This window comes from Segatella cerevisiae (assembly GCF_024054555.1).
Classification (GTDB): domain Bacteria; phylum Bacteroidota; class Bacteroidia; order Bacteroidales; family Bacteroidaceae; genus Prevotella; species Prevotella cerevisiae.
The window spans coordinates 1-57,671 of the sequence record NZ_JAMXLY010000011.1 but is presented as its reverse complement, the minus strand read 5'-3'; the positions used below and the strand labels follow the sequence as shown (position 1 = coordinate 57,671).

Genomic DNA, 57,671 nt, shown 5'->3' with positions numbered 1-57,671 from the left:
TTTCGACAACCGTCAGACGGTAGATACCTATGGCAAGAAGCACAAGGCATTGGAGATCTTTGATACCCAGTTTTATCCCACTGACACTCAATTGGCATCCGGATATGGGGACGACGATCTGTGGGTAGGCGATGCTTATGGCCTTGGCGCCCTGCGTGGTTGGGACGGCACTCATGAAGTGTTGCTCGATCATGTGGGATACCAGGAGCAGAGAGTTATCTCTGAAGGTCCCCTCAGGGCCATCGTGGAAGTGGTAGACAATGGATGGATTCCCGCACCGGGGCAGAAGAAGGTGAATGCGACGATCCGCTATACGATTTATGCCGGACACCGTGATGTCGATGTCAACGTGCTTTTCAATAGGAACGCTGAGGATGAGTGTTTTGCCACAGGTCTGATCAATGTGAAGAATTCTTCAGACTGGGGGGATCATAAAGGTCTCCGCGGCTGCTATGGCACAGATTGGCCTACGGGGAAAGACGACGGCGTTCATCAACTTGAGACAGTCGGCCTAGGCATCTGTATTCCTGAAAAATATGTCCAGGAAGAACGCCCTGCTGATGAGAAGGAATATACGACTGTCGTACGGCCTGTAGGCAACCGACTGGATTATAAGATCGCTTGTACCAGCAAGAAGGAAGATTTTGGATTCAAGGATGGCAAGGACTGGTTCAAATGGCTCACAAACTGGAAAAGACAAATCCAGACACCTGTCAAGGTGACGATAGAGTAACGAGTGTTTGAAGCGTTCCCTCCTGAATATGCCAAATGCCTGTAAAAACTGATGTCCTCAGTTTTTACAGGCATTTGGCGTCAAACGGATAGTCGTCCTATCGGATAGGGCAATATGATAGTTCTTGTATTTTCAGGTCGTTTTCGTTATTCGGGGATTACCGGTTATTAATAGTTCCCGCTATCGTCGTCGTCAGCGATATCTTCGGCCTCGATATTCAAATCCTCAGGATTGGTATCATAGGTCGTCCGATAGCTTTCCTCAGTCAGTTTGTCATCATCAAACTCGTCATCGTCATCGGGATCGTCGTACTGGTCTGCATTTCCGGGTGCCTCCTCAGTATCCTCCTCCTTCTTTTCTTCCACATCCTCTTTCTTGTCCGATTCTTCAGGAGATTCGAATTTCATGTGGATCTTCTCAGGTTCTGGTTTCTCCTTGGCGAAGATGGCTTCTACCCATGTACCCTTGGGGATTTCCAGCACTTCATACCCATCTTCCACTTTCTTCTCATACAGCCCTCCGGGTTTGTGAAGGCGGTCTTTCGGAAGAGTCGTCGTACTGATGTCAAATCCGCTCTCTATAATGTCTTGGATGCTTTGAGGCAAACTTTCCCAGCCTCCACCGAAATTGCGGTTGAGCACCTCCGTCAGTTTCAAGGCAGAAATATGATGAATGTTTTCATAAGTCAGATCCGTAACTCTCAAGATAGGACGCTTCTTGATGGCCCATTTGGCTTTTTTCCCTTCGCCGAGACGTACGGTACCTACACGATAGCCGTTTTGCTCGTATTTCTTTGTGATTTCAGGTTTATCGATCTTGATATCCTCTACATAGAAAGCAGTCCTGATAATGTCCAGATAGCGATGGATATTATCTTTTAAATCAGCATCTTTCCCTGCGGATTCCCACATACGGAAGATGTCATTTTCTTGTATGTCCCAAATATTGCTTTTGTTTAGTGTCTTTAAAGTTAAAGCTTTCTCTTTCTTCATAACTTTATATTTTGGGTGCAAAAGTAGTCACTTCACATTAAAATCCCAAATTTTTCCTATAAATTTTTTTGCATATCCGCGATATATTTTCTATTTTTGTCAATCGAATGGCAGAACCTTTAGCTGAAAGAATGAGACCGCGCTCGCTTGACGACTTCGTCGGGCAGCAACATTTGGTAGGAGAGGGAGGTGTGCTCCGTAAGATGATTGATTCGGGGCGTATCTCCTCCATGATTTTATGGGGACCTCCGGGAGTGGGTAAAACGACACTTGCCCGGATCATCGCTCATCATATGAAAGTCCCTTTTTATACACTGAGTGCAGTCACTAGTGGGGTAAAAGAGGTGCGGGCCGTCATTGACAAAGCTAAAGACAAAACCTTGTTCAATACGGCTTCCCCTATCTTGTTCATTGATGAAATCCATCGGTTTTCCAAAAGTCAGCAGGACTCTTTGCTGGGGGCTGTGGAAGATGGAACGGTGACTTTGATCGGTGCAACTACGGAGAATCCGTCTTTCGAGGTTATCCGGCCGCTGTTGTCGAGATGCCAACTTTATGTCCTGCATTCTCTGGAAAAGGAAGATCTGGAAAAACTCCTCCACAGGGCGATCACGACAGACGTCGTGCTTAAGAAAAAGAAGATTACGCTTCAGGAGAGCAGCGCGCTGCTCAGATATAGTGGCGGGGATGCGAGAAAACTCCTCAACATTCTGGCACTGGTCGTGGATGTGGCCGAGAATGACCGGATTGTCATTACTGACAAACTCGTGGAAGAGCGGTTGCAGGATAACCCGTTGGCTTATGATAAGCAGGGGGATATGCATTATGACATTATCTCCGCATTCATCAAAAGTATCAGGGGCAGTGATCCTGATGCTGCCTTATATTGGTTGGCCCGGATGATTGAGGGTGGCGAACAACCGGAGTTTATTGCCCGTAGACTGGTGATCAGCGCTGCCGAAGACATCGGTTTGGCTAACCCCAACGCGCTTCTCCTGGCTAATGCGGCATTCGATGCCGTGATGAAAGTGGGATGGCCTGAAGGCCGAATCCCGTTGGCTGAGGCGACAGTGTATCTGGCGACAAGCCAAAAGAGCAATTCGGCTTATCTGGGTGTTGACGATGCCCTGCAACTGGTGAAGCAAACGGGTAATCTTCCAGTTCCTTTGCCTATTCGCAATGCGCCGACTAAGTTGATGGCTGATCTGGGATACCATGATGGCTACAAGTATCCTCATGATTTTCCGGGGCATTTCACGGAACAGCAGTATTTGCCGGATGAGATTAAGAATACAAGGATCTGGCATGCTCAGCACAGCCCTTCCGAAGACCACCTCTATCAGTGGATGAAAGCTTGCTGGGGCAAGCGCTTTGAAGATGAATAAATAGAAATGTGCATGGTCGTTGATAGAAGACATGCAAAGATTGAGGGATAAAACAAAAAACATGAAAATAGTAGATTTGGATGGTTACGCAGTCAATCCGGGAGATCTTTCCTGGGATGGACTGAATGAGTTTGGTGATGTAGTGGTTTATGACCGTTCAAAACCTGAAGAAGTGGTGGAACGGGCTGAGGATGCTGAAGTGATTTTAACGAATAAGGTTCAGATCACTGACCAGGTCATGGCACAGTTGCCCAAACTTAAATATATAGGTGTGTTGGCAACTGGTTTTAATGTGGTCGATACGGCTGCTGCCAAGAGACGGGGGATCATTGTGACCAATATCCCTGCTTACAGTACGGACAGTGTGGCACAGATGGCTTTTGCCCATATACTGAACATCACGAATCAGGTGGATCATTATGCTCACCTGAACCGCCATGGGCGCTGGAGCAGGAACCCTGATTTCTGTTACTGGGATAGCCCGATTACCGAACTGGCAAATAAGACGATAGGTATTGTCGGTTTCGGACATATCGGGACGAAGGTGGCGATCATCGCCCGCGACTTCGGCATGGACGTCTTTGTGTGCACCAGTAAGAATTCTTCTGACCTGCCTGCAGGAATCCAGAAAACTTCCCTGGATGGTCTGTTTGGCGTGAGTGATATCCTTTCCCTGCATTGCCCGTTGACAGACGGCACGAGGGAGATGATCAACAAAGAGAGTCTGAAGAAGATGAAAAAGGGCGCGATCCTGATCAATACGAGTCGTGGTCCTTTGGTCAACGAAAAGGATGTTGCTGATGCCCTGAAGTCCGGTCAGTTGGGAGCTTATGGTGCTGACGTCATGGTCTCCGAACCCCCTGCTGCTGATAATCCCCTTTTCAAGCAACCGCATGCCTATCTGACACCTCATATAGCCTGGGCCTCTAAAGAAGCCCGTGAACGTCTGGTCGATAGCTGCCTTGGGAATGTCAAGGCTTTTGTAGAAGGACATCCTATTAACGTGGTCAATCCGTAGAGTTTAAATCTTTCCCGTTTCGTGAATACCGGCATGACGAATGAGACCTACTCGTCCGCAACCTGGTAGGATGAGAGGGGATGACGCCCGTATATTAAAAAATGCTTTATCCTGATCCTCACTTTGTCTTGACCCTTCAAAAGGTGATTGAGTTTATCGGAACTTTTGCTTTTGCAATTTCCGGAATACGACTGGCAGCCACCAAACATTTTGACTGGTTTGGGGGCTTTGTGTGTGGATTTGCTGTCGCTATCGGCGGCGGTACGATCCGCGACGTCATGCTGGGCGTCACTCCATTCTGGATGACTTCCTCCATTTATATCCTCTGTACTTTTTTAGCTCAGGCAATCGTCATCATCTTTCATAGGTATGTCAAGAAACTGGATAATACCTGGTTGATTTTCGATACTTTAGGACTGGCATTGTTCAATATTGCCGGAATACAGAAATCGCTTTCCATGGGATTTCCTTTTTGGGTGGCGATCGTCATGGGGTGTATCACCGGAGCTGCCGGAGGTATCATCAGGGATGTATTGCTGAATATCGAACCTGTCATCTTCCGCAAGGAGATCTATGCGTCTGCCTGTATCGCAGGTGGTTTCGCTTATTGGATTCTGTATCTCCTTAAAGTCAATATTGCAGTCACTGCAGTCACGAGTTTTCTGGTTGTCTGCATCATCCGTTTTCTGGCCGTGAGGTATCACATCTCTTTGCCGATACTGCACGATGATGAAGACCATTGATCTGTCTTGTCGAAACTGCTTTGCTTCGCGTGGTCGACAACTGAGCCGGTGTAAAGCGGTTTCGTGGTATAAAGGGATAATGCCAAATCAAACTAACATTTTTGTTTCTGCCTTTTTCTAGCTTTAATTGAAGGCCATTTGAAAAAGTGTTAGATATATCGGTAAAAAAATATTGTAGGAATAAAGAAAAAGTAGCTTCCGTAGTTTCGAGAAAGGCGACGTCTTGTTTCGAGAAAGTCAGGCCGCTCTTTCGAGAAACTATCAACCTATCTTTCTCGAGACAGCCAGGCGCCTGTCAACTTCCTTTGATTGGCTACCTTACTTTCACTAAGTCTTGGGGATATCCGCTCAATTTCTCCTCTTTTTTGTAGAAGTAGTTTTCTATTTTTCAAGAAACTGTTCCTAATAGGGCAGGAGACTGCTTGTCCCGGTTGACGTCAAGAAAAAATACATCGAACTTATGCTCATGGGTGTCAGATTCACTCTTGCCTGCCTCTGAAATCAAAAACGGTCGGAATGAACATTCCGACCGTTTCCGATTAACCGAATTTGATTTTGAAGAGCGGGGTACGGGAATCGGACCCGCCTCCCAGGCTTGGGAAGCCCGTACACTACCGATGTGCTAACCCCGCATGAAAGCTTAAAAGGTTCAATGCCTTTTGAGCCGATACCCGGACTCGAACCGGGGACCTACGCATTACGAATGCGTTGCTCTACCAACTGAGCCATATCGGCGATTTGCGACTGCAAAGGTAATCAAATTTATTTGAAAATAAAAAAGGAGGACATAGAAATTCCGACTTTAACGTCTGTTAAGAATTCCTTGTCCTCCTTCTAGAATATGTGATTCAGGCTCTTCCTTTTATTTAGCCTGTTGTGCGTCTTGTACCTGTTTCTCGGCCTTTGCCGGTGGAACATTCCTGAACGTCAGTTCGTCCTTGTTAGGGTTCTTGCCAATGATGATCTGAGCATTCTGCTCAATATTCCCATTCAGGATCTTCTCGCAGAGACCATCTTCAATGTACTGTTGGATAGCGCGTTTCAAAGGACGTGCACCATACTGTACATCATAGCCTTTCTTGGCGACCATTTCCTTGGCCTTGTCCGAAATCTGGATGTGATAGCCCAGGTCACTGATACGCTTTGTCAGTCCGATGAGTTCGATGTCGATGATCTTCTTGATGGAAGCCATATCCAACTGATCGAAGGTGATGATCTCATCGAGTCGGTTGAGGAACTCAGGCGAGAACTGTCTGCTCAGACTCTTCTGGATGATCGAACGTGCATATTGCTTGTCGGATTCACTCTTGGCAATGCCTTGGGCATCTCCTGCATTGAAACCTATGCCATGTCCGAATTCCTTCAACTGTTTTGTACCGGCATTGGAGGTCATGATGATCACCGTATTGCGGAAATCTACCAGTCTGCCGTTTCCGTCAGTGAGGCGGCCTTCATCCAATACCTGAAGCAGAAGATTGAAGATGTTGCCGTGAGCCTTTTCGATCTCGTCGAGCAGGACGATGGAATAGGGGTGACGGCGAACCTGTTCGGTCAGTTGTCCGCCTTCCTCGTAGCCGACGTACCCCGGAGGGGCGCCGATCAGACGGGAGACGTTGAAGCTTTCCGTATACTCACTCATATCGATACGTATCAGCGCTTCGGAAGAGCCGAACATCTGTTCTGCAAGTTTCTTGGCCGTATAGGTCTTGCCGACTCCGGTAGGACCCAGGAACATGAAAGCACCGATTGGGTGATTGGGATCTTTCAGTCCGACACGGTTTCTCTGGATAGCTCTTACGAGCGTATCGATGGCCGCGTCTTGTCCGATCACCTGTTTCTTGAGTTCTGAAGCCATATTTCTCAGGCGGATGCCCTCAGCTTCCTCCATTCTCTGAACGGGGACGCCTGTCATCATAGAGACGACATCTGCGACCTGAGACTCATCGACAACGACCTTCTCACCGGTTTCGCCTTTGGACCACTTGTCCTGGAAATCCTGTAACTGTTGCTCCAGTTCAGTTTGGCGATCCCTATAACTGGCTGCAAGTTCGAAGTTCTGACTTTGTACGGCGTTCTGCTTCTTCAGTTTGACACTTTCTATTTCCTTCTCTTTCTCAGTGATCTCTGGTGGAATCTTCGCATGTTTGAGATGGACTCTTGAGCCGACCTCATCGAGTACGTCGATAGCCTTGTCAGGGAAGAAGCGGTCAGTGACATAGCGGTCTGTCAGTTTGACACTCGCCTTGAGCGCATCCTCTGTATAAGTGACATGGTGATGCTGCTCATATCTGTCCTTGATGTTATCCAGAATCTGCAAAGTCTCCTCAGCAGTCGTCGGTTCTACGAGCACTTTCTGGAAACGGCGTGCCAAAGCCCCGTCTTTCTCGATCGTGTTCCGGTATTCATCGAGGGTCGTTGCACCGATGCACTGTATCGTGCCTCTTGCCAATGCCGGTTTGAGGATGTTCGCCGCATCCATACTTCCCGGAGTCGCTCCTGCACCGATAATCGTGTGGATCTCATCAATGAAGATGATGATATCCGGATTCTGCTCCAGTTCTTGGATCAGGGCGCGGATCCGCTCTTCGAATTGTCCACGGTATTTTGTACCGGCGACGATTCCTGTGAGATCGAGACTCACCAGTCGCTTGTTGAACAGGATAGGTGAAGTGTGATGCTTGACGATCAACTGAGCCAATCCTTCTACGATCGCACTCTTGCCTACTCCCGGCTCACCTATTAGAATAGGGTTGTTCTTCTTGCGTCTGCCGAGGATCTCGATGACGCGTTCTATTTCCCTTTTCCGCCCGACGACAGGGTCGAGTTTGCCGTCAATGGCAGCCTGTGTCAAGTCCACGGAAAACTTGTCGATGACAGGTGTCTTTCCGTTTCCCCGACGCGTTGTCACTGTCGGATTGACGTGGGGTTCATTACTGCCTGCATTATCCTGGAAGTTATAGGAAGACGAGTCATCGTCGTCCTCTTCGTTCTCGTCTTCGTCAGGCAATTGCAGTCCGTCCTGTGCAGGTTTGGCCATCTGCCGGACATAGGTCAGCGTATCCTGATAGTTCATGTGGTTGTATTCCAGTACCTGTTTGGCACCGTTGTCCACCTGATCATGCAGGATAGCCAGAAGCACGTGCTGTACATCTACCAGATTGGTATGCTGTACACGAGCCTCCAATACAGCGAGTTTCAGAATATTACTGGCTTGCTCGTTCAATATTAATTCCGAGGTGACCAGCAGTTCCGACAATTCTTCTTCTTTAACTTTATTTTCGAGTTCCGTCTTAACGGCTTTCAAATTCAAATGGAAGCGGGCAAAAAGAGCAGGCACCAATCCTTTCTTCTCACGCAACATGGCGAGAAGAATATGTTCAGGCCCGACCGTTCTACTTTCTAGACGGCTAGCCTCTTCGCGGGAAAAGGCAAGTATTTCTGATACCTTTGGTGAAAATTGACTAGTCATATATCTTTTCCTTTCTTTTGATTAAATCTCCTAAATAACAATACAAATATAAAACTATTTTCTTAAAATGCAAACACTGTGCCAAGATTATTTTCAAATTGCAGTTAAGAAATTAGAATAAGGCTTATTTTTATTCCGATCTCTTGAAGTTTTCGTTAGAACGTTTTTCCATTCAGAATATTTTTCGTAATTTTGTCTCGCTTAATAAGTATCTGAAACGGCTAAAACGAATTAAAATGCCCTTTACAGGGATTTTTGCTGGAAAACGGCAGGCTCAAATTCAGGTATAAGTTTTGTATAACAATTAAATATAATAAATGGACGACAATCAAACAATCGATCAAGACCGCATTCTGAAGATCAACATCGAGGAGGAAATGAAGAGTTCCTATATCGACTATTCCATGTCGGTGATAGTGGCCCGTGCTTTACCGGATGTACGAGACGGTTTCAAACCTGTACATCGCCGCATCCTTTTTGGGATGCTCGGTATAGGAAATACCAGTGATAAACCCTATAAGAAATGTGCACGTGTAGTAGGTGAGGTCTTAGGTAAATACCACCCTCACGGAGATTCTTCTGTCTATGGCGCTCTTGTCAGAATGGGGCAGGACTGGAATATGCGCTATACTCTCGTTGACGGCCAAGGTAATTTCGGCTCTGTTGACGGTGATTCCCCTGCAGCTATGCGTTATACCGAATGCCGGCTCTCCAAGATAGGCGAGCATGTCATGGATGATCTGGAGAAGGATACTGTCAATATGACCAACAACTTTGACGATACCTTGAAGGAACCTTCTGTGATGCCGACGAAGATCCCTAACCTTCTGGTCAATGGTGCCAATGGTATAGCTGTAGGTATGGCAACCAATGTGCCAACGCACAATCTCAATGAGGTCATCGATGGCTGCTGTGCTTATATCGATAATCCGGATATTGATCTGGACGGTTTGATGCAGTACATCAAAGCTCCGGATTTCCCTACTGGGGCATATATATATGGTATACAAGGTGTGCGTCAGGCCTACGAGACAGGCCGTGGCAGGATCATCATGCGTGCCAAGGCAAATATCGAAAGTAATGAGAGTCATGACAAAATTGTCATTACTGAGATCCCTTACGGTGTCAATAAGGCAGAACTTATTGAATATATTGCGGAATTGGTCAAGGAAGGGAAGATCCAAGGCATCGCCAATGCCAATGATGAGTCCGGCCGCCAGGGAATGCGTATCGTCATAGATGTCAAGAAGGACGCCAATGCCAATGTTATCCTGAACAAACTCTTCAAGATGACGGCATTGCAGAGTTCTTTCTCCGTGAATTGCATCGCTTTGGTCAATGGCCGTCCGCGCCTGCTCAGTTTGAGAGACTGCGTGAAATACTTTGTTGAGCACCGGCATGACGTGACCATCCGCAGGACCCAGTATGATCTGAGGAAGGCACAGGAGCGTGCGCATATCCTCGAAGGATTGATCATCGCTTGCGACAATATCGACGAGGTGGTGCACATCATCAGAGGCAGCAAGACGCCTGTTGACGCCCAACACAACTTGGAACAGCGCTTCAAACTGGATGAACTCCAGAGCAAGGCCATCGTCGACATGAGACTTTCGCAACTCACTGGTTTGAGGATGGATCAACTGCATGCTGAATATGACGATCTGGAAAAGAAAATAGCTTACTATCAGCAGATCTTGAATGACCCTGAACTTTGCAAGAAGGTGATGAAAGATGATCTTCTGGAAGTGAAGGAGAAGTTCGGGGATGCCCGTAGGACGGAGATCAAATATTCTTCTGAGGAATTCAACCCTGAAGACTTCTATCCTAATGATCCCGTCGTGATAACAGTCAGTCATCTGGGATATATCAAGCGTACTCCATTGAACCAGTTCCGTGAACAGGCCCGTGGCGGTGTAGGGGCTAAAGGAGCCCGCACGCGTGATAATGATTTCACGGAATTCATCTATCCGGCTACAATGCATCAGACGATGCTGCTCTTCACAAGAAAGGGCCGTGTATACTGGTTGAAGTGCTATGAAATACCTGAAGGAGACAAGAATTCCAAGGGCCGTGCTATCCAGAATCTTCTGAACATTGACAAGGATGATCAGGTAAATGCATTCCTGCGTTTGAAAGGACTTCAGGAAGAGGAATTCATCAAATCCCATTATGTCGTCTTCTCTACTAAAAACGGTACGGTCAAAAAGACCTGCCTCGATCAGTATGCTCACCCGCGTGCAAATGGCGTGATCGCTATCAATATTGTGGAAGGGGATGAAGTCGTGGATGTCCGTCTGACCAATGGTCACAATGAATTGATCATGGCTAACCGCAATGGCCGTGCTGTCCGCTTCAATGAGAACGCAATCCGTCCTATGGGCCGTACTGCTACTGGTGTGCGTGGTATCCGACTGGATTCCGGAAATGACGCTTGCATCGGCATGATTGTCATCAATGATCCGGAGAACGAGACAGTAATGGTCGTAAGTGAAAAGGGCTACGGCAAGCGTTCCTCTGTGAGCGACTACCGGATCACGAACCGTGGCGGTAAAGGTGTGAAGACCCTGACTATTACGGAGAAGACCGGTAAACTCGTTGCCATTAAGAACGTGACGGATAAGAATGATCTGATGATCATCAACAAGAGTGGAATCGTCATCCGTCTGGCCGTTGCCAATGTCCGCATCATGGGTAGGGTTACTCAAGGCGTACGCCTGATTAATCTGACCAAGAAGAATGATGCCATAGCCAGTGTCTGCAAGGTGATGAGTAGTGACCTCGAGGCTACCGTGGAAGAGGAAAGCCGTGCTATGTGGGCAAAGAAGAGTGAGGAGATCAAGCAGGATGGTACGACCGGTGCTTCTGATGAAGGACACGCTGAACCTGAAGCTGCCCCTGAGACTTCTGGGGATGAATCTACACCTTCTGACGAGGATGGAACTGACGCAGTAAAGGGTGAAGATGGTGATGACTCCTCTGATCCTGTAACGCCTAACACGGATTTTGAATAAACAACCTTTAAAGTAAATAGATATGAAAAAAATGTTAATGATTTCGGCAATGATGCTTCTTTTCGCATCTGCCGTATTTGCAGGGGACAGTGATGGCCTTAAGGCTATCATGAAAGCCGGCACTTATGATGAGTGTAAACAACTCATCGATCAGAACTTGAATTCTTTGGCCAACAACGAAGAAAAAGCACAAGCTTATAATAAGCTTTGTGACCTTGCTTTCGCTGCTTACCAGAAAGAATCTTCTGCGATGGCTACCAACCAGGCTATGAAGGCTATGGGCAAGACTGGTAGTCCGGTGGATTCCTTGAGTATGGCTGAGGCTGCTTACAATGCAGTGCAGGCTGGTCTGGAATGTGACAAGTACGACGAACTGCCTAATGCGAAGGGTAAGGTGAAACCTAAATTCAAGGAAGCCAATTCTTCTCGTCTGGGAGGCGCTCGCCTTAACTTGATCAACTATGGTGGTTTCTATATGCAGAAAGACCAACCGAGGGCTTTGAAGTATTGGTCTCTGTATTTTGATACCCACGACAATCCTTTCTTCAAGGCTATTCCGGCTGCAACAGAAAAGCCTTATCTCGGCCAGGTCGCTTACTTCTCTTCCGTATTCGCTTTGAATGCAAAGGATTATGCCAAGGTCGAAAAGTATACGGATTATGCCAAGGGTGATTCTACTTATGGCAAACCTGCATTTGATTTGAAACTCCGTGCAATGAGCGCTACCCTGCACAATAAGGCTGACTCTGTGGCTTTCGCACAGCAACTTCAGACGCTTTACACTCAGGACCCGACGAACAGTACTGTTCTGGAGAACCTGATTCAGGTACAAACCAAACTGAACGGTAGAGCTGCCGGAGAAAAGATCATCGATGATGTGCTTGCTAAAGATCCTAAGAATTTCGTAGCTCTCTTCTACAAAGCCAACAACTTGATGATTGCACAGAACTACAATGATGCTATTCCAATCCTGAAGAACATTCTGGATGCTAATCCAAAGACTACTCTTGCTTGGTATTCATTGGCTATCTGCTATTACAATAGAGCTGTCACCTCTAAGGCTACTGCCAGTTCCAATATCCTCCTCGATGAGGCTATTAAGGACTATGACAAATGTAAGGAACTGGATCCTCAACAGCAGCAGGTTAACTGGGGTTATAACCGTTATTCTGCTTACTATGCACGCTATGGTGCTGCCGATCCTAAGACTAAAGATGCAGAAAAGGATAAGTAATTTCTTTGCTGTCTGATTCGATTACGGCGGAGTGATATTTCTTGAAATGAAATGTCGCTCCGCTTTTTTGTGTCTTCTACCTGATGGGGGATGACTAAATCATTAGGCAAGATGTCTCCTACGGAACAAGAGTAGAACTGTGATACAGTTAAAAGGTTCGTCGTCCGTCTATGGGAACGCCATAAAATCCTGTTTGTGACAGAAAAAGATAGAAATGCAATTGTTTTGCAGTTTCAATAACCAAATAACTAACAAAATGGAAAAAATTTGGGGATTCCATGTTTTTTTATTAACTTTGTCGTCTAATTAGTAATAAACATGAAGAAGGCATTAGTTCCTTTTTTCTTGATCTTCTGTATCTTGTCTCTAGGTGCTCAGGAGAAATTTTCTGTTCCAAAAACGGCACAAGAGGCATTGGAAGGATCTCGTCGAGCTTATAAAAAAGGTTTTTATAACTTGGCCGAGTATTATGCTGATTATGCCATTAAAGACAGTTCGATAGCTGAACAGGCTGCTAAACTGAAAATTGGATGTATGGAGCATCTGATGAAAAATAGTGCTGATTCTGCAAAGTTTATTACGGCAGCGCTCGAACTGCATAAGATGGATCCTAAAGATCCGGCTTTCCTGAAGCCTATAGTGGACTATTATTCTTTTCCGGGTCGTTCGGAAAAGTTGGAAAGTTTTATCAATGGAGAGATTCATGACAATCCGACTGATAAGGATATCTGGGCGCTGAAAGGCGAAATACAGATGCAGAAGCATCAGTGGGATGAGGCAATCAGCACTTATCAACAGACGATAAAATTGGATAGCTCTTTCGTAGAGGCTATCTATAATCTTGGTATCTGCTATTCTTCCAAGGCTCTTGATTTGAAGGATTCTCTGCAGAATGACCGGGGCAAATTGAATAAAGACAACATGAAGAGAGTACTGGCTGAGTTTGAGAACAGCAAAGTGTATCTGGAAAAGGCCAGTATGATGGATCCGAAGTGTGAGACGGTAGACTGGAGAAGGGCCCTTTATCAGGCTTATTATGTTTTGGGCGAGAAAAAGAAAGCCCGAAGAGTGAAATCCTTATTATAAAGGATTATAGAATAGCTTTTAGTAGGAGGTTGTAGATGAGGATACGTCTAAAATATTTTTTCCTTTGCTTGACATGTATCTTGTACATGGGGAATGTGTACGGCCAGAAGAAAGATATTTCCGCTGCCAAGGATATTCTGAAGTCTGGAAAGAATCTTGATGCGGCCCAACAGTCCATGGAGAAACTCTTGGCAGATTCTGCCAACAGACAGAACAAGAAAATATGGGTGGTGCTTTATGACGTCTTGCGTAAAGAATATGAAGACGGAAATGAAAAACTCTATCTGAAGGAGCAGTTTGATACCACGGATCTCTTTATGAAAACAAAGCGGTTGTTTGAGGTTGCCAATAGTCTGGATTCCCTCGAAATGCTCTCGAATAAGGACGACAACGGTAAGGCGAAGTTCAAATTCCGTGATGACCATGCAGCTTATCTCAATATGATCCGGCCGAATCTCTACAATGGCGGTCTTTTCTTTATCAATAAGCAGAACTATAAGGATGCTTATAATTTCCTGACTGATTATATCAATACGGCACGGCAGCCTTTGTTCGAGAAATACAAGTATTCCGATAAAGACCGTCGATTGCCTATAGCAGCTTATTGGGCCGTCTATTGCGGTTACAAGATGAAGGACCCGATGGCAACGCTGCACCATTCTTATCTGGCCCTGAAAGATACGGCTCATTATGTGTATATGCTCCAGTATCTGGCAGAGACGTATCGGCTGGAGGGCGATACGACCCGATATTTCAGTACCTTGAAAGAAGGCTTTTCCAAATACCCTTCATTTCCTTATTTCTTCCCTCGTCTGGTGGACTATGATGTCAAGCGGGGTGACTATAAGACGGCATTGGCTACAACTAATGAGGCACTGAGCAAGAACCCGAAATCATTGATATACCGCTTCACCAAGAGCACTCTGCTCCTGAATACTCAGCAATATAAGGCTTGTATTTTAATATGTGATTCGATCCTCGAAGAAACCAAGGCTGTCCCCAGGGATAGTCTGAGGCCTCGTCGTGCTGTCACGGGGTCCTATCTGAATGCCGGTCTGGCTTATTTCAATCAGGCTGTAGAACTGGACAAGAAGGTGTCTCCGACCAGACAGGACCGCCAACGCATGCTGGAGTGTTACCGTAAAGCATTGCCATATCTGGTGCACTATAGGGAACTGGTACCTGATGATAAATCCAAATGGGGCTTCCCGTTGTATACGATTTATCTTAACCTGAATATGGGAAAAGAGTTTGATGAAATAGATCAATTATTGGAAAAATAAACACATGCAAGATATAGAATTGATGATACAGAAGTTGGGCATTACCCTGAATGCCATGCAGAAAGAGGCCGAACAGGCCATTCTTCATTCTGAAAGTGACGTCATTGTCCTTTCACCTACCGGTTCAGGGAAAACGTTGGCCTATCTACTGCCATTAGTCCAACTCCTTGACAGTTCGAGTGATGACCTTCAGGCGATTGTCGTGGTACCGGGAAGAGAGTTGGCTCTGCAGTCGGACGCTGTATTGAAGAGTTTGGCTTCCGGCATCAGGAGCATGGCTTGCTATGGGGGCCGTACAGCCATGGAGGAACATCGGAAAATGAAAGAGATAAAACCTCAGATCATCTTTGGTACTCCGGGAAGGTTGAATGACCATCTGAGCAAAGGGAATGTCCTGCCCTCGAAGGTGCATTGCCTGGTGATTGACGAATTCGACAAGTGTCTGGATATGGGGTTCGAGGATGAGATGAGGACACTGAGTGACCAACTTCCGGTTACACGGCGGCAGATCTTCCTTTCTGCTACAGATGCGGAACAGTTGCCGTCTTTTGTGACCTCTACCCCTGAAAAGGGCAGACCCGTGCGCATCGATTACCGGAATAGTGAGGAACCGATTTCCGACAGAGTGAAGATCTATGAGGTGAAATCTCCGGACAAAGACAAGTTGGAAACATTGAGACTCCTCCTGTCGGCATTGCGGAACGAGAGTTCTATCGTCTTCGTGAATTTCCGGGAGTCTGTAGAGCGTGTGAATGCTTATCTTCAGGAAAAAGGATTCGTGACCAGTGCTTTTCACGGAGGTATGGAGCAGAAAGACCGTGAAGTCGCCCTGTATAAGTTTGCTAACGGCAGTGCCAATATTCTCGTGAGCACGAATCTGGCTTCGCGGGGACTTGACATTTCTAATATCGACAATATCATCCACTATCATCTTCCGGAAACAGAAGAGGATTTCGTCCATCGGGTGGGAAGAACAGCTCGGTGGAAGAGTACGGGCAACTCTTTCTTCATCCTTGGACCGGAAGAGCGCATACCTGACTATGTGGATGAGAAGGTGAATGATTATCCGCTGGACCCGCATGCGCCTCAGGTGAAACCGGCTTTGCCTAAAATGGCGACTGTCTATATCGGCAAAGGCAAGAAAGATAAGGTATCACGGGGGGACATCGTTGGATTCCTTTGTAAGAAAGGTGGTCTGAAGGGTGATGAGATTGGAAAGATAGATGTCCTGGACCGCTATGCTTATGCGGCAGTCCCCCGATCTAAACTCCGCCAGATGCTTCAACTGATAAAGGGGGAGAAGATAAAAGGGTTACATACTATCATAGAAGAGGCCATATAGACCTTTGGTTTTTACTTTAAGAGAAGGTCATATATTTCGTATAATCTTTTGGTCATTTGATTTTATAAGAGGGATAGACAATCGACTTTAGATAATGCTGAGGGTTGTTATCCGACTTGAAAATAGCTTTGAAATAGAACTTAAATTTTAATATTTATTCAGATGAAGAAGTACAACTTTAATCCAGGTCCATCAATGCTTCCACGCGAAGTGATTGAAAACACTGCAAAGCAGATTTTAAATTTCAATGGTTCAGGTCTTTCTTTGATGGAGGTCAGTCACCGATCAAGTGACTTTCAGGCTGTAGTTGATGAAAGTGAATCGCTGATCAAAGAATTGCTCGATATCCCCGCTGGATATTCAGTTCTCTTCCTTGGAGGTGGTGCTTCAACGCAATTCATGGAGATACCTGCCAACTTCCTGATCAAGAAGGCTGCCTATTTGAATACCGGCAACTGGGCAAATAAGGCTGAAAAAGAAGCAAAGCTCTTCGGTGATGTCGTGGAGGTGGCTTCTTCTAAAGCTGACAATTATACTTATATCCCTAAGAAATTTGATATTCCTACAGACGCGGATTACCTTCATATCACAACGAACAATACGATTTACGGAACTGAACTCCGCAAGGATTTGGATTCCCCAATTCCTCTGATTGCTGATATGAGCTCTGATATCATGAGCCGCCCTGTAGACGTGAGCAAATATGACGCCATCTATGCCGGTGCCCAGAAAAACTTGGCTATGGCCGGCGTGACTCTCGTCATCGTCAAGGATGATAAACTCGGCCGTGCTCCGCGTGAGTTGCCTACTATGGTAGACTATCGGACGCATGTGAAAAAGGGTTCTATGTTCAATACTCCTCCTGTCGTACCTATCTATTCTCTGATGGAGACCATGAAATGGCTGAAGAAAGAGGGTGGTGTCAAGGAGATGGACCGTCGTGCTAAGGAACGTGCAAAGATTCTTTATGACGAGATCGACCGTAATAAATTGTTCCGCGGCACTGTGCAGAAGGAGGACCGCTCGTTGATGAATATCTGTTTCGTGATGAATGACGACTACAAGGATCTCGAAAAACCGTTCTTGGATTTCGCGACTGCCCGTGGTATCGTCGGCGTCAAGGGACACCGTTCTGTCGGTGGCTTCCGTGCCAGTTGCTATAACGCCATGACAGTGGAAGGCGTCAATACGCTGGTGAAAGCAATGAAGGATTTCGAGGCTGAACATTAAAAGCAATCAGGATTATGCATAAAATATTAGTAGCTACTGTAAAACCTTTTGCGCCTCTGGCTGTAAAGGGTATTCAGAAAGAGATCAAAGATGCAGGGAATCAAATGATCCTGCTCGAAAAATATACTGACCGTGCCCAACTCTTGAAGGCGGTCTCTGATGTAGAGGCGATGATCGTCCGCTCTGACAAGATTGACGCAGAGGTACTGGATGCAGCTAAGAAACTGAAGATCGTTGTCCGGGCAGGCGCCGGATTCGATACGATCGACCTGAACCATGCGAAGTCGAAAGGGGTCGTCGTTGAGAATACACCCGGACAGAATGCCAATGCTGTGGCAGAACTGGTATTCGGACTGCTGGTGTACATGGTCCGGAATTTCTATAACGGAAAATCCGGAACAGAGCTCAAAGGTAAAAGATTAGGACTCTTGGCTTTCGGTAATGTGGCTCGTAATGTAGCCCGTATTGCCAAGGGCTTCGGCATGCAGGTTTCTGCTTATGATGAGTTCTGCCCTGCAGTCAATATCGAAGCTGCCGGTGTCAAGGCTTGCAAGGATCAGAAGGAGTTGTTCAAGACTAGCGACGTCGTCAGTTTGCATATCCCTGCAACTGCCGAGACTATCAACAGCATCAACTACCAACTCGTCAACTTGATGCCTGAAAACGGAATCCTGGTCAACGCTGCCCGCACGGAAATCATCAATGAGCCCGAACTGCTGAAGTTGTTGTCTGACCGTCCTGATCTGAGGTATCTCACAGACTTGAAACCGAAAGCTGTTGCTGAGTTTGAGAAGTTCGGTGACCGTTTCTTTTCCACTCCTAAGAAGATGGGGGCACAGACTGCTGAGGCCAATGTCAATGCAGGTGTTGCGGCTGCCAAACAGATCAATGCTTTCCTGAAAGACGGAAGTGTGAAATTCCAAGTCAATAAGTAATCCCTATATTATGGCTAAGATAAAACCTTTCAAGGGTCTGCGTCCTCCTGTTGATCTGGTAGAGAAAGTGGAATGCCGCCCGTATGATGTCCTCGACTCTGAAGAGGCGAGGGCGGAAGCAGGAAACGATGAGATGAGCCTCTACCATATCATCAAACCTGAGATCAATTTCCCTGCAGGGACTTCGGAATACGATCCTAAAGTTTACAAGAGTGCCGCTGCCCAGTTGAAGAAATTCATTGATAAAGGATGGCTGGCTCAGGATAGCCAGGACAACTACTATCTCTACGCTCAGACCATGAACGGAAAAACGCAGTATGGACTGGTCGTAGGCGCATGGGTAGAAGATTACCTTCACGGTGTCATCAAGAAACATGAGTTGACGAGGAAGGACAAGGAGGATGATCGGATGAAGTCCATCTTTGCGACTAACGCGAACATGGAACCGGTCTTCCTGGCTTATCCTGACAACAATGTACTGAATGGACTCATGATGCGCTATGCTGCCAAGAGTCCGGTGTATGATTTTATAGCTCCTATTGACGGGTTTCGCCATCAGTTCTGGGTCATTGATGCCCCGAAGGACATTCAGTTGATCACGGAGGAATTCTCCAAGATTCCGAGTTTGTACATTGCTGACGGGCATCATCGTACTGCCGCAGCTGCCCGTGTGGGGGCTGAGAAAGCTAAAAATGATCCTCATCATACGGGTAAGGAGGAATACAACTATTTTATGGCTGTATGCTTCCAGGCCTCACAACTGACGATCTTGGATTACAACCGTGTCGTCAAAGACCTCAACGGGATGACAACTGACGAGTTTCTTAAAAAACTCTCAAAGAACTTTTCTGTTGAGAAGATGGGTACGACGCCTTTCAAACCTGCCCGACTTCATGAGTTCAGCCTTTATCTGGATGATAACTGGTATCGGCTGAATGCTAAGCCTGGTACTTATGATGACAATGACCCTATCGGTGTCTTGGATGTGGATATCTCTTCCCGCCTGATTCTGGATGACCTGATGGGCATCAAGGACCTTCGTACTGACAAGCGAATCGACTTCGTCGGGGGACTGCGGGGACTGAAAGAACTGAAAAGACGGGTTGACAGTGGAGAGATGCGCTGGGCCTTAGCCTTGTATCCTGTGAGTATGAGTCAGATCATGAACATCGCGGACAGTGGCAAGATCATGCCGCCGAAAGCAACTTGGTTTGAACCTAAACTCCGTTCAGGACTGATCGTCCATCTGCTCTCTTAATCAGTTTGCTGCCGGATGATAGATGAGTATACAACTATAAATGGTACAGGCGAAGGATTCTACTCCGAGAAACGAAGTAAGTTCTTCGCCTTTGCTCATCATGTCAGTACCCGTGATGAGGTAAAGAACCTTCATCAATTTTATAAGGAGAAATACTACGATGCCCGTCATGTCTGTTATGCTTATCTTCTCGGTCCAGAGCAGGATGATTCGAGGATGGTCGACGACGGAGAACCTTCGTCTACAGCCGGAAAACCGATATTGGGACAGATCCTCAGTCATCAGTTGACGGATGTGGTCGTCTTTGTCATTCGCTATTTTGGTGGGGTGAAACTCGGGACGAGCGGCCTGATTCGAGCTTATCGCACGGCTGCTGACGATGCGTTGAATCATACTGACATCGTTACAAGATATGTCGAAGAGGTCATAGACTGGCAATTCACTTACCCGATGATGAATGCAGTGATGCATTTGGTCAAAGAGATGGACCTCAAGATTATCAGCCGGAATTTTGATACCAATTGCAGTATCCGCCTGAGCATCAGAAAAGGGGATGCCGAAGAGGTTCGACGCCGGTTGTCGAATTTGAGTTTTGAATAATTTCGCCTGATTTCTTGGCTATGTCCGTAATAAGTTGTATTTTTGTAGGCCCAATGAGGATTGGAAGATTGGCAGAGTGACCGAATGCGCTGGACTCGAAATCCGGTATACCCCTTTTCGGGTATCGGGGGTTTGAATCCCTCATCTTCCGCAATTCGCAGATAAAAGATTGAAAGACAGTCGTGGGGGAAGTGTTGCCTCATCTTGTTTGACGTTTTCAATCAATTATCGCTGATACCGGTATTTTCTTTTTGACTTTCATGCTTTCTTGTTTCCCGAAAGGGTTCGATAAAAAGCATTGAAACGTTCATTCCATATTTTGTTATTCTCGTCTTTATCTCTTACCGCAACAGAGTCTGGCATAGGGACAATGTTCGCATTGCTTTGAATCTTCTGTCGCATTCAGGTCAAGACCGGGATTGAACAGATCTGACAGGGTATTCCTGATATTCCCTTCGAAATTGTCGGTTTTTACATCTCCGTTGGCATTCTCATAATCCTTGATATCTGTAATGGGTTCTTTGCCGATCTTGAGCGGGAGGACTTCTGTACCCGCATGTTGGATAAAGAGTAAAGAGGGACTGACGGGGAGCTCATCGGTATCATACATTTGGTTGCCATTGGCATCTTTCTTGTTCCTGACAATACTGGAATAGAGCATGGCTTGAAGATAGTAGTCCGAGTGACTCGACAGTTTCTTTCCCGAGAATATCTCTTCCAAATTCTTAATGGACATTTTGTTGTTGTTCCCCGTCTTGTAGTCAATGACGCGGATGGTCTTTCCTTCGGTGCGTTTGATCTGATCGAGTCTGTCTATACTTCCATAAAAGGTCATGGATCGGTCACCCTCTTGTGTCTTGAAGCGGATGGTGGATTCGACATGCTTCTCCAAACCCATAATATAAAAAGGTGCAGTATTCCTGTCGATCTGCAGGAGTTTCTTGAGGTAGTCAATGATGACCTGCCGGTTGATGATCTGCAACCCATTGTATTCTATTTTAGTCGTGGGGCTGACCTTGAATAAGTTTTGTCTGAAAGCATCGTCTACGCATTTCTCGATGAGGGCAGTATGACTGAGAGCGTAGTCAAGTATTTTTTTGCTGATTTCCACAGGGTGTATCAATTCCCGTACTTGTCCCCCTTGAGCGTCTATGGTTCGAATGGCATCGGGAGGCGCACATTGCAGATAGAAGAGTTGGCAGGCTTGATGGAAAATGTTTCCGAAGGTTCTGTTGTCGACCCTATCCTCGTCTATGTCGTCTGGTTCCTTGATACCTGCAATATACTTGTAGTAGAACTGGAGTTGGCATCTGATATAAGTATTCAGGGCAGTAGGAGAGAGACGATTGATGCGTCGGATGGCCTGCATGACAGAATCGTCTTTCTTGATGGACTGGTGTGGGCGCACCGCTGGTTTCTGCCCAGTGACGAGGTTCTCGAGTTTGATGGATTGCGGGCTCTCTGCCATCAGTTGGAGCATGAATCGGGACATCTCTCCTGTCTGTCCGTTGTTGGTGGCATCATTGTAAACGATGGTGATGTCTTTGGCCCTTTGCAGGAGCCGGTAGAAATAATAGGAATAGATGGCGACCTTATGGTCTACTGTTGTCAGACCATAAACTTTTCGGATGGAATAAGGGATGAAAGACGTATCGTTGACACCCTTTGGGATATTGCCTTCATTGCAGGACAGCAGGAGGACGTGCTCGAAATCCAGGTTTCGGGTCTCCAGTATTCCCATGATTTGAATACCCACAGCCGGTTCACCGTGAAAAGGAATTGTCGTGGCCGCTATGAGTTGGTTCATCAGTCTTTGATAGGTATTGATGTCGATGTTGAGCCCCTCCTGGTCAATGAGCGTGCAGAGCCGGTTGATGAGTGTATACATTTGAAACAGCGACTCTTGGAACAGTGGATCGGCATTGATTCGGTCCTGCTTGTCCTTGAGTTCTCTGTGATAGTTGACACCTATTATTTGAAGGATCTCCAATAACCAGTGAGACATCTCGCTCAACGTATAGTCAGGAGACCGCAACAGAATTGCCAGTCCGTTGTCGGGTTCGATAGGAGTATCCCTGCACCATGTCTCAAGTTCTTCCTCAGACAGATAGAATCGTTTATGTTTGTTTAGGTTATCGGCAAATTCCTGAATATGTGGGGACAGAAATCTGGCATAGGGATGCTGCAGGATCTTATTGATGCCCCGAAACATGAACTTCTTCAGATCTTTGCGATAGAAATGCGTGTGCACATCGATCAGCAGTTTGACAAGTGTGCTGACCTGTGATTGGGAAAGCGGATATCCTGTCGTCACATTGACTTTGTCAACTTCAGGGGGCAAACTGTGGATGATCGTGGGCAGGAGGCTTTCATCTGCCATGACGATGGCGGTGCGGCTGCCTGCTTCAATACGATGATTCTCCCTCAGCCAGTCACTGACATACCGTGCCTGGAGGTTCTCTGTGCTTGCGCTGATCAAGGAGATATCTTTCGGCTTTACCATGTTCTGATAGATCTCCGGAGCGGAATTGTCCAGTTCGTTGGGATAATTCCTCAGATACAAGGAGATGAAATGCCCGGCTTCGTGATCCTCACCCTTTTTAGGCATATAATAGTCGTCGAAGTCCCAGTAGAATTTGGCTTTACCCTTCTCTTTCAGTCTGTCGCAGAGAGCCAGTTCCACCTTCTGCATCATGTTGAAACCCACGAAAAGGTACATGGAATGATCCATTTCCAGATTGGGGTCAGTCGCCACTTCCTTATAGAGCGCACCTTCATAGGCTATTCCGGCTTCCTGCAATACGGCATTGAACTGATGGTAAATGTCTCCCATGTGACTCCAAAGTGTGATGAACCGCTTTTTCAATGCTTTGTCCTGGTCTTCCGAGAAACTGCTGAAGAAGCGCTTCAATATCTCTTTCTGTTCATGGTTGAGGTAGCTGATGTCGTCCAACTCATGGATATCTTTAAGATTCTCAAAGATTTTGTCGGCATCGGCCATATTCTTGTCGATATCATCGTAGTCAGCGATCAGCATTTGTCCCCAGCCATAGAATTTATCCAAGGATACGTCTTCTCCGGTCACTTCGTGATAAACTTTATAGAGTTCATTGACAAGTTTGATCGGGTCTCCTACAGTTCGATGGCTATGTTCTCTGAATAGGTCACTGATCGTAATGCAAGTCGGACTCCACAAGGGGTGATTGACCAACCCTGAGAGTTCTTGGTTCAGGAACAGTGACGCTCTTTTATTCGGAAAGACTACGGCGATATGACTGAGTTGTTGTCCGTATTTCCGGATCATATCTTGAGCTACATAATGGAGGAAAGTATTCATGGATCGTTATGATGATTTTAAAATTGATGCCGTCAGAGTTGTCTGACGGATGTCTGTTATCGTTGTTCTATTTATCGGAGAATATTCCGGTTTGATTATGACTTCGTGGGCAGGACCTGCTGGATACGATTAGGGTAGACATACCAGAGGTACCCGCTGACGGGCAGTTGCTGCATTTGGGAGAGGAGGGACATGTAAGTTCTGACCTGGTCTTCGTATTCTTTGTGCGGTTTCCCGAATTTGAAGTCGACAACGATCATCTCTTTTTCGTCTGCCATGACCCTGTCTGGTCGCTTCTCTATGGTCTCGTTGGTGTCCGGGTCCCGGTACAAAATCGTACACTCGTTGAATAACTCCCAACGACTTGAGAACCAATCTCTCACTTTATCTGATTCGAGCCTTTGTCTCATGATGTCTTTCAACTTCTCCTTACTTAAATTGCCGGTATCCAGCACACCGTCTTGCTCCAGTTGATCAAGAGCCTGGTCAACATCATCCAAAGTGCGGATGGAAGAGAAGATCGCATGCATGACATTTCCTGTCCTGATGTATTCATTCTGCTCCTGAATCTCTTCATCATCACCTTCGATAAAGTCCTTGCTCTTGTTGCTCTCTCGGAAATCCACTCTGTTCCGATAATTGTTGACGGTGATCTTCTTGGATAGAACAGGCTGCAGGAAGATATTGTCGGAAACTTTTTCCTGAGGTCCTGCTGTCTTGATGTCCGGGGTACCATAATCGAAGACAAGCGTCTCTTGTGCGCTGTCTTTGCCTTTAGTACTCTTATCATCCTGATCGGAAGGCTGTCCCTCATTCTCAGACACTTTCGATACAGAGACCTGGAGTTCATCGGCAATATCTGGAAGGACTCTCCCGATGACGTCACTTTCGTCAACAGGTCCTGCCGGCGAACTGGTGGACTTTGTCTTGTGAGACGCTTTATCCTTGTCTTTGTTCTTCCCGAAGATATAGAGCCCTCTTTTGGCACGGGTGAATGCGACATAGAGAAGATTCATGTTGTCGACGACATTCTGGGAGTGTTCTTCCTTGTAGAAATGTTCGAATACTGATCCGCACATCTGTTTTTTGTATAGGTCAACAGGAATAACGGGCAGTTCATTGTATGGGTTCTTCTCTGGAGAGCACCAGAGCGTATAACCTGGTTTTTCAAATATCCAGTCGCAGAACGGGATGATGACATGGTCGAACTCAAGTCCTTTACTCTTGTGAATGGTCAGTAGGCGTATGCCGTTTGCCTCTTCACTTTGGATGGACTGCGTGTGCAGATTCTCATCCCAGACATTCAGGAAATCCTCAATGTCTGGACTGTTTTCCTGAAGGTAAGCATTGACCTGATCATAGAAGGCACAGATATACGCACTTTGCTCATTCAATTGACTGAGTTCGAAGATCGCATAGAGTTGCTCTATCAGGTCCACCAGCGGCAGCCTCATCAGTTCGTCGAGGTGATTGATATAGGCTTCGGGCAATTGGGATTCCAGACGTTCTTTCACTGTTTTCCCGGGACACAGAAAAAGTTCGTTGTCTGATTTCCCCGGATGCTTGATCTCGGTCTGATAGGCCTTGGTCAGATTGGATAAGGAGAGGGCATCATCACGATGGATCATCAACCGGAGGGCATCTATCAGAATATTGACGGCTTGAGAAGCGTCTAACCGGAATGCGAGGTCACTGACGAGTGTCACCTCAGGCAACTGATCCATAAAGTAGGAACCGATCTCCTGGATGGTCGGATTCTTCCTGACGAGAATGGCGATATCCCGCTCCTTGCAACCGGCTTGAAGCAACTGGCGGACCATCTCAACTGTCTTCTGGAGCATAAGGTCATGATAGTCTTCATTGTTTGGGAGCAGTTCTATATGGACGGAACCATTGTCGCCTTTGCTTGCCGGAATTTCCTGACGGAGGTCTTTGATGTTGTAAGCTTTTGTCAACTGCTCTTGGGCCTTTCCATCAGCAGACCAGATGCTGCTTTGTGTGGCCTTCTCGAAGAAGGTATTATTAAAATTGATGATGTTCCTGTCAGATCGGAAATTGGTATCCAGATTCTTCTTGTCTACTTGACCAGAAAATTCATCTTTAATGCCTTGGAGCAGTTTCCAGTCACCGCCTCTCCATCTGTAGATGCTTTGCTTGATGTCCCCGACGATCAGGTTCTGGGCGATATTCTTCGATGGCGGCAATCCATGAGACATGGTCTCTTTCAAGAGAACTTTGAAATTGTCCCATTGGATTCGGCTCGTGTCTTGAAACTCATCTATCATGATATGTTCCAGTCGGGCACCGATTTTTTCAAAGATAAAAGGCGAGTCACTGTCATCGATCAGAGAGGACAACAGGTTCTGAGTGTCGCTGAGGAGAAACCGGCTGGCTTCCTGATTGCTTGTCCTGACTTCTTCTCCGATCTTCCCGAGGAGCCTCAGCGTATTGAGATGTCTTAAGGTGAGGTCAGCGGACTTGTAGTCATTGACCAAGTCAAGAAGTTTGGATTCAGCCTCCTTCAACAATGGCCATAACTTAGCCTCAACCAAAGCATAGACTCCCTTCCCCGGAACAGCATTTTGTTTCGTGACCCAGTTCTTGGGATCTTCAAGGCATTTCTTAACGGTATTATTATGTAACTTAGCATCGTCTGTAAACTCTCCACTTTGGAGTCTTGAGAAATAATTCCATATTCCTTTTTCTCCCCTGCTGAGATCAGATGCACTGTAACCACTTTCTTCCATTGTCTGAAAGAACCGGTCTGCATATTGCTTGATCGTCTGTTCAGCATTAGTCTTGATGCAGTGGAGGTGCTCGGAGAATTTAGTAAAGAATTCATTTCCGGGTGCCATCAAAGGCTCCAGTTCCTTGAAATTTTTTTTATAGGCATCCCCGAAGATGTTCTTTCCGAAGTCCTTGATTTGCCGGATGATATTCCAGCCTTTATCGTCGTCCATCTTTTCATGGATATAATCCATGATCCAGCGGAGTACCGGACTATTTTCATCCAGTTGTTCGATGAGATTGTCGATGCACTGGTCCAGTACCTCCTGGTCATTCAGACTGATCTTCAGGTTAGCTGTCAAATTAAGTTCATAGGCGAGATTTCTCAAAACAGTTTGAAAGAAAGCATCGATCGTCTCCACTTTGAAATCGTCATAATGGTGGAGGAGAAGCTTGAGAATCCAACTGGCGCGTTGCTTGATCATGGGTTTCTGCAAACCTGTCGTACTGATGATTTCGTTCAGATAAGCCTTGGAATCATTCAAGCCTTTGGAAATGCCGTAGAGTTGGGAGAGTATCCTCATTTTCATCTCTTCCGTAGCCTTATTCGTAAAGGTGACGGCGAGGATGCTCCGGTAAGACAGCGGGTTCAATATCAGTAAAGAAATATATTGAGTGGCAAGTTTGAAGGTCTTTCCAGCCCCTGCACTTGCACTATAGACGGTTAAAGGTTTCAGCGTATTCGTCATTATTTCTTTTGTTTATCCTTTATTAAATAGTTTCGTATGATTGCCCGGCAACAGACTTGAACTTCTGGCAGGTACAAGACTCTTGTCACCAGTTGTTGAACAGTTCAAATCCCCATTTCACACCGAATCCTTCGAAATGGTGATGGCTGCACCCACAGAAGATTCCCATAGAGAAAAGCCGGTTGGTAAAACCGTAGCCCACCTCAACATAAGGCGTTATCTTTTGAATGGAAAGGGCGCTGACATAGATGCGTTCTTTTTCCACAACCTGACCAGCGAACGGTATCCACGAGAGAAGGAGCATCGGTGATTCGTAGGTTGCGTTGGCACGGACATAGAATTTGGAAGCGTTGTACCAGTTGGAATTCAACAGTTCAAATTCTCCGCTCCATTCATCATTCCAGCCTCCCGGAATGTAGTCTTCCCGGAAATTGCTGTAATCCAGGAAATAACTGCCCTTGCTTTTGTCGGTATAAAGTCCCGTTCCCAGCCGCAGGGAGAAGGACCGCATACAGGGCATACTGTAGATCTCCTGTCCGTCGACTTCCCATTTCTCATAATTGATCTCTCCGCCTCCGAAACCTTTGATGCCGCGTTCATAACTGGCATTGATGACAGGGCCGTATTGGTTGAATGGGGTATACTGCACTTGCAGGAAAGGTGCGGAAGAACAATAACTCGTAGGTTTACCGGCTTGGATGAATCCTTCTTTTTCCACTGCCGTACGTTTGTGCCAGATCAGACCACCTTGGATGTCAAGATGATGCTTGATGACCTGATAACTCGTACTGATCTTCAAACCCAGGTCATTGAAATAATCCAGATTCATTTTCTTCCAGTCGATGGAGTCCGGTTTCTGACCTTTGATCTCGTCAAGGATATTGGAGTTGGTGATCCTGTTACCGTTGAAGTATTCCACTTTTACCCATCCGTTTCGGTTTTTGTTATAGTTGAAAGTGATCGGGATATCGTATAAGAATCTCTTCCATTTGAAAGAGTAGCCCATCTTGATACGCGTTGAGAGGTCCTTGTTGGGCGTGAAATTATAATAGCCTTTCACATCGAAGCGGTATACAACGCCCTTTCGACGGGTATAACCGAAATAGAAAGGATTGAAGATCGGATCCGTCTTGATATGTCCTTGTTTCTTATCCCCGATATCCGTATTGATATGGGTCAGCATGTTCTTTCTGATGATGTTCCAGAAAGAGGTTCTGTTAGCCTTTTCCTGTTTGTCCGATTTGATGATGCTGATACTATCGTCATTCTTTTTCTTCAAGGGTTCCTTTTGGACCTTTCCTGCTATCCCTCCAACGGCTTTGCCCGCCTCCGAACTGCTGTCAGTCTGTCCGGATTGTTGAACGACAGAATCTGTCAATTCCGTAGAGTCCCTGTGCTCTGAAGGATTGACCCGAGAAAGGGAATCGGATGGGTTCGCTTTGGCGTTTTTGATGGAATCGTCTGCATCCAGAATCTTCTTCTCCTCTTCGGTCAGCGGGAGAGGGCGAATGCTGTCCAGAAGGGCGAGACTTTCAGAGGTGTTGGCGGGAGTGGGTATCTTGCAGTTGAGGTCATAAACCAATGTGACCCAAGAGTGGAGACGATTGCCCAGCGTACAGATCTTCGTGATGATATTGCAGCGTTTGGGCAATAGCGATTTGATGCCGTCTTTACCCATTTCACCCTGAAGCACAAAGTGGATCATGTCGTATTCGCCTTCGAAGAAAAAGTGATCGACTCTCCCAGTATTGTTGTCCACGATGATCCAACCTTTAACCAACTGGGTATTCGTGATTTTCGGGCGGATGAAAAAACGGGTCTGATTGAGCCCGTATTTGATGGAACGATAGTGATAAAAACGCTTGTTGCTCTTGACAAGAGGAGAAAGGATAATGCCCTTGAAGAGTGTGACATCATAGAGGGTCGGCTGGAGATACTCGAAGATGACAGGCAGGAGTTTGCGGGAATGATAGACGGTCGAATGCATCAGGAGAGTCTTGATCTGCGTTCTTTTGTCGCCTCCGTTGGTGAAGAAAATCACACTGGAAAAACTCTCATTCAGGAAATCCCGCCGATGATCCCTCGCGATGTCATACATGGTGGGGATAGCATAAAGCAACGGGTTCTTCCGGTCTATGTGCGTCCGGCATTTCAAATAGATATTTGAGAGGATCGAATCCGGTATACCTTGAAGGCTCAAGTCATTGGCATACACAAAGACACGTTGAAGTAATCTTGTATCAACTTGCTTTTTGCCAAATGATTCTGTATGGTTTACTGTGACTAAAGTCAGAATCAAAGATCCTATTATGAATAGCTTTTGTTTCTTCAAAATTGCATTAAGGAAAAACAGAAATCTCAGAAGGTTGAGGGGACGGTTTCATTGTACTGAAACTGTCGTCTCATCGGGGCAGAAGGAAAAGTAATAGCCTGCGGCCGGCACTTGTATTGACCAACTTTCTGAAAAGACGATACTTCCGACTGTATTTCTTGTCAGGAAGCGGAAAGAGTCCTCTCTTCCGAAGCCATTCGACGGCATCATTCAGGTGCCGGTTGCTTCGTGTTATCTGGATAGTCTGATACAAATAGTTCATGGATAATTGAGCGACACGACGATTCAAGGCAACACGGTCTGATTCTCCGAGATGATCAGCCAAATCCTGGAGGTGCGCGATTACTTTTTCGATATCCGTCAATCTGGTCAGATGATACCGCTTGTCTTGTCCTACCGTCTCCGTGCCACGTTGCGGTCTACAGAAATAAGCGTCCGCATCAGTAAAGTAGATCCGTTCGCTGCGGAGACATAGTTGGGGCGTAAAATCTTCATCTTCATGTATGATCTTGGTGGAGAACCTGAGGCTGCCTAATATCTTGCTTCTGAAAATATACTGACAAGCTGCAGGATTGAGATGGTAGTCATGAAGATAGGAACTGCCTGTGATAGGGCCTACGAAGGTGAAGGACGTTCCCGCTTTCTCTTTGTGCGTCTCCTGAAAGAAGACGATATCCGGTTGATGGAATCTGACGATGTCCAGGCAATGTTCGTAAGGAGCTGTAAGCAGATAGTCACTGCCGCTCAGAAACTGAATGTATTCCCCGGACGCCAGTTGGATTCCCATATTCCGGGCTGCAGCGAGACTGATGTTCTGCTTTCTCGCATAGATCATATTCTCATCCATGTCGAGGAGCTCTTTTGAAGGCGGATCTTCTAGACCGTTGTCTATGAGGATGATCTCCCGCTCGTTGGCGTTCAGAGACAGGGATATGATATGATGGATACAGTTCTGGAGTATATCATCAGGTACGCCACAGGTCGTAATGATAAAACTGATGAGTGGTGTTGAGTCTGCTATATCAATTGGCTTTGCCGGCATAGTTGTTGATTCCTAAAGGATTTGACATTTTGTTTTCATAGAATTCCAGATATTCCCGAAGGAATACGCTTTTCTTTATGAGTGATATATGTTCATAAGCATTTGGAGCATATAAGTTCTAATCACAATCTTTCAACGTTACAAAGATACGTATTTCAGTTGAAAAATAGAAGGATAAAATTGAAAAGTTATCATATTTAACGTGCTTGCGATGAAAAAGAACGGACATGACAACAAGACTTATCCCGATAGCCTTTTGAGAGTGACGGCAAATCATCTCATACCCGTAATTGGTGACCTTTTGTAAAGCTCACTTGACAATTGTTAAATTTAAGGATTTTATTCAGTCATTTCTGTGTTAAACCGATTTAATTTTTCGTTATGATAGAGAGCTTTTTCAGATAATTTGTTAACTTTGTAGGAAAGTTATTTAGTTTTAGGTAGTATGCTGTTAAGGTACACAATAGTAGATCTCCTTCTCTCTTCCTGATTAGAAATATGAAGTGGAGTAGTAAGGCGGAATTTTCATGTTTTAAGGTATCGGAATTCTTCTTTCATGGAAAAGCAGTTACCTGGTAAAATCTGCCGGAGGTGTCGACAGAGAATACGTTTGATCGACCGGCAACCATGAATGCAAAGTCATGAGGAGGATCCGTGTAGGAATTTTAGGTAAGAGGAAACAATATTTATATTATAATAAGGTTACTCAGTATGGCAAAAATTAAAACGATTGGAGTCTTGACTTCAGGGGGTGATGCTCCCGGTATGAATGCAGCTATCCGTGCGGTGACACGTGCCGGTATTTACAATGGCTTTATGATTAAAGCTATCTATCGGGGATATGACGGTCTGATCAATGGTGAAATCAAACCTTTTACCACTGAGAATGTCAGTGGTATCATAGGTCGAGGCGGTACGATTCTTAGAACGTCGCGCTCTAAGGATTTTATGACCGAGGAGGGTCGCCAGAAAGCTTATGACAATTTGAAGAATGAAAACATTGACGCCTTGGTCGTGATCGGCGGGAACGGTTCGTTGACAGGTGCCATGCATTTCGGTCAGGATTTTGATTACCCATGTATAGGTCTTCCAGGTACGATTGATAATGATCTTTTCGGTACCGACAATACGATCGGTTATGATACGACGCTGAATACGATTGTGGAGTGTGTGGACCGTATCCGTGATACAGCCCAGAGCCATGAGCGCATCTTCTTCGTGGAAGTGATGGGTCGTGACGCAGGTTTCCTGGCTCAGAACAGTGCTATAGCCAGTGGAGCTGAGGCTGCTATTATCCCAGAGGATTCCACTGATGTGGACCAACTTGCACAATTCATGGAGCGCGGTATCCGTAAGTCCAAGAAGAGTTGTATCGTCATCGTCTCAGAGAGTCCCAAGTGCGGTGCCCTCTATTATGCCGGTCGTGTCAGGAAAGAGTTTCCGCAGTATGACGTCCGGGTATCTATTCTGGGACATCTGCAGCGCGGAGGCAGTCCTTCGGCACGTGACCGGATTCTGTCGAGCCGAACCGGAGTGGGAGCTGTTGAGGCTATTATGCAGGGACAACGCAATATCATGGTCGGCGTAAGAAACAACGAAGTGACTTATGTGCCGTTGAGCGAAGCCGTACGAAGTGATAAGCCTTTTGACAGAAATTTGATCAAAGTGCTTGACGAACTCAGCATATAATATATAACTTGTTTGATAGGTCTAAATTATTATGATATTTGCGAACAAAACTCATAATTCATTTGTAGTTTACAGAAATATTATGTAGTTTTGTGTTCGCATAAACAGGGTATTAGTATCTTGTAAAGGATTTGAAAAGAATTAGAGTTAATCATTTAAAAGAATAAAGCTTATGTCACAAATTACTGGACGCATCTCACAGATCATCGGACCTGTTATCGATGTCTTTTTCGATACAAAGGGTCTGGATGCGGAAAAGGTGCTTCCTAAAATCAACGAAGCTCTGACAGTTAAACGTCCTGACGGTCGTGTATTGGTCATGGAGGTGAAACAACATATCGGTGAAGATACCGTTCGTTGTGTGGCAATGGATAGTACAGACGGTTTACAGCGCGACCTGGAGGTGACACCTACAGGCAGCCCTATCGTCATGCCAGCAGGAGGACAGTTGAAAGGTCGAATGCTGAACGTCATCGGCCAACCTATAGACGGTATGAAGTCTTTGGATATGAAAGGGGCTTATCCTATTCATCGTGAGCCGCCTAAATTCGACGAACTTTCTACCCGCAAGGAAATGTTGCCTACAGGTATTAAGGTGATCGACTTGCTCGAACCTTATTTGAAGGGTGGTAAGATCGGATTGTTCGGTGGTGCCGGTGTAGGCAAGACCGTGCTGATCATGGAGTTGATCAACAACATCGCCAAAGGCCACAACGGATATTCTGTATTTGCAGGTGTCGGAGAGCGTACCCGTGAAGGGAACGACTTGATTCGTGATATGATCAATTCCGGCGTTATCAGATATGGAGACAAGTTCAAGAAGGCCATGGATGAAGGCAAATGGGATTTGTCGCTTGTCGATCCGGAGGAATTGGCAAAGAGTCAGGCTACGCTTGTCTATGGTCAGATGAATGAACCACCTGGGGCACGTTCTTCAGTTGCGCTCTCAGGACTGACCATTGCCGAGGAGTTCCGTGACCATGGCGGCAAGAATGGAGAAGCAGCTGATATCATGTTCTTCATTGACAATATTTTCCGTTTCACACAAGCCGGTTCAGAGGTTTCCGCATTGCTGGGACGTATGCCTTCGGCAGTAGGTTACCAACCTACATTGGCCAGTGAGATGGGACAGATGCAGGAGCGTATTACTTCTACCAAACAGGGGTCTATTACTTCAGTGCAGGCTGTGTATGTGCCGGCTGATGACTTGACTGACCCGGCACCTGCCACAACATTTACGCACTTGGATGCGACGACTTCCCTGTCTCGTAAGATCACGGCATTGGGTATCTATCCGGCTGTAGACCCTCTGGGCAGTACATCCCGTATCCTTGACCCGAATGTCATCGGACAGGCTCATTACGACTGCGCACAACGCGTGAAGGAATTGCTCCAGCGTTACAATGAACTGCAGGATATTATCGCTATTCTGGGTATGGATGAACTCTCAGATGAGGACAAGCTCGTTGTCAGTCGTGCCCGTAGAGTACAGCGCTTCCTGTCACAGCCGTTTACCGTTGCAGAACAGTTTACTGGTTTGAAAGGTGTGATGGTACCTATCGAGGAGACCATCCGCGGGTTCAATGCCATCCTTGACGGTAAAGTAGACGATCTGCCTGAGCAGGCATTCCTCAATGTCGGAACGATTGACGATGCTATCGCCAAGGGCAAGAAACTGCTTGAGGCTGCTAAAGGATAAATCCATAGGATGCCAGAATATGGCATCCGGATTGTACTCATTTTAATGATCAGGTATGCTGAAATTAAAGATTATTTCTCCGGAGAAAGTGGTATTTACCGGTGATGTAGAAAGCCTAACGGTCCCGGGTACTTCAGGGCCTTTCGAGATATTGACAGATCATGCTCCCATCATTTCTTCCTTGAATGCTGGAAAAGTGGAGTATACGACTAAGGAGGGCCTTAAGAGTTTGGATATTAAGGAAGGCTTTGTCGAAGTACAGAAGAACGTTATTTCGCTATGCGTCGAAGTATAGATTCAGGAATAGACAGAGTAGCCCGAAAGTACAAGCAGTATTCTATCTGGATTATCGCTGCGCTGATGCTTTTGTCGCTGTTCGTAATGCAGATCATGCAGGACACGGCATTGCTCAAGGCTTTGGTAGTGACTGTGGTATTTTCCCTGGTATGCAATACGGTTTACGGTGCATGCTGGAAAAAGGTAGCGCAGTCTTCTCCAGTCAACTTGATCCGGTTCTATCTGGCAGGCTCAGTATTGAGGTTGCTTTTGGTGCTGACTGTTTTTCTCATCTATTTTGTTGTCGTCCGCGAGAAGCATGCCGTTATAGGTTTTGCAGTGATCTTTGCTGTGTTCTATATCGTGCTTTTGGCGTTTGACTGCATATACTTTGTCCGAGTAGAAAAAAAGAATATTAAATAGGATCAGAATGAAAAAAACGAAACTCAAACAATTGTTTTTCATTGTCTTGATGCTCCTGACGGTTGCACCTGTTGCCGTTTCAGCTAAGCAGCAGATTGATGTGAAGAACATTTTGTTGGGGCATATCAAAGATTCTTATGACTGGCATGTCACTCAGATCGGCAAGACTCCTGTAGTCATCCATCTTCCTGTGATTGTAAAGAGCAGTACAGGATGGCATGTCTTCTGCAGCAGCCAATTCAGTGAATCCAAGGATGCTAACGGAAATCGTCCGGGGCCTTTCGGCCTCTATATCAAGAACAGTGATTCTAAAGTACATCCCGGCAAGATCGTAGAGATGGTCCATGGCCAGGAAGTGCGGCCTCTTGATATATCCATCACGAAGACGGTGTGTGTCCTGTTCATCGATGCGATCTTGTTGCTGATATGTGTATTGGTACCGGCCCGATGGTGCAGGCGTCACAAATGGGATGATGCGGCACCTAAAGGCTTTACAGGTTTGATGCACATGTTCGTCATGTCGGTGTACAATGATGTGATCAAGTCTACCATGTCAGATGAAGAGACCGAGAAATATGGTCCTTGGCTGATGACTTGTTTCTTCTTTGTTTTCCTTGCCAATATTATGGGTGTCGTGCCATTCCCTCCGGGGGGCGGTAACCTGACAGGCAACATCGCCTGTACATTCTTCTTGGGTATTACCACCTTCCTCATTACGAATGTGACGGGTTCCAAGCAGTATTGGAAAGATATCTTTTGGCCTAAGGTGCCTCTGTGGTTGAAGTGCCCGGTGCCGTTCATGCCGTTCATTGAATTGTTCGGTATCTTCACGAAGCCTCTGGCTCTGATCATCCGACTCTTCGCTAATATGCTTGCAGGACATGCTATCGCCTTGTCCTTTGCAGCCATGATATTCATCATGTTCAATATTAGTGAGAATGCAGTGGTCAATGCCGCAGCAGGTTCGGGAATGACAATAGTAAGTATAGCCATGAGCATCTTCATGATGCTGTTGGAGATCCTGGTATGTTACATCCAGGCATTGGTATTTACGATGTTAAGTGCGGTGTTCATTCATTTGGCCCATGTGAAACCAGAGCCGGAGACCGCTAAAGCATAATTATATTAGAAAGAATTAATAAACAATTAAAAAATTATCACTATGTTTTCATTATTGTTAGCAGCAGAAGTTGCAAAGTGTGGCGCAGCAATAGGTGCTGGTCTTGCCGTAATCGGTGCAGGTATAGGTATTGGTCAAATTGGTGGTCAGGCCATGGACGCCATGGCTCGTCAACCCCAGGAGCGTTCCAGGTTGCTGTCTTCCATGATTATTGCAGCCGCTCTTGTTGAAGGTGTAGCATTCTTTGCTATCATCATCGCACTGTTGGCTATCGTTATGTAATTTTGGTTTGAATTGTAAACTTTAACCAGTATATATGGATTTATTGATTCCAGATAGCGGTTTACTCTTTTGGATGACGCTAGTCTTCATCATCGTCTTCCTCATTTTACTGAAATGGGGCTTCCCTTCTATCGTCAAGATGGTAAACGCACGGAAGAAGAACATCGACGAAAGTATTCGTCATGCTCATGAGGCTGATGAGAAACTGGCAAACATCCAGAAAGAGGGAGAATCCATTCTGCAGGAATCACGCGAAAAACAGGCACAGATCTTAAAGGATGCTGCCGATACGCGTGATGCCATTGTCGAGAAAGCTCAAGACAAGGCCAAGGAAGAAGGAGCCCGCCTGCTGAAGGAAGCACAGACCCAAATTGCAACGGAAAAGAAAAATGCCGTTCAGGACATCCGTTCGCAAGTGGTCTCTCTTTCCATTCAGGTCGCCGAGAAGATCCTGCGCAAGGAACTCTCTTCCCAAGACAAACAGATGGAGTTGATTGATCGACTGCTGGATGAAGTTCATTCTGAAAATAAGAAAGATTAACGCTTATGGATTTAGGTGTAATATCGGTTAGATATGCCCGGGCACTCATCAAGAGTGCCACGGCACTGAAAGTCGAAGATCAGGTATACAAGGAGATGCTGACACTCTATCAGAGTTTCCTGAAAGTGCATGATCTGAAATACACGATAGACAACCCTATGCTCGGTAAGGACAAGAAGACGCATCTGCTGGAGACTGCTATGGGTGGCAACCCTTCAGAACTCAGTAGAAAGTTTATCGCTCTTGTTCTCAAAGGGGATAGGGAGAGCACCCTGCAACTCATGGCTGCTTCGTATATCTCTCTTTACAGACAACAGAAGAACATCACCAGTGGTATTCTTACGACTGCCGTTCCCGTAACTCCTGTCATTGAACAGAAGATGCAGAAACTGGTGGAGAGTAGGACTAAGGGAACTGTAGAATTCAAGACTGAGACCGATCCCGATATTATCGGGGGCTTCATCCTTGAATACGATACATATCAGTTGGATGCAAGCGTGAAGACGATGCTCCGGACGATGTATGCACAGTTTTTATAAATAGTGGAATACGAAATAATATTTCGAGTCCAAACATTAATTTTAATAGAATAAAATGCCAGATAATATTAAACCAAGCGAAGTGTCCGAGGTTCTGGAGAATGAATTGCGGGGCATCAACAATGCGGAACAGTTTGACGAGGTAGGTACCGTCCTGACTGTCGCAGATGGTGTAGCCCGTATCTATGGCCTGCGTAATGTCGAGTCCAGTGAAATTCTCCAGTTCGAAAACGGCACTGAAGCCATTGTCATGAACCTGGAGGAGGATAACGTAGGTTGTATCCTCTTGGGTCCTACTGAAGGCATAAAGGAAGGCGAGAAAGTGAAGCGTACGCATCGTATTGCTTCCATTCGCGTCAATGATAATTTCCTGGGGCGTGTTGTCGATCCATTGGGCAATCCTATTGACGGCAAGGGCGATATCGACCTGACCGGTTCTTTTGAGATGCCTTTGGATAGAAAGGCTCCGGGTGTGATCTTCCGTCAGCCTGTGAACGAGCCTTTGCAGACGGGTCTGAAGTCCATTGACTCCATGATCCCTATCGGTAGAGGACAGCGTGAGTTGATCATCGGGGACCGTCAGACCGGTAAGACTGCCATTGCCGTAGATACGATCATCAATCAGAAGAGCCTCTATGAAGCAGGCAAACCTGTCTATTGTATCTATGTCGCTATCGGCCAAAAAGCATCTACCGTAGCGTCCCTCGTACAGACCTTAGAGGACAAGGGGGCTATGCCTTATACCATTGTCGTCAGTGCGACGGCTGCCAATCCTGCAGCATTGCAGTACTATGCACCATTTGCAGGCGCTGCCATCGGAGAGTATTTCCGTGATCGCGGTTTGTCAGCATTGGTCGTTTACGATGACTTGAGTAAGCAGGCCGTAGCCTATCGTGAGATCTCCCTGATTCTTCGCCGGCCATCAGGTCGTGAGGCCTATCCGGGTGATATCTTCTATCTCCATTCCCGTCTTTTGGAGCGTGCTGCCCGTATCAATGATCAGCAGGAGATCGCGGAGACGATGAATGACCTGCCAGCGTGCATGAAGGGTCATGTCAAGGGGGGTGGTTCCCTGACCGCATTACCTATCATTGAGACGCAGGAAGGTGATGTCGCAGCTTATATTCCTACGAATGTCATTTCCATCACTGATGGTCAGATCTATCTGGAAAGTAATCTTTTCAACCAAGGATTCCGTCCGGCTATCAATGTGGGTATATCTGTATCCCGTGTCGGTGGTTCTGCTCAGATCAAGAGTATGAAGAAAGTTGCCGGTACGTTGAAGATCGATATGGCACAGTACAGTGAACTTGAGAGTTTCTCCCAGTTTGCCAGTGATATGGATAATGTGACAGCTATGGCATTGGATAGAGGCCGTAAGATCAACCAACTCTTGATCCAGCCCCAATATAGTCCTATGTCAATAGGTGAGCAGATCTCTATATTGTATTGCGGCGTACACGGTCTGTTGCATGATGTACCTGTAGACAAGGTCCGCGATTGTGAGAGTCAGTTCCTTGACGCCATGCGTTCACGTCATCAGGACATTCTGGATACCTTAGGTAGCGGAAAGTTGACTGATGATGACACGAAGGTCATCGGGGAAGTGATGGCTAATGTTGCCGGTCAATTTAAAGCATAATAGCCCATGCCTTCATTAAAAGAGATAAAGACCCGTATCGCCAGTGTGAAGAGTACCCGTAAGATTACGAGTGCTATGAAGATGGTGGCGTCCTCAAAACTTCATCATGCGCAGGTGGCCATTCAGAACATGCTGCCGTATGAGAATTTGCTTGAACACATTCTCAAGAGTTTTCTGGTTTCCATGCCGGAACCCGAGAGTGCCTTTCAGGCAAGTCGTGAAGTGAAGAAGGCTGCGTTGATAGTTTTCAGTTCCAACAATTCTTTGTGTGGAGGCTTTAATGCAAGTGTCATCAAGATGATGACTCAGGCAGTACAGGAATATCAGTCTAAAGGCATCGAGGTGTCTGTCTATCCGGTTGGTTTAAAGGTTGCTGAAGCCGTCAAGAAACTCGGCCTGCAGTCTATCGGAGACTATCGGGAACTGGCAGACAAACCCAATGCCCGGCAATGTGAAGAGATAGCCAGCGATGCAGCCCGGAAGTTTCTGAAGGGTGAATTTGACAAGGTGGAGATCATCTACCATCATTTCAAGAGTGCCGGAAGTCAGATTCTCACACGGAAAGTCTTTCTGCCTATAGACCTCTCTACGGAGGCTTTAGGTGCGGACAATGACCGTGACCTGTCTTCCAATCAGACCTCTGCCAAAGTGCAGGAGTACCTGAAGAAGAAAGGTGAGGCAGATGCCCGTCAGGGGAAGGATATCGGCATCCAATTGAATGATGACTTTATCATAGAACCCGACATGAAGACTGTCCTTCAGGCATTGATTCCGAAGCAATTGCATCTGATGGTTTACACCGCTTTGCTGGATAGCCTAGCCAGTGAGAATGCTGCCCGAATGGTAGCCATGCAGACGGCAACGGATAATGCAGATGATATCCTGCATACGTTGAACCTCCAGTACAACAAGAGTCGTCAGCAGGCCATCACAAATGAACTCCTTGATATGGAAGGTGGCTCTGTTCAGAACAATTGATTTCTTCTTAATAGCAAAACGAGATGCACTAGAGGCATCTCGTTTTTTGTTTCTGTCGTTTCCGTATCTTTTTCCTACTTCGTCTTTCCCTTGCAGAGTTGTTCAATGAAGAACCGGTGCATGGAAAGATCGTCGTTCAGTTCGGGATGGAAAGCAGTCACGAGTTGATTCCCTTCTCTTGCAGCGACGATATGCCTGTCAACGGTAGCGAGGACTTCTGTCTTTCCCTCTACAGACTGGATGTAAGGGGCACGGATAAAAGTCATGGGGATTTTCTTATCGATCTGTTTCACGGGGGCTTCTGTATAGAAACTCCCGGTCTGCCTGCCGTAAGCATTGCGGCAGACGGTGATGTCCATCGTTGAAATCCGGTCAAAATCTTCATCTATGACCTTCTTGGCCAATAGGATAAGTCCGGCGCAAGTCCCGAAGACCGGCAGACCCCGTTCTATGGCTTCTCTGATGGGCTCCAATAGTCTGAGGTCCTTGAGGAGTTTGAGTTGGGTCGTACTTTCTCCTCCCGGAATGACGAGACCGTCCTTTTGCTGTTGCCAGTCATCCCCTTGCCGGATCTCGAAAGTTTCCACCCCCAGTTTCCTAAGCATTTCCTCATGTTCTATGAATGCGCCCTGAAGAGCTAAAACTGCAATTCTCATCTGTTTAAGTATCTTGTTAAAATGAAACCGCCTGAATGAGCGAATGGTTATTTCCCTCTTTCGGCCATTAGAACAGATATTTCCTCTTCATTGATTCCGACCATTGCTTCACCGAGGTCCTCAGAGAGCTCAGCCAGTTTTTTCGGATCATTATAGTTGGTCACAGCCTGGACGATGGCAGCGGCGCGTTTAGGCGGATTGCCGCTTTTGAAGATACCGCTTCCTACGAAGACCCCCTCAGCTCCGAGTTCCATCATCAGGGCAGCGTCGGCAGGTGTAGCGACTCCTCCGGCAGCGAAATTGACGACAGGCAGTTTCTGATGTTCGTGGACATATTTCACGAGAGAATAAGGGGCTTCGAGATTCTTGGCAGCTTCATACAACTCGTCATCCTGCATCGAGGCGAGGTGCCTGATCTCACTCTGCATGAGTCTCATGTGTTTGACGGCCTGTACGACATCGCCTGTGCCCGGCTCACCCTTGGTCCTGATCATGGTCGCTCCCTCGGCAATACGCCGGAGGGCCTCACTGAGGTTCCTGGCTCCACAGACGAAGGGGACCTCAAATTTTGTCTTGTCGATATGGTAGACATCATCGGCAGGGGAGAGCACTTCACTCTCGTCAATATAGTCGATGTCGATCGCCTGCAGGATCTGTGCTTCAGCGATATGACCGATGCGGCATTTCGCCATCACAGGGATGGATACAGCCTGTTGGATACTCTTTATCATTTTCGGATCACTCATGCGTGCTACACCGCCGGCAGCGCGAATATCTGCAGGAATCCGTTCCAGTGCCATGACGGCACATGCGCCTGCATCTTCAGCGATTTTGGCCTGTTCCGGTGTCGTGACGTCCATGATGACCCCACCTTTCAACATCTGTGCGAGATTCCGGTTCAAAGTTTGTCTGTCTTCTTTCATTTCTATAGATTTTAATGAATATGTTTCGTTTGTATTTTCAGAGATTCAATTCCTTTTGGGAGGATTGAATGTCCTGTTGCTCATGACGGATACAGACCGGATAGAAGAAATGAAAGTGCGGGGAAGTTCAGCGTGTTTTCCTGAAAGCGCCGGGAGTCATCCCCGTCTGTTTCTTGAAAAACTTGGAGAAATGGGCTTGTGAGTGAAAATGAAAATCATAAGCTATTTCCTGAACGTTCTTATTCGTTGTTTTCAGTTCTGTTTCTACTGCGTCTGTGACCATCTTGTCAATGATACCCTTGGGGGATTTCCCCGATATCCGGTGTGTGACCTGTGCCAGGTACCTGCTGCTCACATTGAGGCAGTTGGCATAGAAAGCCACGTCACTGTTGGTATGGAAATGGCGGGTAACGGTGTCGATAAACTCATTGTAGAGTTCGGTGCTCCTGCTCTGAGGACCTTTGGCCCGGGATATCTGCAGGTTGATATAACCGTGCGCTTCCCTGATGGCATCCTGTTCGGAGAGTCCCTTGCTCAGGTAGACGGCGATGGCTGACGAGAAAGTGTTGGTTTGCCCGTGCATCAGGTGATCGTCAAGGTAGAGCACATGGGCATTGCTGTCCTTGCCGAGGATCAGTTCTGACTCATGCTTGTGCAGGATCACGATGGAGCAGAGCGGGATGAGGAGTTGCCGGATCTTGAAGATCAGGGCGTCCGACATCAACTGGTCCCCATTGCTGGAATAGATGATGGGATCGTACAGGATATACTTCGGGCGGTATTGCATCAGTTCTTCCACGATCGCCTGCAACGTGTTGAGGTTACGGATCATACCGACCTTTACGACATCCGGCTGCATATCGTCGATGATCGCTTCCATCTGACCCCTGACGATTTCTGAAGGGACATCGTAGAAAGCCTGGATACCAAGGGTATTCTGTACGGTGATGGAAGTGATTGCGGACAGCGCATACCCTCCGAGGGCTGATATCGTTTTGATGTCAGCCTGGACACCGGACCCTCCGGTGCTGTCAGAACCTGTTATGGTCAGTATTGTAGCCATCTTCCGTTTCCCGTTTGTTGCAAAGTAACGGAATTTTGCCAGAATGACAAAATTCTGTTCTCATTTAGTCAAAAGAAACGAAACTTTGTATAATAATTTCCAATCCTTTGCGAATGCAAAACGGATGGACTATTGATTGTTGTCCGCTCTCGGTACAGACCGCATCAGATGTTTCATGGCATGGCCTGCCCAAGAAGCGTCTTCCACATATTGGAACCCTAAAGACAGATAAAGTCTTTCTGCTTTGGGATTATTTTTGTCTACCAGCAATCCGGCAGATTGGAATCCCGATTGACCGGCTTGCTGCAGGACCGCTTTCAGCAAGGCCGTGGCAATGCCCTGATGACGGGCGGACGCGACAACACAGAGACTGTCGATATACAACTCCCCCGCATTGGTCTCATCTTGTAGTTGGCTGTGGTCTATCCCAAAGTCTTCTTTGGCTTTTTGGACAAAGGGTTCACGCAACTGTCGGAACTGTGCTCCGTCATAGGACACGCAGATGCCCGTGATCCGGTCCCGGTCATCGACAGCGGCCAAAATGTTTTGATAACTGTAAAGGTTTCCGCTTTCTGATACCAACTGACTCATCAGTTGGTGAAACTCTTCCAGCGTATGCTCCGGTCCTGCCAGATATTGGCAGCACTCGGCATCCATTGCTTCCATGATCAGTGAAGCGATGAGTCCGCTTTCTGTTTTCCTGGCTTTTCTGATGTTCATCATCGGTTAGATTTGAAGTGATTTAAGGAGTTTTCCGTCCAGAGTGTATACTGATATCGTACGGTCTTCATAGATTGCGAAAGTTGGTGGGTTCCCTCCTTTGGGGAAGGTAATGGAACCAGTATTGCAGATTACCGGAAGTCCCGGATTCTCATCGTTCCCCGGGGTAGCAGGAGACAACTCCCAATAGTGGGTATGTCCGTAGAACACGGCATCGAAACGTCCGGCAGGCAGATTCTCCTTATTGTAAATATGTCCGTGAGTGAACAGTAATTTCTTCCCGTTGTCCACGAGGATCATATAAGTTTGCATGATGGGGAAGTGGAGGAGCATTTGGTCCACTTCGGAATCACAGTTTCCCCGTATGGCGACGATCTCGTCAGTCATATTGTTGAGGGTTTCGGCGATGCCTTTCGGATTCAGTCCTTCAGGAATACTATTGCGTGGACCATAGTTGAGGATATCTCCCAGGACACAAAGCATGTCACAGTGCTTTTGACGGTATATCTCCAGAGCTTTTTGCAGCCTTGGAAGGGAACCGTGAATATCGGACAAGATCAAGTATTTCATAGTTATTGTCTAAATGAAATGAATGTATGTTGCTGCAAATATAGTAAAAATCTCCGGAACCTGCAATTTGCCCTTTCCTGATTTGCTGTGTCCGCAGTGCCTGCTCTGAGTGCAGGGACGGTTGTGACCGGTAGGGTTTGGAGGTTGGAATATTCCTAGGCTGAAAATGAAGTGTAAGTGATTCTTTTCGTTTTTTTTCGGAAATTTTAGATATAAATCAAATATATTCTTTATTTTTGTAGCTTCGAAAGTTTTACAAAAGCGTTTGATGTGAAAAGAGGAATGCCTGATAATCAGACGACAACGCCCATGTAGAAATTTGCACTTGCAGATGTCTTGTCTTTGGGAGTTGGCGGATCAGTTGGCGGCAGAGAGCCCCGATTGTACGGAAGCATGATTTTACAGAAAGAAGTTGGTGCGGATAGGAAAATCTGCCTGGAATAGGCAGATGGTTCCGGAACAGAGATAGTGGAACACGAGAACTGCCATGTATCTGGAATCGGCCGTAGGTGGAAATGCTTTTGGAAGATCGGATACCGGGAGGGTAAAGATATGATTCAGAATGTGACGATGGAAAAGAGAAATGAAATGACAGAGCATGATCGCGAACAGGAGATATACAAGGTGACATTGGCAGGGACAGGTGTGGACATCTTCCTCATGCTGTTCAAGTTTGCTACCGGTATTCTGGGGCATTCTGCTGCCATGATCGCTGATGCGGTCCATTCGCTGGCAGACTTCCTGACAGATGCCATAGTCTTTCTCTTTGTCAAATTGAGTAACAAACCCAAGGACAAAGGGCATGATTATGGTCATGGCAAATTTGAGACTCTTGCTGCCGCTATTGTGGGAATCGCTCTCTTGGTTGTCGGTGCGATGATCTTCTTCAACGGACTGAGCAAAACATGGAAGGCTTTCAATGGGGCTGTCCCGGCACAACCCGGTATGATTGCGCTCATCGCCGCCTTGGTCAGTGTCGTCGTCAAGGACTGGTGCTATCGTTTCACTGCGGCTGTCGGGAAGAAGGTGAATTCGGAAGCGGTCATTGCCAACGCCTGGCATCATCGGAGTGATGCCCTGTCTTCTGTCGGTACGGCTCTGGGTATAGGCGGTGCTGTGATCCTGGGACCTCACTGGACTGTCCTGGACCCTTTGGCTGCACTCATTGTCAGTGTGTTCATCATCGTGGCAGCATGGAAACTGATCCGTAAGTCTGTAGGCGAACTCTTGGACGCGAGTCTGCCTGACAGTGTCGAGAACAAGATTGTAGATATTGCTGAAAGTGAGCCTGGCGTAAGTGGCATCCATAACCTTCGGACACGTCGTATCGGTGATCAGATCGAGATCGAGATGCACCTTCGGTTGCCCGGACAACTCTCCCTCTATGAGGCGCACCAACATTCGATCCATATAGAAAACAAACTCCGAAAGCATTTTGGCTCAGGTACGATGATCACCATTCATCTTGAACCGGTCAAAATCAACGGCCGATATGAAGACCCGAACCTGCCTACTTTTCTACCCCCTAATCATTGAGGATTTTGCGGAAGCCTGTCTTCCGTTTAAACTGTATCTTTGGCTTGGTTGGAAAGGAACACACCGATGAGGATGAGAACGCCGCCGATACAAGCAATCGTTGTCAACGGTTCATTCAGGAAAAGGGCACTTGCCATGACTGTCGTAATGGGATTCAAGTAAATATAATTGGAGGATTTCAATGCCCCGATCTTCCTGATGACCCAGTTCCACGACCAGAAGCAAAGGAAAGAGGCGATGACGCCCAGGAAGAGGAGATTTGCCCACACCTCTGTTTCACCGAACCGTGACAATGGAAAAGTCCAATGCCGGAAGATAAATACCGGTAGAATAGTGAGGATACCGTAAAAGAATACTTTGCGGGTAATGAAGATAGAGGAATATTTTCGGGATGCCTTTTTCATCACCAGACTGTAGACTGACCAGCAGATGGCGGCCGAGAGTGCCAGTGCATCTCCCGCAGGACTGAGGTGGAGGACGAAATGGCCGTTGAAGATGACTGCCCCTACGCCTGTCAGAGCGATGAGGGAACCGATGATCAGCCTTGGCGATGCTTTGGCGTGCTTGAGGAAAGCGATGGCGAGAGCTGTCGTAATAAGAGGAGCCGTGCAGACGATAAATGCCACATTGTTGACGTAAGTCAGTCCTACGGCAGAATTTTCTGTGAGGAAATACATCGAGCCTCCCGTCACGCCCAGGACCAGCATCATCAATTCATCTTTCCAGTTGGCACAGAATAGGGTCTTTGGCGAGATCCACCATATACAGAGGTAAGCTAACAGAAAGCGGACCAGGAAGATTTCTTCAGGTTCCAGCCCGCTTCTTAGAAGATATTTCGTGTTGACAAAGGTACAACCCCAGCACCCAACGGTTATGATGGCAATCAGATGGGCAAGTATCTTGTTTTTGTCTTTCTTGCTGTCTGTTTTTACCTTAGATTCTTTTGCCAGATTATCTGATATTGTCAAATCCCGTAAATCTCCCTCTCTTTGTACGTTTGTTTCTTTTCCCATTCACAGTTTTTATGGGCAAAGTTACGCTAAAAATAAAAAACAGGAAACAATTGTGTGTAGTATTTTCTTAAATGGAAAGAAAAATGAGATTATCTTACTTCGTCAGTTAGTTATGAATTTAAAATATAGTTGAAATTCCTGTTTTTCATCATGTAGCAATTGATTAGATAAAATGCTAAGGTTAGGAAATTAAATACCTTCATTTTGATGTAGATCAAAAATAATTTGCTATATTTGGTGTTCAAATGAGACATGTATGAAGAGTCATCAATATATAAGTAATTTGGAGATTTATTTCATTAAGAAATAAGAACACATTTTTATATGGCACGTATTTATGACAATATCGAATTCAAATTCGAGGAAGGTCTGAAAAATCTGATAACCACACAGGGAATTGTAAGGACCGATTTTTGTGTTGGTTATTTCAATTTGAGAGGATGGAACCGAATCGTAGATGAAATTGACCATCTCGAAGGTGACTATGTTGAAGAGGAAGACGGGCGTCATTTCAGAGTTTGTCGACTTCTTATTGGCATGCAGCGACCTAATGAAGAACTTATCCGTAGTATGTACCCTCATAAGGATAAACTACCCGATGATAGCTTTATCAGCAAATGCAAGAAGAAGATTGCTATGCAGTTTCGTCGTCAGCTCCAATGGGGGCTCCCCTCCAAACAAGATGAGTGGACTTTGAGAAGACTGGCCAGTCAGATGAAGAATGAGAAGGTATGCGTAAAACTTTATCTGCGTGAACCACTTCATGCCAAACTCTACCTTGCCTATCGTCCAGAAGATCACATGCATTCGATTGAAGCTATTATGGGCAGCAGTAATCTGACTTTCCCCGGATTAACCAAACAGGGAGAACTTAATGCCGAATTTGGTGATAGTGATAATGCACAAAAATTGTCAGACTGGTTTAATGACCGTTGGAACGACCGCCGTTGTATTGATATTACCAAAGATCTTATTGATGCGATAGAGGACAGTTGGGCTGGTGACCAGAATATCAAGCCTTATTATATCTATTTGAAAACAGCTTATTACCTGAGTCAGGAAGCACGTTCCGGAATCAATGAATATGTCCTTGATCCTGTATTTAAGAAAGACCTGTTTCCTTTTCAGGAGAATGCCGTAAAGATAGCTGCCAAGCATTTGATGAATGATAAAATCAAAGGTGCTATGATTGGCGATGTCGTAGGACTTGGAAAAACCATTACGGCTTGTGCTATTGCTAAAATATTTGAGGATCATATGTCTGGCAGTACATTGATTATCTGTCCGGCAAACCTCCAAAAGATGTGGAAAGGATATATTGATAAATATGATTTAAAAGCTATTGTTATATCCAATGCCCAGCCTATTGACATCGAAACACAACGCTATTTTCGGTTGGTCATTATTGATGAGAGTCATAACCTTCGTAATCCTCAAGGTGCTCGCTATCAGAATATCAAGAAATTTATAGAAAGTCAGGATAATAGTGTGCTCTTACTGACGGCTACTCCGTACAATAAGGACTATCGGGATTTGAGTTCCCAGTTAAAGTTGTTTATCAGTGAAAATCAGGATTTAGGCATTCGGCCGGAAGTAGAAATTAAGTCTGAAGGTGGTGACAATCAGTTCAAGCATAATCACAGTGAAGTTTTTATGCGTAGTATCAAAGCCTTTGAATTGAGTGATCATGTCGAGGATTGGACTGAACTTATGAAGCTCTTTATGGTTCGCCGCACACGGACATTTATTAAAGAAAATTATGCAGAGACGGATAAAGCAAGTGGTCGCAAATATCTGAAATTCAATGATGGTTCCAAATCCTATTTCCCTGAACGTATACCTAAATCTATCAAGTATAAAACGGAGAAAGGTGATCAGTTCTATCGTTTGTATTCTGAAGAAATGCTCAATTATATGTCCGAATTGGAACTTCCACGTTATGGCCTTTCGCAATATGTGAAAGACGAGATGACAAAAGGGGCTCCAAAATATGATTTGCAGCTTTTGGAACATTTATCTCGAGCCGGCAGGCGGATGATGGGATTTTGTCGCAGTACTTTCTTCAAGCGTATAGACAGCAGTGGACTGGCTTTCCTGCTTACGGTCTATCGTCATATCCTGCGTAACTGTGTCTTTATCTATGCCATTGACAACAAACTTTCTCTTCCTGTCGGTGATGAGAACCAAATTCCGGAGGATTATATTGATGATATCGATATTAATGACATATTTGGTGATGAAGCAAGCTCTGAACCTGCCGTCACAGACAGTGATATTCTCACCATTTCTACAGACATGGATTTCTATCTGCATAAGGCACAAGAGTATTATCAATATATTTCTTCCAAAAATAATGTGGCATGGATTAATCCTAAATATTTCAAGCGCACACTTAAGCAAACACTCATCAAAGACTGTAAGGTCCTGATTCAGATGATTCAATATTGTGGAGTATGGAATCCGGCAGAGGACAAGAAACTGGATCAACTGGAAGACCTCGTCCGTAATAGGCACAAGGAGGACAAGATAATAGTCTTCACTCAATTTTCTGATACAGCCAAATACATATACGGGCAGTTGAAAAGACGTGGCATCAATCATATAGATATCGCGACCGGAGAAAGTCCGGATCCAACGGCTATTGTCGAAAAGTTTTCCCCAGTAAGCAATGGGAAATCCGATATGCCGGAAATTGACCAGACTCGTATATTGATTGCCACTGATGTTCTCAGTGAAGGTCAGAATTTACAGGACGCACACGTTATTGTCAACTTTGACCTTCCGTGGGCTATTGTACGGCTTATTCAGCGTGCAGGTCGTGTGGATCGTATCGGGCAGAACTTCGATAAGATATTCTGCTATTCATTTTTCCCTGCTGATGGAGTAGAACAAATCATCAATCTCCGTAGCCGACTGAACCAGCGTATCAACGAAGCCGCACATGTCGTGGGAAGTGATGAGGTCTTCTTTGAAGGTAATGAACAGAATCTTACCGACCTTTATAATGAAAAGGCTGGGGCCTTGGATGATGAAGAGGACAATGACGTTGACCTGGCATCGCAGGCTTACGAGATATGGAATCAGGCTATCAGGGCGAATCCCAAGTTAAAGGATATCATTCCTCACCTTAACGATATGGTCTATTCAACCAAAGCGACCGAAGATCGTTTTCGTGATGGGGTTATTACTTATGTTCGTACTCGTAGCGGCTTTGACCTACTTTCCTGGTACAATTCGAAAGGGGAGCTTATTAGCCAGTCACAGAAAAAAATTCTCAAGGCTATGGAATGCAGTATAAGTGAACCTGCCGTAGAACCCTTGGGAAACCATCACGACCTGGTATCTCAAGCTGTGCAGAATATTCAGATAAATGGAAATACAAATGTCAGTGGCATGCTGGGTAATCGTTTCAGTACTCGTTACCGTATCGTCACCTTATTGGATAGCTATTACCAGCGTCCAGCAGACTTGTTTTTCGGTGATACGGAGAAGCAACTGCTGAAAGAAGCAATTGACAATATTTACAACTATCCTTTTCTCGATACTGTGAAGACAATGCTAGGACGTATGCTCCGTATGAAAAACTTATCCCATGACGAAATCGTTAATTACGTCCTTGAACTATACAAGAATAACGAACTCGTACATAAGGAGGAAGAAGACAATAAACCGGAAGAACATAAGATTATCTGTTCCATGGGATTAAGATTTTTGGAAGACTAAAATACTGCACTGATATGATAAGACTAAAGAAAGCTGAATTTGTCAGCTACATCAAAAATAATGAATTCTATCCCTTGTTCAATGAAATAGGGTGGAATAATCACCGCGGTGATTCTCATCTGGCAGACATTACCGTGAACGATGTTACGTACACCTTTACGGCTATTGCCGAGCGGGACGGTTTTCAGATTCTCACTTGCCAGGTGAAGCAGATACCTATTGCATCTGTTTACAAAAAGATTGATACCAAGTTGCAGCGCTATGCCCACGACTATATTTGCATCTATTTTATTCCAAATACCTGTCATCACCTATGGGTCGTCCCTGTCAACAAGGTAGAAAAGCGTGATCTTGTAGGCGTAGAATACAGTAATACCAAACAGTCAGAATTTCTTTATGAGAAAATCGACGGATTCAGCTTTGAACCGGGTGAGCATACTACTATTGTAGATGTCAGAGAAAAGGTGCAAGGCGTCTTTGCTGTCAATTCCGAGAAAATTACGAAGAAGTTCTATGATGAATTCAAAAAGCAGCATACCACATTCGCCAGATTTATAGAGGGCATAGATGACGAGATCGATGTTAAGGATAATAAAAACAAACAATGGTATACCAGTATTATGCTCAACCGATTGATGTTTTGTTATTTCATCCAGAAGAAAGGTTTTCTCAATGGCGATGTGGATTACCTGCAACATAAACTTCATGAAGTGCAGGAACAGGAAGGACAGGATGAATTCTTCGCCTTCTATCTGGATTTTCTTATCCAACTCTTTCATGACGGACTGAACGCCCCCGTTCATGATGCAGCCTTTCAGCAGAAATTCGGTTGTATTCCGTATCTCAACGGTGGGCTTTTCGATTATCACCAGTTGGAAAGACAATATCAGAATATTAGAATCAAAGATGAGGCTTTCCAGAGTCTTTTTGACTTTTTTGACAAATGGGAATGGCATCTTGACACCAGGGTATCTGCCAGCGGCAATGACATTAATCCTGATGTACTGGGATATATCTTTGAACAATATATCAACGACCGGGCACAGATGGGTGCCTATTATACGAAAGAGGACATCACGGAATACATCGGGCGGAACACCATTATTCCTTTCCTTCTTGACAAGGTAAAGGAAACTTCATCTGAAAAGTCCTTCGCTCCTGACGGGGAAGTATGGCAGATGCTGCAAAAAAGCGGAACGACCTATATCTACGATGCTGCCAAACATGGATATAGTGCGGACTGGAAAGAACACCTTCCAAAAGAAATTGCTATCGGTCTGGATACTACTCAATCGGATCTTCTGCAGCGACGCAGTCATTGGAATGAGAAAACCGGTGAAGAGTTTGCATTGCCTACTGAAATCTGGAGGGAGACCATTGACCGTTTGAAACGTTGTGACGAAATAAAGAACAAAATAGAAACCGGAGCTATTCATGAAGTGAACGACTTCATTACTTACAATCTGAATCTCCGAAGCTTTACTTACGACCTGCTGGCTAACACAGAAGATCACTTGCTGATAGAACATTTCTATCACGCCTTGCAGAAGATAACCATTCTCGACCCGACTTGTGGATCCGGGGCCTTTCTTTTTGCAGCCATGAATATTTTGGAACCACTCTATGAAATTTGTATTGACCGTATGGAATCCTTTCATGAACAGAATAAGAATCTGTTTAAGGATGAACTGGGCGAAATTAGCAATAAGTATCGCTCCAACATTCAATATTTCATCTATAAGAGCATTATCCTCCGCAACCTTTATGGAGTAGACATCATGGTGGAAGCGACAGAAATTGCTAAACTTCGCCTTTTCTTGAAGATGGTAGCGGTAGTAGAAGTAGACAAACGGGCAGAAAACATGGGATTGGACCCACTGCCGGACATTGACTTTAACATCCGCTGCGGGAATACTCTTGTTGGATATGCCACCGAACAACAGCTGAATGATGCAATTAACTATGGTGATGCTTTTGCCAAAGCGGAACTGAAAAATAAAGTGGCTGATGCTATGGATAAGGTGGCACACACTTACCAAACCTTTAAATGGTTACAGATTAATCAGAGTGATAACATGCGTGCTTATAAAGAGGCCAAGAAAGAACTGAAAAAGAGACTCGCGTCCCTTAATAAAGTACTCAACAGGCATCTCTACAGGTCAACTTCCAATCAGCCCTATGAGGTATGGTTAAAAAATACACAGCCATTTCATTGGATAGCCGAATTCTATGATATTATAAAGGGGGAACAAGGATTTGATGTCATTATTGGGAATCCTCCCTATGTAGAATATAATAAGAAAGTCAAAGGATTGGCAATTTCTGATTTATATAAATTGGAAAATTATAAAACTCTTTCATGCGGTAATATGTATGCCTATGTTATGGAAAGATCTAAAGAAATAATGGCAGGTAATGCATATATAAGTATGATTGTACCTTTAAGTGGACACAGTACAGAAAGAATGGCTCCATTAGTTACGAATTTTTACGAAAAATTCGGTTTGCATCTGCACTTAAACTTAAGTGCAGATGCAAACCCTCAAAAACTTTTTGAGGGTGTGAAGTTCCGTTTATCAATATTCTTTGCCACAAACAATGGAAAAGGACGCTATTCAACAAAATACACACGATGGCAAGCTGAAGAACGCAAATTTCTCTTTCAGGCACTTATTCATTTTAACAACATTGAAGACTACCAATATCAAAATATTATTCCTAAAATTCCTAGTCCTCTGTTCATCAACATTGTTAAGAAGATCAATGCAGATAAAACACAGGTATTCTCTAATATAGGGGACAAATATTGTCTATATAATGATGCACCAATAAACTGGATGCGAGCTCATTCCTTTATTCCTTATTTCTGTAGTGAACGCGATGGTAAAATTATATCACGCCATTTAAAAAAAATGTATTTTAAAACAGATGAGGATAAAGAAGTTGGCTGTGCAGTTATTAATAGTACATTATTCTTAATTTGGTGGATTACGCATTCTTCATGTTATAATTTAAACTCTACTGAATTATATAGCTTTAAACTAAATATTAACTCTAATATTAAAAATAGACTTGTTTTACTAAACAAAAATTTATCAAAAGACATGTTGATAAATTCCAAAAGAAGAGTTTATGTTTATAAATCGACAGGTAGAGTTGAATATGACGAATTTTATATGAAACTATCCAAACCGATCATTGACGAGATTGATAAAGTTCTTGCCAAACACTACGGCTTCACAGAGGAAGAACTTGATTTCATCATCAATTACGATATCAAATACCGCATGGGCGATGAACTAAATGAAGAATAACATGGAGAATTTAAAGAAATTATCAATAAAGATACCCGTATACACATCAAAAGCTATCGAAACTGATGCAGATGATTTGTTCGCAATTACAAACCAATCTCTATTAGAAGGTGCTAAAATAAAAATTGCATCATTTAATATTGGGTCAGAAAAACCACTTATGATTACTAAACGTACTAAAACTACGGCTATAGGAATTAATAAAATTGAACCTATAGATATAAAATTTAATGAGGACTTATGCTTGTTGCTAAAAGTAACGGCTTATAAGACTAATCTAACTGATGGATATTATCAAAGTAGTGGAAATTCTGAAACAGAAATAAGATTTAATCTTGATGATAAACTTTGTAGCGATACATATTTCTTTATCCTTTATCCCCAAGTAGATAGACTTCTTGTTAATAAGAAAACTTCTTCATTTTGGCATATTTTTCTTTATGAAGATCCGTCAAAAGAAAATGAGGATATGATTTCTATTGCAAGAAAAATTATGAAATATGTTTTAGAAGTTCCAATAAAAAATATCAAATCAGAACAGATGCTGTCAGAATTAAAGAAATTCGATCTCATATCAGAGGTGAAAATTACGCTTTCTTCAATTTCTGATGATAAAGATGATATTCCTACTTATTTAGAAAAATATAGTATAACAAGCAAACTAAAAAAGGAAAAACAAATAAGTCTAAGTAATATAACTAAAGATGATGCAATAAATACATTTAAAGATGAAAGTTTTACTAGTTCATATTCAAAACGTCAGTTGAAATTTATTACTCATAATCAACGAGTTTTTTCGCTTGTTCAAGAATTTAAAGACAAACTGACATCAACCTTTGAGGACAGTTTTAATTATTCCGTTGATGTCGAAGAAAAAGATGTAGAAAAGGGAACTATATTTCAGCCAGAGGTTATCAAGAAGAATGTTGAAGGAATTTTTACCAAATATATGAATGCGACTAACGATGAATGAAACTGAATATTCTTCATTTCTTTCTTTATGCTTGGCATTAGCTACGATGCTTCTGTCAATCGGCATTTCCATGTTTACACTTTCAGTTGCTTTTATTGATGGAAAGAAACAAGAACTAAGCAGTACTTACGATAAAGTGGAACAGGGTGGTGTTTCTCTTTCTCTTTCTCGTAAGATTAAATCATTGATATTATTTATACAGACAATGATTTTCATTGCAAATAAGGCTATATGGATAGTGATACTTAGTTTTTTCACAATTCTAATCGTTATTATATTTATGAACATAGATGTAAAAATCTGGGCTTATTTAATATGTGTTCCACTTATAGCAAGTATTCTAATAACGGTAAGAAGTTTATGGAAATTATTTATTTGGTACAAAAGGGATAACAAAATATAAAAAACTTTATCTGAATCCCGTATTAAGATGAAAATCACGACTTACGGAAATGCCGAAATATTGAAACTACACAAAACTGCTTTTCTGGCATCTGGAACGATACCTCCCAGTATGGTATTGCGATGTTATGACTGGGCGACAGACATGTGTGACAAAGGAGAATGTGTTATTAGTGGTTTCAATTCAAAATTGGAGCAGGATGTACTGCACTTTCTCCTGAAGGGCAACCAGCCCATTATTCTGGTCCTCGCAAGAAAAATGTACAAGAATCTCTCGGCCGAACTACAAACAGCGATAGATTCTAATCGACTTCTCATTATCTCTACAAGCCAAGCCCCACGTCAAAGCAGACAAACAGCCTTTGTCAGAAATGAATACATTGCAGACTTAAGTGACAAAATCTGTTTCGTAGGTGTAACAGAAAAAAGCAGTCTCTATCCCTTGACCCAAAGATACTCTTCTAAGATAATAAATCCATAATTCTCTTTGTGATTCATGCTTATGGATTATGTGTGATAATATTGAGCATAAACCACTTTACGTATAGCATTAAAATTTTAATGCTTGGACGGTCAATATAGAATTGTGATCTCCTTAAATTAGAAGTTCAGATCCCATTAGATCGATTGGATATGAAAATCCCAATAAGAATGAGTATTCCGCCTAAGAAGGCGATAGGGGTTATAGATTCTTTTAAGAATAGAGCACTGAGAATGACGGTAGAAATAGGATTCAGATAGTTGTAATTGGCGGTCTTCAATGCTCCAATCTTCCTGACAGACCAATTCCACATCAAGTAACAGGCAAATGAAGCGATTACTCCCAGGAAAAAAATATTCAACCAGATGACCGGTTTCCCTAAATTGGACAAAGGAAAGCTCCAGGGCTTGAGTATGAAGGTCGGAAGAATGGTAAGTATGCCATAAAAGAATACTTTTCTGGTAATAAAAGTAGCAGAGTATCTGCCGGATACACGTTTGATAATTAAACTATATATACCCCAGCAGAAAGAGGCTAATAATGCAAGGGCATCTCCTAACGGGCTGAGATGCATGACGAAATGGCCGTTGAAGATGACGATGGATACTCCGAATAAAGCAACAACTGAACCGGTGATGAGTTTTTTTGAAGCATTGACATTCTTTAGGAAGACAATGGCCAGGAATGTTGTAAATAGGGGAGCCATACAGATGATGAAAGAGACATCATTGACATAAGTGAGTTTTATAGCTGTATTTTCGGCTACGAAATAAAGTGATCCTCCTGTTACACCGAGTAAGAGCATCGTCAGCTCATCTTTCCAACTGTTACATAATAATTTTCTTGGAGAGATGATCCAGATGCAGAAATAGGCCAGTAGAAAACGGATGAAAAATATTTCATGAGGCTGCATTCCTCCGATTAGCAGATATTTGGTATTGACAAATGTACCTCCCCAGAAGATGACAGTGAGAATAGCTACCAGGTGCCCCTGCCATTCCGGTTTGCCGTTTGTGCTGATAATGCGCTTTAGATTTTGAATTAATCCCCTTATTGTTGTAATGGTAATAAAATTCTGTTGATGCATCTGTATGAACTTATTCTTTTTTATCTTTCTTTACTTTCAATGGCAAAGTTAAAAAATAAAATTGATAAAGAGAATAAAAATGCAAATAAAATTCATGGTTATTAGTTTTCTTGACGACTATTTAGATGCATTGGGAGTCAAAAGTTCTTCAATTTATATTTATATTTGTTTGGTCATTTAATGGATTTACCGTAACTTTGATTATAAAAGTTGATGATACGAATATGGCCTGGAAAAGAAAATACAGATGTAGCAAGTGCGGTTATGAAGCTGATACCTATGAAGGTAAAGGCTTTTTGGGACAGGAGATTGATATGGTCTCCTGTCCTGACTGTCATACCCTGCAACCTTTAGTTGTAGGCGGAATTATCGGTGATGCAGCTCCTTCTTTCAATTCATTAGTCGGCCGACTATGCCTTAATTGTGGCTCAGCCCGGATTAAGAAATGGGACGGTCATACCTGTCCTAAATGTGGTGGAGAAATGCTGAAAGTCGGTAAAAGACAATATTGGACTTAAACTCAGGGAGTGCAGACCGTTTGCAGATTAAGCATAACTGTGCATACCACTTAAAAACTCATTGACTCCGAAATAGGTCATCAGGAGGATAAGGAAAGCCAATACCGTATATACATGATAGAATAGTGGCTTACGGAAAACTGACAGGTCGTGGAAATGCAAAGGTACAGCATAAACCATAAAAGTGATGAGTGCCCATGTCTCCTTAGGATCCCAACTCCAGTAACTTCCCCAACTGATATTGGCCCAGATAGCTCCGATGAAAGTACCTGTACCTAGAGCAACGATTGCCGGGTAGAGAAAGATTCTTGAAAGATCTCTTAGCGTGATGAGTGAAGAACTGATAGATTCCCGATGGATAGAGGAGTAACGAAATGGGGAAAGAATTAGTGCTGTAAGACTACAGATACAGGTAAGTGACAGTAAGGCATAGCTTATCATCATCAGACTTACATGGATGGTGAGCAGCGGACTATTTAAGACAGGCATAACTGGTCCAATGGCTGGATCCATCTGACTGATATGGCTTACAAGAAGGAAAAAACCGCTTAGCAGAAACCCGAAAGCGGAGTAGAGAGTTGCCATCTGACGATTGGCCAGTGCTGCAACCAGTGCAATCAAAAGACTAAACCAGGATACGGCAAGCATAGTCTCATAGCCGTTGGACAAGGGAATAGTACTGCTTATGATCCAACGTAAGGCGAGGACAAAAGTCAGAATAAATTCTGAAAGGCAAAGAAGGGTTAATGCTGTCGGTCGGGCGATACGTTTAAGCAAACTTGATATTCTTATCCATTTTTTGCGTTCTTGTTCACATCCCGTTTTTACTGCATAGGTTACAATTATGATGAAAAATAATAGACCTAAGGTCACTAGTGTCTCTTAATATATGTTAATCGTATGTAAAGTCAATACTAAGCTGCTGCTCGTCGCCATCAGTCTGCTCTCGATCCAAAGGTTCGAAGAGCTCCCGGATGGTATCCTTGACAAGCAATGC

42 protein-coding genes, 3 tRNA genes and 1 pseudogene (1 of these 46 running past the window's edge) are annotated in these 57,671 nt (G+C 44.8%); 30 read left to right on the top strand and 16 right to left on the bottom strand.

Features of this window, described 5'->3' with window-relative positions:
- A protein-coding gene (locus tag NG821_RS04555; RefSeq protein WP_252760477.1) for a DUF4861 domain-containing protein crosses the window boundary here: on the top strand, positions 1-733 show its 3' portion. Its footprint begins 494 nt before the window's first position; the window shows 733 of its 1,227 coding nt (coding positions 495-1,227); the start codon falls outside the window, past its left edge; it ends in the stop codon at positions 731-733.
- 167 nt (positions 734-900) lie between these two features.
- Here NG821_RS04555 and NG821_RS04550 read toward each other — a convergent pair whose 3' ends face one another.
- Positions 901-1,725 (bottom strand): hypothetical protein, encoded by an 825-nt coding sequence (locus NG821_RS04550; RefSeq protein ID WP_252760476.1) that lies wholly within the window; start codon positions 1,723-1,725, stop codon positions 901-903.
- Positions 1,726-1,832: 107 nt separating this feature from the next.
- Here NG821_RS04550 and NG821_RS04545 point away from each other — a divergent pair, with 107 nt between their 5' ends.
- The 3 genes from NG821_RS04545 (at position 1,833) to NG821_RS04535 (ending at position 4,871) form a co-directional block, all read left to right on the top strand.
- Positions 1,833-3,110 (top strand): replication-associated recombination protein A, encoded by a 1,278-nt coding sequence (locus NG821_RS04545; protein WP_252760475.1) that lies wholly within the window; start codon positions 1,833-1,835, stop codon positions 3,108-3,110.
- A gap of 61 nt (positions 3,111-3,171) precedes the next feature.
- Positions 3,172-4,128, top strand: a complete 957-nt coding sequence (locus NG821_RS04540) for a D-2-hydroxyacid dehydrogenase (RefSeq protein ID WP_252760474.1) — start codon at positions 3,172-3,174, stop codon at positions 4,126-4,128.
- A gap of 101 nt (positions 4,129-4,229) precedes the next feature.
- Positions 4,230-4,871 carry a trimeric intracellular cation channel family protein gene (locus NG821_RS04535; protein ID WP_252760473.1) on the top strand — a complete coding sequence of 214 codons (642 nt, stop codon included), beginning with the start codon at positions 4,230-4,232 and terminating at the stop codon, positions 4,869-4,871.
- Between the two features lie 561 nt (positions 4,872-5,432).
- On the opposite strand, the gene NG821_RS04530 is transcribed toward NG821_RS04535, so the two are convergent.
- The 3 genes from NG821_RS04530 to NG821_RS04520 form a co-directional block, all read right to left on the bottom strand.
- Positions 5,433-5,503: transfer RNA gene (locus tag NG821_RS04530), tRNA-Gly, on the bottom strand.
- A 30-nt stretch (positions 5,504-5,533) separates the two neighbouring features.
- Positions 5,534-5,606, bottom strand: a tRNA-Thr gene (locus tag NG821_RS04525).
- Between the two features lie 127 nt (positions 5,607-5,733).
- Positions 5,734-8,340: an ATP-dependent Clp protease ATP-binding subunit gene (locus NG821_RS04520; RefSeq protein ID WP_252760472.1), complete on the bottom strand. Its 2,607-nt coding sequence runs from the start codon at positions 8,338-8,340 to the stop codon at positions 5,734-5,736.
- A 317-nt stretch (positions 8,341-8,657) separates the two neighbouring features.
- Between NG821_RS04520 and gyrA the strand changes: the two genes are divergently transcribed.
- The 10 genes from gyrA (at position 8,658) to NG821_RS04470 (ending at position 20,470) form a co-directional block, all read left to right on the top strand.
- Complete coding sequence (gyrA, locus tag NG821_RS04515) at positions 8,658-11,351, top strand: DNA gyrase subunit A (protein ID WP_252760471.1); 2,694 nt, start codon at positions 8,658-8,660, stop codon at positions 11,349-11,351.
- Between the two features lie 22 nt (positions 11,352-11,373).
- Positions 11,374-12,585, top strand: coding sequence for a tetratricopeptide repeat protein (locus NG821_RS04510; protein WP_252760470.1), 1,212 nt, complete (start codon positions 11,374-11,376; stop codon positions 12,583-12,585).
- Between the two features lie 318 nt (positions 12,586-12,903).
- Entirely contained in the window at positions 12,904-13,671 is a 768-nt protein-coding gene (locus NG821_RS04505) for a tetratricopeptide repeat protein (RefSeq protein ID WP_252760469.1), read from the top strand.
- An 86-nt stretch (positions 13,672-13,757) separates the two neighbouring features.
- The gene (locus tag NG821_RS04500) at positions 13,758-14,954 is read left to right on the top strand and encodes a tetratricopeptide repeat protein (RefSeq protein WP_252760468.1); all 1,197 of its coding nucleotides are present in this window, start codon (positions 13,758-13,760) and stop codon (positions 14,952-14,954) included.
- A gap of 4 nt (positions 14,955-14,958) precedes the next feature.
- Positions 14,959-16,296 (top strand): DEAD/DEAH box helicase, encoded by a 1,338-nt coding sequence (locus NG821_RS04495; RefSeq protein ID WP_252760467.1) that lies wholly within the window; start codon positions 14,959-14,961, stop codon positions 16,294-16,296.
- 162 nt (positions 16,297-16,458) lie between these two features.
- Positions 16,459-17,526 carry a 3-phosphoserine/phosphohydroxythreonine transaminase gene (gene serC, locus NG821_RS04490; RefSeq protein ID WP_252760466.1) on the top strand — a complete coding sequence of 356 codons (1,068 nt, stop codon included), beginning with the start codon at positions 16,459-16,461 and terminating at the stop codon, positions 17,524-17,526.
- Positions 17,527-17,540: 14 nt separating this feature from the next.
- Positions 17,541-18,461 (top strand): NAD(P)-dependent oxidoreductase, encoded by a 921-nt coding sequence (locus tag NG821_RS04485; RefSeq protein WP_252760465.1) that lies wholly within the window; start codon positions 17,541-17,543, stop codon positions 18,459-18,461.
- 10 nt (positions 18,462-18,471) lie between these two features.
- A complete protein-coding gene (locus tag NG821_RS04480; protein WP_252760464.1) occupies positions 18,472-19,719 on the top strand; it encodes a DUF1015 domain-containing protein in 1,248 nt (415 codons plus the stop codon).
- A gap of 15 nt (positions 19,720-19,734) precedes the next feature.
- Complete coding sequence (locus NG821_RS04475; protein WP_252760463.1) at positions 19,735-20,319, top strand: IMPACT family protein; 585 nt, start codon at positions 19,735-19,737, stop codon at positions 20,317-20,319.
- Between the two features lie 62 nt (positions 20,320-20,381).
- A tRNA-Ser gene (locus NG821_RS04470) sits at positions 20,382-20,470 on the top strand.
- 183 nt (positions 20,471-20,653) lie between these two features.
- On the opposite strand, the gene NG821_RS04465 is transcribed toward NG821_RS04470, so the two are convergent.
- From NG821_RS04465 to NG821_RS04450, 4 genes are all read right to left on the bottom strand, one after another.
- Positions 20,654-23,656: a PD-(D/E)XK nuclease family protein gene (locus NG821_RS04465; protein WP_252760462.1), complete on the bottom strand. Its 3,003-nt coding sequence runs from the start codon at positions 23,654-23,656 to the stop codon at positions 20,654-20,656.
- 95 nt (positions 23,657-23,751) lie between these two features.
- The gene (locus NG821_RS04460) at positions 23,752-27,132 is read right to left on the bottom strand and encodes a UvrD-helicase domain-containing protein (protein ID WP_252760461.1); all 3,381 of its coding nucleotides are present in this window, start codon (positions 27,130-27,132) and stop codon (positions 23,752-23,754) included.
- Between the two features lie 85 nt (positions 27,133-27,217).
- Entirely contained in the window at positions 27,218-29,431 is a 2,214-nt protein-coding gene (locus NG821_RS04455; protein ID WP_252760460.1) for a DUF5686 family protein, read from the bottom strand.
- Positions 29,432-29,534: 103 nt separating this feature from the next.
- A complete protein-coding gene (locus NG821_RS04450; protein WP_252760459.1) occupies positions 29,535-30,506 on the bottom strand; it encodes a glycosyltransferase family A protein in 972 nt (323 codons plus the stop codon).
- A gap of 711 nt (positions 30,507-31,217) precedes the next feature.
- On the opposite strand from NG821_RS04450, the gene pfkA reads away from it, so the two are divergent.
- From pfkA to NG821_RS04400, 10 genes are all read left to right on the top strand, one after another.
- The gene (pfkA, locus tag NG821_RS04445) at positions 31,218-32,195 is read left to right on the top strand and encodes a 6-phosphofructokinase (RefSeq protein WP_252760458.1); all 978 of its coding nucleotides are present in this window, start codon (positions 31,218-31,220) and stop codon (positions 32,193-32,195) included.
- Between the two features lie 172 nt (positions 32,196-32,367).
- Positions 32,368-33,894, top strand: a complete 1,527-nt coding sequence (gene atpD / locus NG821_RS04440) for a F0F1 ATP synthase subunit beta (protein ID WP_252760457.1) — start codon at positions 32,368-32,370, stop codon at positions 33,892-33,894.
- 55 nt (positions 33,895-33,949) lie between these two features.
- Positions 33,950-34,189 (top strand): ATP synthase F1 subunit epsilon, encoded by a 240-nt coding sequence (atpC, locus tag NG821_RS04435; RefSeq protein ID WP_252760456.1) that lies wholly within the window; start codon positions 33,950-33,952, stop codon positions 34,187-34,189.
- The gene (locus tag NG821_RS04430; protein ID WP_252760455.1) at positions 34,174-34,593 is read left to right on the top strand and encodes a hypothetical protein; all 420 of its coding nucleotides are present in this window, start codon (positions 34,174-34,176) and stop codon (positions 34,591-34,593) included. Before atpC ends, NG821_RS04430 begins: the two co-directional genes overlap by 16 nt.
- 7 nt (positions 34,594-34,600) lie before the next feature.
- Entirely contained in the window at positions 34,601-35,713 is a 1,113-nt protein-coding gene (atpB, locus tag NG821_RS04425) for a F0F1 ATP synthase subunit A (RefSeq protein WP_252760454.1), read from the top strand.
- A 42-nt stretch (positions 35,714-35,755) separates the two neighbouring features.
- The gene (gene atpE, locus NG821_RS04420) at positions 35,756-35,995 is read left to right on the top strand and encodes an ATP synthase F0 subunit C (RefSeq protein WP_252760453.1); all 240 of its coding nucleotides are present in this window, start codon (positions 35,756-35,758) and stop codon (positions 35,993-35,995) included.
- 34 nt (positions 35,996-36,029) lie between these two features.
- Entirely contained in the window at positions 36,030-36,536 is a 507-nt protein-coding gene (gene atpF, locus NG821_RS04415) for a F0F1 ATP synthase subunit B (RefSeq protein WP_252760452.1), read from the top strand.
- Positions 36,537-36,541: 5 nt separating this feature from the next.
- Complete coding sequence (locus NG821_RS04410; protein WP_252760451.1) at positions 36,542-37,075, top strand: F0F1 ATP synthase subunit delta; 534 nt, start codon at positions 36,542-36,544, stop codon at positions 37,073-37,075.
- A 55-nt stretch (positions 37,076-37,130) separates the two neighbouring features.
- Positions 37,131-38,717 (top strand): F0F1 ATP synthase subunit alpha, encoded by a 1,587-nt coding sequence (atpA, locus tag NG821_RS04405; RefSeq protein WP_252760450.1) that lies wholly within the window; start codon positions 37,131-37,133, stop codon positions 38,715-38,717.
- 6 nt (positions 38,718-38,723) lie between these two features.
- Positions 38,724-39,695, top strand: a complete 972-nt coding sequence (locus NG821_RS04400) for a F0F1 ATP synthase subunit gamma (RefSeq protein ID WP_252760449.1) — start codon at positions 38,724-38,726, stop codon at positions 39,693-39,695.
- Positions 39,696-39,769: 74 nt separating this feature from the next.
- On the opposite strand, the gene pdxT is transcribed toward NG821_RS04400, so the two are convergent.
- From pdxT to yfcE, 5 genes are all read right to left on the bottom strand, one after another.
- On the bottom strand, positions 39,770-40,351 hold the full coding sequence (gene pdxT / locus NG821_RS04395) for a pyridoxal 5'-phosphate synthase glutaminase subunit PdxT (RefSeq protein WP_252760448.1): 582 nt from the start codon (positions 40,349-40,351) through the stop codon (positions 39,770-39,772).
- A 47-nt stretch (positions 40,352-40,398) separates the two neighbouring features.
- A complete protein-coding gene (gene pdxS / locus NG821_RS04390; RefSeq protein ID WP_252760447.1) occupies positions 40,399-41,274 on the bottom strand; it encodes a pyridoxal 5'-phosphate synthase lyase subunit PdxS in 876 nt (291 codons plus the stop codon).
- Positions 41,275-41,401: 127 nt separating this feature from the next.
- The gene (locus NG821_RS04385; RefSeq protein ID WP_252760446.1) at positions 41,402-42,337 is read right to left on the bottom strand and encodes a hydroxymethylpyrimidine/phosphomethylpyrimidine kinase; all 936 of its coding nucleotides are present in this window, start codon (positions 42,335-42,337) and stop codon (positions 41,402-41,404) included.
- Between the two features lie 129 nt (positions 42,338-42,466).
- Positions 42,467-43,060: a GNAT family N-acetyltransferase gene (locus NG821_RS04380; protein WP_252760445.1), complete on the bottom strand. Its 594-nt coding sequence runs from the start codon at positions 43,058-43,060 to the stop codon at positions 42,467-42,469.
- Between the two features lie 3 nt (positions 43,061-43,063).
- Positions 43,064-43,627: a phosphodiesterase gene (gene yfcE, locus NG821_RS04375; protein WP_252760444.1), complete on the bottom strand. Its 564-nt coding sequence runs from the start codon at positions 43,625-43,627 to the stop codon at positions 43,064-43,066.
- A gap of 570 nt (positions 43,628-44,197) precedes the next feature.
- Here yfcE and NG821_RS04370 point away from each other — a divergent pair.
- A complete protein-coding gene (locus NG821_RS04370) occupies positions 44,198-45,163 on the top strand; it encodes a cation diffusion facilitator family transporter (protein ID WP_252760443.1) in 966 nt (321 codons plus the stop codon).
- Between the two features lie 26 nt (positions 45,164-45,189).
- Here NG821_RS04370 and NG821_RS04365 read toward each other — a convergent pair whose 3' ends face one another.
- Positions 45,190-46,176 (bottom strand): DMT family transporter, encoded by a 987-nt coding sequence (locus NG821_RS04365; RefSeq protein WP_252760442.1) that lies wholly within the window; start codon positions 46,174-46,176, stop codon positions 45,190-45,192.
- Positions 46,177-46,500: 324 nt separating this feature from the next.
- Here NG821_RS04365 and NG821_RS04360 point away from each other — a divergent pair, with 324 nt between their 5' ends.
- From NG821_RS04360 to NG821_RS04345, 4 genes are read left to right on the top strand one after another with little or no spacing between them, the layout of a single operon-like run.
- Entirely contained in the window at positions 46,501-49,899 is a 3,399-nt protein-coding gene (locus NG821_RS04360) for a helicase-related protein (RefSeq protein ID WP_252760441.1), read from the top strand.
- A 14-nt stretch (positions 49,900-49,913) separates the two neighbouring features.
- Positions 49,914-53,213, top strand: a complete 3,300-nt coding sequence (locus NG821_RS04355) for an Eco57I restriction-modification methylase domain-containing protein (protein WP_252760440.1) — start codon at positions 49,914-49,916, stop codon at positions 53,211-53,213.
- A gap of 1 nt (position 53,214) precedes the next feature.
- Positions 53,215-54,186, top strand: coding sequence for a hypothetical protein (locus tag NG821_RS04350; protein ID WP_252760439.1), 972 nt, complete (start codon positions 53,215-53,217; stop codon positions 54,184-54,186).
- Complete coding sequence (locus NG821_RS04345) at positions 54,179-54,589, top strand: hypothetical protein (protein WP_252760438.1); 411 nt, start codon at positions 54,179-54,181, stop codon at positions 54,587-54,589. The genes NG821_RS04350 and NG821_RS04345 overlap by 8 nt, the downstream gene beginning before the upstream one ends.
- Positions 54,590-55,196: 607 nt before the next feature.
- Here the strand turns inward: NG821_RS04345 and NG821_RS04340 are convergent.
- A complete protein-coding gene (locus tag NG821_RS04340; RefSeq protein WP_252760437.1) occupies positions 55,197-56,156 on the bottom strand; it encodes a DMT family transporter in 960 nt (319 codons plus the stop codon).
- 224 nt (positions 56,157-56,380) lie between these two features.
- On the opposite strand from NG821_RS04340, the gene NG821_RS04335 reads away from it, so the two are divergent.
- Positions 56,381-56,674, top strand: a complete 294-nt coding sequence (locus NG821_RS04335) for a hypothetical protein (protein WP_252760436.1) — start codon at positions 56,381-56,383, stop codon at positions 56,672-56,674.
- Positions 56,675-56,701: 27 nt separating this feature from the next.
- Here NG821_RS04335 and NG821_RS04330 read toward each other — a convergent pair.
- Positions 56,702-57,415 (bottom strand): annotated as a pseudogene (locus tag NG821_RS04330) (cytochrome c biogenesis protein); the annotation flags it as partial.
- Positions 57,416-57,671: the final 256 nt, after the last annotated feature.

Bases quoted from the DNA above. Each gene is read 5' to 3' on its own strand.
- atpB (WP_252760454.1), top strand. From the start codon at position 34,601: ATGAAAAAAACGAAACTCAAACAATTGTTTTTCATTGTCTTGATGCTC.
- NG821_RS04540 (WP_252760474.1), top strand. From the start codon at position 3,172: ATGAAAATAGTAGATTTGGATGGTTACGCAGTCAATCCGGGAGATCTT.
- NG821_RS04335 (WP_252760436.1), top strand. From the start codon at position 56,381: ATGGCCTGGAAAAGAAAATACAGATGTAGCAAGTGCGGTTATGAAGCT.
- NG821_RS04410 (WP_252760451.1), top strand. From the start codon at position 36,542: ATGGATTTAGGTGTAATATCGGTTAGATATGCCCGGGCACTCATCAAG.
- NG821_RS04550 (WP_252760476.1), bottom strand. From the start codon at position 1,725: ATGAAGAAAGAGAAAGCTTTAACTTTAAAGACACTAAACAAAAGCAAT.
- serC (WP_252760466.1), top strand. From the start codon at position 16,459: ATGAAGAAGTACAACTTTAATCCAGGTCCATCAATGCTTCCACGCGAA.
- NG821_RS04505 (WP_252760469.1), top strand. From the start codon at position 12,904: ATGAAGAAGGCATTAGTTCCTTTTTTCTTGATCTTCTGTATCTTGTCT.
- NG821_RS04520 (WP_252760472.1), bottom strand. From the start codon at position 8,340: ATGACTAGTCAATTTTCACCAAAGGTATCAGAAATACTTGCCTTTTCC.
- atpA (WP_252760450.1), top strand. From the start codon at position 37,131: ATGCCAGATAATATTAAACCAAGCGAAGTGTCCGAGGTTCTGGAGAAT.
- NG821_RS04400 (WP_252760449.1), top strand. From the start codon at position 38,724: ATGCCTTCATTAAAAGAGATAAAGACCCGTATCGCCAGTGTGAAGAGT.
- NG821_RS04475 (WP_252760463.1), top strand. From the start codon at position 19,735: ATGATAGATGAGTATACAACTATAAATGGTACAGGCGAAGGATTCTAC.
- NG821_RS04370 (WP_252760443.1), top strand. From the start codon at position 44,198: ATGGAAAAGAGAAATGAAATGACAGAGCATGATCGCGAACAGGAGATA.
- NG821_RS04340 (WP_252760437.1), bottom strand. From the start codon at position 56,156: ATGCATCAACAGAATTTTATTACCATTACAACAATAAGGGGATTAATT.
- atpE (WP_252760453.1), top strand. From the start codon at position 35,756: ATGTTTTCATTATTGTTAGCAGCAGAAGTTGCAAAGTGTGGCGCAGCA.
- NG821_RS04465 (WP_252760462.1), bottom strand. From the start codon at position 23,656: ATGAATACTTTCCTCCATTATGTAGCTCAAGATATGATCCGGAAATAC.
- NG821_RS04480 (WP_252760464.1), top strand. From the start codon at position 18,472: ATGGCTAAGATAAAACCTTTCAAGGGTCTGCGTCCTCCTGTTGATCTG.
- NG821_RS04385 (WP_252760446.1), bottom strand. From the start codon at position 42,337: ATGGCTACAATACTGACCATAACAGGTTCTGACAGCACCGGAGGGTCC.
- NG821_RS04355 (WP_252760440.1), top strand. From the start codon at position 49,914: ATGATAAGACTAAAGAAAGCTGAATTTGTCAGCTACATCAAAAATAAT.
- pdxS (WP_252760447.1), bottom strand. From the start codon at position 41,274: ATGAAAGAAGACAGACAAACTTTGAACCGGAATCTCGCACAGATGTTG.
- pdxT (WP_252760448.1), bottom strand. From the start codon at position 40,351: ATGAGAATTGCAGTTTTAGCTCTTCAGGGCGCATTCATAGAACATGAG.
- atpF (WP_252760452.1), top strand. From the start codon at position 36,030: ATGGATTTATTGATTCCAGATAGCGGTTTACTCTTTTGGATGACGCTA.
- NG821_RS04430 (WP_252760455.1), top strand. From the start codon at position 34,174: ATGCGTCGAAGTATAGATTCAGGAATAGACAGAGTAGCCCGAAAGTAC.
- NG821_RS04360 (WP_252760441.1), top strand. From the start codon at position 46,501: ATGGCACGTATTTATGACAATATCGAATTCAAATTCGAGGAAGGTCTG.
- gyrA (WP_252760471.1), top strand. From the start codon at position 8,658: ATGGACGACAATCAAACAATCGATCAAGACCGCATTCTGAAGATCAAC.
- NG821_RS04500 (WP_252760468.1), top strand. From the start codon at position 13,758: ATGGGGAATGTGTACGGCCAGAAGAAAGATATTTCCGCTGCCAAGGAT.
- atpD (WP_252760457.1), top strand. From the start codon at position 32,368: ATGTCACAAATTACTGGACGCATCTCACAGATCATCGGACCTGTTATC.
- NG821_RS04545 (WP_252760475.1), top strand. From the start codon at position 1,833: ATGGCAGAACCTTTAGCTGAAAGAATGAGACCGCGCTCGCTTGACGAC.
- NG821_RS04365 (WP_252760442.1), bottom strand. From the start codon at position 46,176: ATGGGAAAAGAAACAAACGTACAAAGAGAGGGAGATTTACGGGATTTG.
- NG821_RS04350 (WP_252760439.1), top strand. From the start codon at position 53,215: ATGGAGAATTTAAAGAAATTATCAATAAAGATACCCGTATACACATCA.
- NG821_RS04485 (WP_252760465.1), top strand. From the start codon at position 17,541: ATGCATAAAATATTAGTAGCTACTGTAAAACCTTTTGCGCCTCTGGCT.
- atpC (WP_252760456.1), top strand. From the start codon at position 33,950: ATGCTGAAATTAAAGATTATTTCTCCGGAGAAAGTGGTATTTACCGGT.
- NG821_RS04510 (WP_252760470.1), top strand. From the start codon at position 11,374: ATGAAAAAAATGTTAATGATTTCGGCAATGATGCTTCTTTTCGCATCT.
- yfcE (WP_252760444.1), bottom strand. From the start codon at position 43,627: ATGAAATACTTGATCTTGTCCGATATTCACGGTTCCCTTCCAAGGCTG.
- NG821_RS04535 (WP_252760473.1), top strand. From the start codon at position 4,230: ATGCTTTATCCTGATCCTCACTTTGTCTTGACCCTTCAAAAGGTGATT.
- NG821_RS04380 (WP_252760445.1), bottom strand. From the start codon at position 43,060: ATGATGAACATCAGAAAAGCCAGGAAAACAGAAAGCGGACTCATCGCT.
- NG821_RS04495 (WP_252760467.1), top strand. From the start codon at position 14,959: ATGCAAGATATAGAATTGATGATACAGAAGTTGGGCATTACCCTGAAT.
- NG821_RS04460 (WP_252760461.1), bottom strand. From the start codon at position 27,132: ATGACGAATACGCTGAAACCTTTAACCGTCTATAGTGCAAGTGCAGGG.
- NG821_RS04450 (WP_252760459.1), bottom strand. From the start codon at position 30,506: ATGCCGGCAAAGCCAATTGATATAGCAGACTCAACACCACTCATCAGT.
- NG821_RS04345 (WP_252760438.1), top strand. From the start codon at position 54,179: ATGAATGAAACTGAATATTCTTCATTTCTTTCTTTATGCTTGGCATTA.
- pfkA (WP_252760458.1), top strand. From the start codon at position 31,218: ATGGCAAAAATTAAAACGATTGGAGTCTTGACTTCAGGGGGTGATGCT.